Source organism: Pseudomonas sp. YH-1, assembly GCF_051990045.1.
Taxonomy (GTDB): domain Bacteria; phylum Pseudomonadota; class Gammaproteobacteria; order Pseudomonadales; family Pseudomonadaceae; genus Pseudomonas; species Pseudomonas nicosulfuronedens.
Map to the genome: position 1 here is coordinate 2,817,833 of NZ_CP178184.1, position 56,977 is coordinate 2,874,809.

At 63.7% G+C, this 56,977-nt stretch carries 51 protein-coding genes (2 of these 51 cut by a window edge); 36 read left to right on the plus strand and 15 right to left on the minus strand.

Features of this window, described 5'->3' with window-relative positions:
• From ACKI1H_RS13175 to ACKI1H_RS13195, 5 genes are all read right to left on the minus strand, one after another.
• Positions 1–203: the start of a SufE family protein gene (locus ACKI1H_RS13175; protein WP_440468572.1), read on the minus strand. It extends 205 nt beyond the left edge of the window; only the first 203 of its 408 coding nucleotides appear in the window; its start codon is at positions 201–203; its stop codon lies off the left edge, out of view.
• The gene (locus ACKI1H_RS13180; RefSeq protein ID WP_440468573.1) at positions 200–1,405 is read right to left on the minus strand and encodes an aminotransferase class V-fold PLP-dependent enzyme; all 1,206 of its coding nucleotides are present in this window, start codon (positions 1,403–1,405) and stop codon (positions 200–202) included. Before ACKI1H_RS13180 ends, ACKI1H_RS13175 begins: the two co-directional genes overlap by 4 nt.
• A 92-nt stretch (positions 1,406–1,497) precedes the next feature.
• Entirely contained in the window at positions 1,498–2,532 is a 1,035-nt protein-coding gene (dapD, locus tag ACKI1H_RS13185) for a 2,3,4,5-tetrahydropyridine-2,6-dicarboxylate N-succinyltransferase (RefSeq protein WP_138522727.1), read from the minus strand.
• Between the two features lie 42 nt (positions 2,533–2,574).
• The gene (locus ACKI1H_RS13190; protein ID WP_440468574.1) at positions 2,575–3,201 is read right to left on the minus strand and encodes a LysE family translocator; all 627 of its coding nucleotides are present in this window, start codon (positions 3,199–3,201) and stop codon (positions 2,575–2,577) included.
• 11 nt (positions 3,202–3,212) lie between these two features.
• Positions 3,213–3,587: an ArsC family reductase gene (locus ACKI1H_RS13195; protein ID WP_138522723.1), complete on the minus strand. Its 375-nt coding sequence runs from the start codon at positions 3,585–3,587 to the stop codon at positions 3,213–3,215.
• Between the two features lie 145 nt (positions 3,588–3,732).
• On the opposite strand from ACKI1H_RS13195, the gene ACKI1H_RS13200 reads away from it, so the two are divergent.
• On the plus strand, positions 3,733–5,394 hold the full coding sequence (locus tag ACKI1H_RS13200) for a Na+/H+ antiporter (protein WP_440468575.1): 1,662 nt from the start codon (positions 3,733–3,735) through the stop codon (positions 5,392–5,394).
• Positions 5,395–5,501: 107 nt separating this feature from the next.
• Here the strand turns inward: ACKI1H_RS13200 and dapC are convergent, their stop codons facing one another.
• The 3 genes from dapC to map form a co-directional block, all read right to left on the minus strand.
• On the minus strand, positions 5,502–6,698 hold the full coding sequence (gene dapC, locus ACKI1H_RS13205; protein WP_440468576.1) for a succinyldiaminopimelate transaminase: 1,197 nt from the start codon (positions 6,696–6,698) through the stop codon (positions 5,502–5,504).
• Between the two features lie 39 nt (positions 6,699–6,737).
• Positions 6,738–9,437 carry a [protein-PII] uridylyltransferase gene (locus ACKI1H_RS13210; protein ID WP_138522717.1) on the minus strand — a complete coding sequence of 900 codons (2,700 nt, stop codon included), beginning with the start codon at positions 9,435–9,437 and terminating at the stop codon, positions 6,738–6,740.
• 143 nt (positions 9,438–9,580) lie between these two features.
• Positions 9,581–10,378, minus strand: coding sequence for a type I methionyl aminopeptidase (gene map / locus ACKI1H_RS13215; protein WP_280054894.1), 798 nt, complete (start codon positions 10,376–10,378; stop codon positions 9,581–9,583).
• A 302-nt stretch (positions 10,379–10,680) separates the two neighbouring features.
• Here map and rpsB point away from each other — a divergent pair, with 302 nt between their 5' ends.
• The 23 genes from rpsB (at position 10,681) to ispD (ending at position 36,379) form a co-directional block, all read left to right on the plus strand.
• Positions 10,681–11,421: a 30S ribosomal protein S2 gene (gene rpsB / locus ACKI1H_RS13220; RefSeq protein ID WP_017521179.1), complete on the plus strand. Its 741-nt coding sequence runs from the start codon at positions 10,681–10,683 to the stop codon at positions 11,419–11,421.
• 125 nt (positions 11,422–11,546) lie between these two features.
• Positions 11,547–12,416, plus strand: a complete 870-nt coding sequence (gene tsf, locus ACKI1H_RS13225; protein WP_440468577.1) for a translation elongation factor Ts — start codon at positions 11,547–11,549, stop codon at positions 12,414–12,416.
• Positions 12,417–12,622: 206 nt separating this feature from the next.
• Positions 12,623–13,360 (plus strand): UMP kinase, encoded by a 738-nt coding sequence (gene pyrH, locus ACKI1H_RS13230; protein WP_017521181.1) that lies wholly within the window; start codon positions 12,623–12,625, stop codon positions 13,358–13,360.
• A 1-nt stretch (position 13,361) separates the two neighbouring features.
• The gene (frr, locus tag ACKI1H_RS13235; RefSeq protein WP_024766083.1) at positions 13,362–13,919 is read left to right on the plus strand and encodes a ribosome recycling factor; all 558 of its coding nucleotides are present in this window, start codon (positions 13,362–13,364) and stop codon (positions 13,917–13,919) included.
• A 16-nt stretch (positions 13,920–13,935) separates the two neighbouring features.
• Positions 13,936–14,691: a polyprenyl diphosphate synthase gene (gene uppS / locus ACKI1H_RS13240; RefSeq protein WP_440468578.1), complete on the plus strand. Its 756-nt coding sequence runs from the start codon at positions 13,936–13,938 to the stop codon at positions 14,689–14,691.
• Positions 14,685–15,500, plus strand: a complete 816-nt coding sequence (locus tag ACKI1H_RS13245) for a phosphatidate cytidylyltransferase (RefSeq protein ID WP_138522709.1) — start codon at positions 14,685–14,687, stop codon at positions 15,498–15,500. Before uppS ends, ACKI1H_RS13245 begins: the two co-directional genes overlap by 7 nt.
• Positions 15,497–16,687 (plus strand): 1-deoxy-D-xylulose-5-phosphate reductoisomerase, encoded by a 1,191-nt coding sequence (gene ispC, locus ACKI1H_RS13250; protein WP_440468579.1) that lies wholly within the window; start codon positions 15,497–15,499, stop codon positions 16,685–16,687. The genes ACKI1H_RS13245 and ispC overlap by 4 nt, the downstream gene beginning before the upstream one ends.
• Before the next feature lie 16 nt (positions 16,688–16,703).
• Positions 16,704–18,056: a sigma E protease regulator RseP gene (gene rseP, locus ACKI1H_RS13255; protein WP_138522705.1), complete on the plus strand. Its 1,353-nt coding sequence runs from the start codon at positions 16,704–16,706 to the stop codon at positions 18,054–18,056.
• A 73-nt stretch (positions 18,057–18,129) separates the two neighbouring features.
• Positions 18,130–20,523, plus strand: a complete 2,394-nt coding sequence (gene bamA, locus ACKI1H_RS13260) for an outer membrane protein assembly factor BamA (RefSeq protein WP_440468580.1) — start codon at positions 18,130–18,132, stop codon at positions 20,521–20,523.
• Between the two features lie 48 nt (positions 20,524–20,571).
• On the plus strand, positions 20,572–21,075 hold the full coding sequence (locus ACKI1H_RS13265) for an OmpH family outer membrane protein (protein ID WP_138522701.1): 504 nt from the start codon (positions 20,572–20,574) through the stop codon (positions 21,073–21,075).
• A complete protein-coding gene (lpxD, locus tag ACKI1H_RS13270; protein WP_440468581.1) occupies positions 21,075–22,136 on the plus strand; it encodes a UDP-3-O-(3-hydroxymyristoyl)glucosamine N-acyltransferase in 1,062 nt (353 codons plus the stop codon). The genes ACKI1H_RS13265 and lpxD overlap by 1 nt, the downstream gene beginning before the upstream one ends.
• Positions 22,137–22,184: 48 nt before the next feature.
• Positions 22,185–22,625: a 3-hydroxyacyl-ACP dehydratase FabZ gene (gene fabZ / locus ACKI1H_RS13275; RefSeq protein WP_138522697.1), complete on the plus strand. Its 441-nt coding sequence runs from the start codon at positions 22,185–22,187 to the stop codon at positions 22,623–22,625.
• Positions 22,622–23,398: an acyl-ACP--UDP-N-acetylglucosamine O-acyltransferase gene (lpxA, locus tag ACKI1H_RS13280; RefSeq protein ID WP_138522695.1), complete on the plus strand. Its 777-nt coding sequence runs from the start codon at positions 22,622–22,624 to the stop codon at positions 23,396–23,398. Before fabZ ends, lpxA begins: the two co-directional genes overlap by 4 nt.
• Before the next feature lie 2 nt (positions 23,399–23,400).
• Positions 23,401–24,543 (plus strand): lipid-A-disaccharide synthase, encoded by a 1,143-nt coding sequence (gene lpxB / locus ACKI1H_RS13285; RefSeq protein ID WP_440468582.1) that lies wholly within the window; start codon positions 23,401–23,403, stop codon positions 24,541–24,543.
• A complete protein-coding gene (rnhB, locus tag ACKI1H_RS13290; protein ID WP_138522691.1) occupies positions 24,543–25,154 on the plus strand; it encodes a ribonuclease HII in 612 nt (203 codons plus the stop codon). Before lpxB ends, rnhB begins: the two co-directional genes overlap by 1 nt.
• A 154-nt stretch (positions 25,155–25,308) precedes the next feature.
• Entirely contained in the window at positions 25,309–28,839 is a 3,531-nt protein-coding gene (gene dnaE, locus ACKI1H_RS13295) for a DNA polymerase III subunit alpha (protein WP_440468583.1), read from the plus strand.
• 114 nt (positions 28,840–28,953) lie between these two features.
• Positions 28,954–29,904, plus strand: a complete 951-nt coding sequence (accA, locus tag ACKI1H_RS13300) for an acetyl-CoA carboxylase carboxyl transferase subunit alpha (protein ID WP_138522687.1) — start codon at positions 28,954–28,956, stop codon at positions 29,902–29,904.
• A 69-nt stretch (positions 29,905–29,973) separates the two neighbouring features.
• Positions 29,974–31,293 (plus strand): tRNA lysidine(34) synthetase TilS, encoded by a 1,320-nt coding sequence (gene tilS, locus ACKI1H_RS13305; protein ID WP_440468584.1) that lies wholly within the window; start codon positions 29,974–29,976, stop codon positions 31,291–31,293.
• 171 nt (positions 31,294–31,464) lie between these two features.
• Entirely contained in the window at positions 31,465–33,093 is a 1,629-nt protein-coding gene (locus ACKI1H_RS13310) for a CTP synthase (protein ID WP_440468585.1), read from the plus strand.
• 2 nt (positions 33,094–33,095) lie between these two features.
• Positions 33,096–33,941, plus strand: a complete 846-nt coding sequence (gene kdsA, locus ACKI1H_RS13315) for a 3-deoxy-8-phosphooctulonate synthase (RefSeq protein ID WP_440468586.1) — start codon at positions 33,096–33,098, stop codon at positions 33,939–33,941.
• Between the two features lie 107 nt (positions 33,942–34,048).
• Positions 34,049–35,338, plus strand: a complete 1,290-nt coding sequence (gene eno, locus ACKI1H_RS13320; RefSeq protein WP_015476278.1) for a phosphopyruvate hydratase — start codon at positions 34,049–34,051, stop codon at positions 35,336–35,338.
• 61 nt (positions 35,339–35,399) lie between these two features.
• The gene (gene ftsB, locus ACKI1H_RS13325; protein ID WP_017521200.1) at positions 35,400–35,684 is read left to right on the plus strand and encodes a cell division protein FtsB; all 285 of its coding nucleotides are present in this window, start codon (positions 35,400–35,402) and stop codon (positions 35,682–35,684) included.
• Complete coding sequence (gene ispD, locus ACKI1H_RS13330; protein ID WP_138522680.1) at positions 35,681–36,379, plus strand: 2-C-methyl-D-erythritol 4-phosphate cytidylyltransferase; 699 nt, start codon at positions 35,681–35,683, stop codon at positions 36,377–36,379. The genes ftsB and ispD overlap by 4 nt, the downstream gene beginning before the upstream one ends.
• A 119-nt stretch (positions 36,380–36,498) precedes the next feature.
• Here the strand turns inward: ispD and yedF are convergent, their stop codons facing one another.
• From yedF to ACKI1H_RS13345, 3 genes are all read right to left on the minus strand, one after another.
• Entirely contained in the window at positions 36,499–36,747 is a 249-nt protein-coding gene (yedF, locus tag ACKI1H_RS13335; protein WP_138522678.1) for a sulfurtransferase-like selenium metabolism protein YedF, read from the minus strand.
• Positions 36,713–37,939: a selenium metabolism membrane protein YedE/FdhT gene (gene yedE / locus ACKI1H_RS13340; protein ID WP_440468587.1), complete on the minus strand. Its 1,227-nt coding sequence runs from the start codon at positions 37,937–37,939 to the stop codon at positions 36,713–36,715. Before yedE ends, yedF begins: the two co-directional genes overlap by 35 nt.
• A gap of 89 nt (positions 37,940–38,028) precedes the next feature.
• Complete coding sequence (locus tag ACKI1H_RS13345) at positions 38,029–38,913, minus strand: LysR substrate-binding domain-containing protein (protein WP_138522674.1); 885 nt, start codon at positions 38,911–38,913, stop codon at positions 38,029–38,031.
• Between the two features lie 216 nt (positions 38,914–39,129).
• On the opposite strand from ACKI1H_RS13345, the gene ACKI1H_RS13350 reads away from it, so the two are divergent.
• The 8 genes from ACKI1H_RS13350 (at position 39,130) to rpoS (ending at position 46,162) form a co-directional block, all read left to right on the plus strand.
• Positions 39,130–40,242: an S-(hydroxymethyl)glutathione dehydrogenase/class III alcohol dehydrogenase gene (locus tag ACKI1H_RS13350; RefSeq protein ID WP_138522672.1), complete on the plus strand. Its 1,113-nt coding sequence runs from the start codon at positions 39,130–39,132 to the stop codon at positions 40,240–40,242.
• Positions 40,243–40,293: 51 nt separating this feature from the next.
• Positions 40,294–41,145, plus strand: a complete 852-nt coding sequence (gene fghA, locus ACKI1H_RS13355) for an S-formylglutathione hydrolase (RefSeq protein ID WP_440468588.1) — start codon at positions 40,294–40,296, stop codon at positions 41,143–41,145.
• A 59-nt stretch (positions 41,146–41,204) separates the two neighbouring features.
• Entirely contained in the window at positions 41,205–41,678 is a 474-nt protein-coding gene (ispF, locus tag ACKI1H_RS13360; protein ID WP_440468589.1) for a 2-C-methyl-D-erythritol 2,4-cyclodiphosphate synthase, read from the plus strand.
• On the plus strand, positions 41,675–42,733 hold the full coding sequence (gene truD / locus ACKI1H_RS13365; RefSeq protein WP_138522668.1) for a tRNA pseudouridine(13) synthase TruD: 1,059 nt from the start codon (positions 41,675–41,677) through the stop codon (positions 42,731–42,733). The genes ispF and truD overlap by 4 nt, the downstream gene beginning before the upstream one ends.
• Positions 42,721–43,479 carry a 5'/3'-nucleotidase SurE gene (gene surE, locus ACKI1H_RS13370; RefSeq protein WP_440468590.1) on the plus strand — a complete coding sequence of 253 codons (759 nt, stop codon included), beginning with the start codon at positions 42,721–42,723 and terminating at the stop codon, positions 43,477–43,479. The genes truD and surE overlap by 13 nt, the downstream gene beginning before the upstream one ends.
• A gap of 25 nt (positions 43,480–43,504) precedes the next feature.
• Positions 43,505–44,140: a protein-L-isoaspartate(D-aspartate) O-methyltransferase gene (locus ACKI1H_RS13375; RefSeq protein ID WP_088418250.1), complete on the plus strand. Its 636-nt coding sequence runs from the start codon at positions 43,505–43,507 to the stop codon at positions 44,138–44,140.
• A gap of 73 nt (positions 44,141–44,213) precedes the next feature.
• Positions 44,214–45,062: a peptidoglycan DD-metalloendopeptidase family protein gene (locus ACKI1H_RS13380; protein WP_440468591.1), complete on the plus strand. Its 849-nt coding sequence runs from the start codon at positions 44,214–44,216 to the stop codon at positions 45,060–45,062.
• Positions 45,063–45,157: 95 nt separating this feature from the next.
• Complete coding sequence (rpoS, locus tag ACKI1H_RS13385; RefSeq protein WP_138522664.1) at positions 45,158–46,162, plus strand: RNA polymerase sigma factor RpoS; 1,005 nt, start codon at positions 45,158–45,160, stop codon at positions 46,160–46,162.
• Between the two features lie 433 nt (positions 46,163–46,595).
• On the opposite strand, the gene fdxA is transcribed toward rpoS, so the two are convergent.
• Together fdxA and mutS are read right to left on the minus strand one after the other, a co-directional pair.
• On the minus strand, positions 46,596–46,919 hold the full coding sequence (fdxA, locus tag ACKI1H_RS13390; RefSeq protein ID WP_015476292.1) for a ferredoxin FdxA: 324 nt from the start codon (positions 46,917–46,919) through the stop codon (positions 46,596–46,598).
• Between the two features lie 65 nt (positions 46,920–46,984).
• Positions 46,985–49,558 (minus strand): DNA mismatch repair protein MutS, encoded by a 2,574-nt coding sequence (mutS, locus tag ACKI1H_RS13395; protein ID WP_440468592.1) that lies wholly within the window; start codon positions 49,556–49,558, stop codon positions 46,985–46,987.
• 82 nt (positions 49,559–49,640) lie between these two features.
• Between mutS and ACKI1H_RS13400 the strand changes: the two genes are divergently transcribed.
• The 3 genes from ACKI1H_RS13400 to recX all read left to right on the plus strand — a co-directional run bounded on the left by ACKI1H_RS13400 (position 49,641) and on the right by recX (position 51,764).
• Positions 49,641–50,153, plus strand: a complete 513-nt coding sequence (locus ACKI1H_RS13400; RefSeq protein WP_440468593.1) for a CinA family protein — start codon at positions 49,641–49,643, stop codon at positions 50,151–50,153.
• A gap of 85 nt (positions 50,154–50,238) precedes the next feature.
• A complete protein-coding gene (recA, locus tag ACKI1H_RS13405) occupies positions 50,239–51,294 on the plus strand; it encodes a recombinase RecA (protein ID WP_138522660.1) in 1,056 nt (351 codons plus the stop codon).
• A gap of 5 nt (positions 51,295–51,299) precedes the next feature.
• Entirely contained in the window at positions 51,300–51,764 is a 465-nt protein-coding gene (recX, locus tag ACKI1H_RS13410; protein ID WP_138522658.1) for a recombination regulator RecX, read from the plus strand.
• Positions 51,765–51,828: 64 nt separating this feature from the next.
• Here recX and ACKI1H_RS13415 read toward each other — a convergent pair whose 3' ends face one another.
• Together ACKI1H_RS13415 and ACKI1H_RS13420 are read right to left on the minus strand one after the other, a co-directional pair.
• On the minus strand, positions 51,829–52,902 hold the full coding sequence (locus ACKI1H_RS13415) for an LOG family protein (protein WP_440468594.1): 1,074 nt from the start codon (positions 52,900–52,902) through the stop codon (positions 51,829–51,831).
• 167 nt (positions 52,903–53,069) lie between these two features.
• On the minus strand, positions 53,070–54,491 hold the full coding sequence (locus ACKI1H_RS13420) for an MBL fold metallo-hydrolase RNA specificity domain-containing protein (protein ID WP_045210036.1): 1,422 nt from the start codon (positions 54,489–54,491) through the stop codon (positions 53,070–53,072).
• Between the two features lie 125 nt (positions 54,492–54,616).
• On the opposite strand from ACKI1H_RS13420, the gene ACKI1H_RS13425 reads away from it, so the two are divergent.
• A protein-coding gene (locus tag ACKI1H_RS13425) for a xylulose 5-phosphate 3-epimerase (RefSeq protein WP_440468595.1) crosses the window boundary here: on the plus strand, positions 54,617–56,977 show its 5' portion. It continues 45 nt past the right edge of the window; only the first 2,361 of its 2,406 coding nucleotides appear in the window; it begins with the start codon at positions 54,617–54,619; its stop codon lies beyond the right edge, outside the window.

The window sequence follows — 56,977 nt, forward strand, 5'->3', positions numbered from 1 at the left end:
AAGTGCCAGCGCTGATCACGCTGATCCGCCACCAGCCAGACGTTGCTTTCGCAGCCCTGCACGCGTTGTTCGTCGCCAAGCTCGACTTCGCTCAGCGGCTCCAGGCGCTCGCCCCATTGCATCAGCAGGCGGGCGCGTTGCTCCCAGCCCTGTAGGGCGGTGAAAGCTTCCAGCGCCTCGGTGGCAGCGACGGGAAGGCTCATCGCAGCAGTTCCAGGGCGCTGTCCAGTGCGCTGAAGAAGCGCTCGATATCCACGCCGTCGTTGTACAGGCCGAGGGAGACTCGCAGGGCGCCCGAGACATCAAGGGTCTTCATCAGCGGCATGGCGCAGTGATGCCCCGCACGCACGGCGATGCCCTGCTCGGTGAGCAGGTGACCCAGGTCGGAGACGTGCACACCTTCGACCACGAAGCTGGCCAATGCCACGTCTGGCTCGCCTAGCACTCGAACGCCGTCGCGGGCGCGCAGGCCGGCCAGCAGGCGGGCGTGGAGGAAGTCTTCGTGAGCACTGATTTCGGCGTTGTCCTGGGTGGCCAGCCACTCCAGCGTGGCGCCCAGCGCGATCACCGGGCCGATGGGCGGGGTGCCGGCCTCGAAGCCCATGGGGGCGCTGTGGAACTGCGCGTCGAAGTAATCCGCCACGCGCACCATCTCGCCACCGAACTGCCAGTGTGACAGGCGTTCCAGCGCTTCCGGGCGCCCCCAGAGCAGGCCGAGGCCTTCCGGGCCGTAGAGCTTGTGGCTGGAGCAGACGTAGAAGTCGCAGCCCAGCGCCGACAGGTTGTGCCGGCCGTGGACCACGCCCTGAGCTCCATCGACCACGCTCAGTGCACCGTGTTGCCGGGCCATCGCCAGCAGCTCCGGCAGCGGCTGCCAGGTGCCGAGCACGTTGGACAGCTGACTCACGGCGAGCAGGCGGGTGCGCGGGCCGATCAGGTCGACGGCACGGTTCAGGTCGATGCGACCGTCGGCGTCGAGCGGCAGCACCACCAGCTTCAGCCCACGGCGCTGCGCCAGTTGCTGCCAGGGGAACAGGTTGGCGTGGTGTTCCAGCGCGCTGATGACGATCTCATCGCCTGCCTGGAACTGCCCTTCCAGCCCGTAGGCCAGCAGGTTCAGCGCTTCAGTGGCACCACGGGTGAAGATGATCTGCGCCGGGCTGCCGCCATTGAGCCAGTTGGCGGCCAGGGTGCGGGTCGCCTCGAAGGCACGGGTGGCGCGCTCGCCGGGCAGGTGCTGGGCGCGGTGCACGTTGGCGGCGCCGCTGGCGTAGTAGCCGGCGAGGGCGTCGATCATGGCGCGCGGTTTCTGCGCGGTGGCAGCGCTGTCGAGGTAGGTCTGGCCTTCGGCCTCGAAGGCGGCGAGGGCCGGGAAGTCGGAGCGCCAGGGCGAGGGAATGGACATGGGCGTACGGCCGGTTGCGGAAAAAGTAAAACGGGGGCCGCAGCCCCCGCTTCTCCAAGCTTAGTGCGTCCCGCGCGAGCGGGGCGCACAGCTTAGTTGTGCGCGTGCAGCGCCTCGTTCAGCTCGATGGCAGTCTTGTTGGTCTTGCACTCGACTGCGCCGGTCTGGGAATTGCGGCGGAACAGCAAGTCAGCCTGGCCAGCCAGGTCGCGACCCTTGACCACTTTCACCAGGTTGTTCTGGTCGTCCAGCACGGCGATCTTGGTGCCGGCGGTGACGTACAGGCCGGCCTCGACGATGTTGCGGTCGCCCAGCGGGATGCCGATGCCGGCGTTGGCGCCGATCAGGCAGCCTTCGCCAACGCTGATGACGATGTTGCCGCCGCCGGACAGGGTGCCCATGGTGGAGCAACCGCCGCCCAGGTCGGAACCCTTGCCGACGAATACGCCCGCGGAGACGCGGCCTTCGATCATGCCCGGACCTTCAGTGCCGCCGTTGAAGTTGACGAAGCCTTCATGCATCACGGTGGTGCCTTCACCGATGTAGGCGCCCAGGCGCACGCGGGCGGTGTCGGCGATGCGCACGCCGGCCGGGACCACGTAGTCGGTCATCTTCGGGAATTTGTCGACGGAGAAGACTTCCAGCAGTTTGCCCTTCAGGCGCGCTTCCAGTTGCAGCTCGGCCAGCTCGGCCAGGTCGACGGCGCCCTGGTTGGTCCAGGCCACGTTCGGCAGCAGCGGGAAGATGCCGGTCAGGTTCAGGCCGTGCGGCTTGACCAGACGGTGGGACAGCAGGTGCAGCTTCAGGTACGCCTCCGGGGTGGAACTGGGGGCGGCGTCTTCGGCCAGCAGGGTGGCGACCAGCGGCTTCTGGCTTTCGGCAAGGCGGTTGAGCAGGGCGGCCTGGGCGGCGTCGACGGTCTCTACGGCGTCGGCCAGCTGGTAGGCCTGGTGGGCGGTGAAGGCGATCGCCTGGTTGCCGCCTTCGTAGGCCAGCAGCGGGGCGATGGCAGCGACCAGCTCGGCGCTGGGGTTGAGCAGCGGCTGCGCGTAGAAGACTTCCAGCCAGTTGCCCTGGCGGTTCTGGGTGCCGACACCGAAAGCGATGCTGAACAGGGATTTCGACATGTGGGGGATTCCTTGAAAGAGATTCTCGAATAACGATTTCGGTCAGGCCGGACGGCGGCTGAGCAGCAGGCCCAGCCCGGCGCTGCCCAGCAGCGCGGCACAACCACGGTTGAACAGGCGCCGGGCGCGTGCACCGGCGAGCAGCTTGCCGAGGCGGACCCCGGCGAGCCCGTAAAGGGCGATGGCCAGCCACTCCAGGAGCAGGAAGGCCGCGCCGAGTTGGGCGAACTGGGTGCCCACGGCCTGGCGCGGATCGACGAACTGCGGCAGGAACGCGGTGAAGATGAGGATGGCCTTGGGGTTGCCGGCAGCCACCCAGAACTCCTGGCGGGCGAGGCGCCACAGGCTGGTGGCGGCAATCGGGGAGCCATCCACCGACAGGTTCGCTGTCGGGGCGCGCCACAGTTGTACGGCCAGCCACAGCAGGTAGCCTGCGCCCACCAGCTTGATTGCCAGGAACAGCCAGGCCGAGGCCTGCAACACCAGCGCCAGGCCCGAAGCGGCCAGGGCCAGCATGCCGGCGAAAGCGAGCAGCCGTCCGCCACCGGCAAGGGTGGCGCGCAGCAGGCCGAAACGCGCGGCGTTGTTCAGCGACAGCAGGTTGTTCGGTCCCGGCGCCAGGTTCAAGGCGAAGCAGGCGGGGAGGAACAGGGCCCAGGCAATGCTCATCGTGGTGGAGCTCAGGCCAGAGCGGCGGCGTAGGCGTCGGGCTTGAAGCCGACCAGGGTGCGATCACCCAGGTCCAGCACCGGACGCTTGATCATCGACGGCTGGGCAACCATCAGTTCGATGGCCTTGGCCTGGTCGAGATCGGCCTTCTGCGCGTCGTCGAGCTTGCGGAAAGTGGTGCCGGCGCGGTTCAGGACAGTTTCCCAGCCATGCTCGTTGCACCACTGGCGCAGGTGTTCGCGGTCGATACCGCTACTCTTGTAGTCGTGGAAGGCGTAGTCGACACCGTGTTCGTCCAGCCAGACGCGGGCCTTCTTCATGGTGTCGCAAGCCTTGATGCCAAACAGCGTCCGCTGACTCACGGGGCGCTCTCCTTTTCGATACATTTTTCAGGCGCGGGATTATGCCACTTCCGCAGCACTTGCGGGACGCCGCCGGGAGGCCGGCGTATTGCAACAGTTTTTTGCCCGATGCGGGGCTGATCCGGACCGCGGTGGGTGCTTCAATGGAAGGCTGTGCTGGAGTTCGACGATGCAAACCGTTTACACCGTTCTGATCCTGCTGCTGGTCGTGGGGGGAACCCGGCTCGCCGCTCAGTTGATCCCGCTGCCGTTGCCCCTGATCCAGATCGCTGCCGGCGCCGCGCTGGCCTGGCCGAGCCTGGGGCTGCACGTGGGACTGGACCCCGAGCTGTTCATGTTCCTGTTCATCCCGCCGCTGCTGTTCGCCGACGGCTGGCGCATGCCCAAGGGCGAATTCTGGAAGATGCGCTGGCCAATCCTCACCCTGGCCTTCGCACTCGTGCTGTTCACCGTGCTCGGCGGCGGTGTCTTCATTCATCTGCTGATTCCCGAGATTCCCTGGGCGGCGGCCTTCGCCCTGGCGGCGGTGCTGTCGCCCACCGATGCGCTGGCGGTCTCGGCCATCGCCCAGGACCGCCTGCCCAGGCGCCTGATGCACGTGCTGCAGGGCGAAGCCCTGATGAACGACGCTTCCGGCCTGGTGGCCTTCAAGTTCGCCATCGCGGCGGCCATGACGGGGACCTTCTCGCTGATGGATGCCAGCCTGAGTTTCCTGCTGGTGGCGGTCGGCGGTCTGGCCTGCGGGGTGTTCATCAGTTGGCTGTTGGGGCGGATTCGCGGTTGGATGATCCGTCGCGGCTGGGATGATCCGGCTACCCACGTGGTGCTGATGCTACTGTTGCCCTTCGCCTGCTACATGATCGCCGAGGAGCTTGGCGTCTCCGGCATCCTTGCGGCGGTGGCAGCGGGCATGATGCAGAGTTGGGCCGACCTGCTGCCGCGTCAGACCAATACCCGCCTGCTCAACCGCAGCGTCTGGTCGATGCTGGAGTTTGCCTTCAACGGCGTGGTGTTCCTGCTGCTGGGGCTGCAACTGCCGGACATCCTCAAGTCCGTCGCGCATCACGCCGACGATGTAATGTGGCGCTCCTCGCTGCTGCTGTTCTACGTGCTGGCGGTGTTCGCCGTGCTGCTCCTGCTGCGCTTTGGCTGGGTCTGGTGTTACTGGAAGGTCTCCGTGCGCTTCGAACAGTGGTGGGGGATCGAGCTCGGTGGCCGATCGGGCGAGCCGGTATTGCGGCTGTCGGCGATCTCGGCGCTGGGTGGGGTGCGCGGGGCGGTGACGCTGGCGGGCGTACTCTCGGTGCCGTTGCTGCTGCTCGATGGTTCGGCCTTCCCGCAGCGCGATCTGATCATCTTCATCGCCACGGGGGTGATCCTGGTGTCGCTGATCGCTGCCACCATCGGATTACCCATTTTGCTTCGGGGGCTTCCGGCGGCCAGCAATGACCAGCGCGAGCGCGAGGTGCAGTCGGTCTGGCGCAAGACCGCGGCGGCGGCCATTCATATGCTCGAGGGCGAAGAAATGCCCGCCCGTGATGGCGCCGATGCCGACGAAGCGGCCCGGATGGCGGAGCTGAAGGCGCGGCTGATGGCCGAGTATCGCCACGAACTGGACCCGGCGCCGGATAGCCAGGAAGCCCGCGAACGCGCCCGTGGCCTGGAGTTGGCGGATCAGGCTCTACGCATCAAGGCGCTGCGGGCGCAGCGGCTGGAGCTGTATCGCATGCGCCGGGAGCACGAGATCGACGACGAGACCATGCGTGAGGTGCTGGGTGAGCTGGACAGCCAGGAAGCCTGGGTGACCAGCAAGGCGGGGCGCTGGGTGTAGGGCGCTTTGGGCTTTTTTGTAGGAGCTAGCTTGCTCGCGAACCGAACTATCCGGTAGCTCCGGCGTGAAGCGGGTTCGCGAGCAAGCTCGCTCCTACACAAGGCCTTTTATAGACTCAGCACGAACTTCTTGATCCGCTCGGCCGCTTCCACGCACTCGGCCAGCGGAGCCACCAGCGCCATGCGCACGCGGTTGGCGCCGGGGTTCTCGCCGTTCACTTCGCGGGACAGGTAGGAACCCGGCACCACGGTCACGTGCTGCTTGTCGAACAGGCCGCGGCAGAACTCGGTGTCAGCCACCGGGGTCTTTGCCCACAGGTAGAAGCTGCCGTCCGGTCGCTGCACGTCGAGTACGCCGCCGAGGATGTCCAGTACGGCGTCGAACTTCTCGCGGTACAGGTCGCGGTTGGCGCGGACGTGGTCCTCGTCCTTCCAGGCTGCGACACTGGCCAGCTGGGTCTGAACCGGCATGGCACAGCCGTGATAGGTGCGGTACAGGAGGAATTTCTTCAGTACTTCAGCGTCACCGGCGACGAAGCCCGAACGCAGACCCGGCAGGTTGGAACGCTTGGACAGGCTGTGGAATACCACGCAGCGCTTGAAGTCCGAGCGGCCCAGTTCGGCGCAGGCGGTCAGCAGGCCGGCCGGCGGGTTCTGCTCGTCGAAGTACAGTTCGCTGTAGCACTCGTCGGCAGCGATCACGAAGTCGTGTTCATCGGCCAGGGCGATCAGCTTCTTCAATTCGGCGAGGGGAACGAGTGCGCCGGTGGGGTTGCCCGGCGAGCAGAGGAAGAGGATCTGGCAGCGCGCCCAGACGTGCGCCGGGACGGCGTCGAAATCCGGGTTGAAGCCGTTGTCTTCCAGGCAGGGCAGGTAGTGCGGCTCGGCGCCGGCCAGTAGGGCCGCGCCTTCGTAGATCTGGTAGAACGGGTTCGGACTGATCACCAGGCCCTTGGCGTTGCGGTCCACCACAGTCTGGGTGAAGGCGAACAGTGCTTCACGAGTGCCGTTCACCGGCAGCACGTGGCGTGCGGCATCCAGCCAGCCGGCCGGCACCTTGAAGCGGCGCTCGCACCAGGCGGCGATGGCTTCTCGCAGGGCGGGGATGCCCAGGGTGGTCGGGTAGACGGCCAGTTGATCGAGGCTGTCGGCCAGGGCCTTGGCGACGAACTCCGGCGAGCGGTGCTTGGGTTCGCCGATGGACAGCGCGATGGGCTTGAGCTCAGCCGGCGGCTGGGCGCCGGCCAGCAGGGCGCGGAGCTTCTCGAAGGGGTAGGGCTGGAGCGAGTCGAGGGCAGGGTTCATGGCAAGGCTCTTTCTTTCTGACTTTTTACAAGATCGGGATTAGATACTGATGCGGACCGGCATCGTCTGCTGGCCGCCGTCGGAGAGGATGTCCACCAGGGCCGTCTGGATGCGCTTGCACAGCTCCGGGTCGGAGAGCGGCTGGTTGTGCGCATCGGTGACGAAGAACACGTCCTCCACGCGCTCGCCCAGGGTGGCGATCTTGGCGTTCTGCACCGACAGGTCGAAGTCCAGGAACAGCCCGCCGATGCGAGCCAGCAGGCCGGGTCGATCGGGGGCGATGACTTCCAGCACACTGACCTGGCGCGCCGCGTCGGTGGAAATGGTCACCTGCGGGTTGAAGGCGAAGTGCTTGAGCTGGCGCGGGACGCGGCGCTGGATGATGGTCGGGTACTCGTCCGGGTCCTTCAGGGCATTGACCAGGCCTTCGCGAATTTCCTCGACTCGGCTGGGATTGTTGCCGATCGAGCCGCCATCGGCGTCGAGCACTATGTAAGTGTCGAGGGTGAACAGGCTGGTGGAAGTGATGATCCGCGCGTCCTGAATGTTCAGGTTGAGCTGGTCCATCGCCGCCACGGTCACGGCGAAGAAGTCGTGCTGGTCGCCGGCATAGATAAAGATCTGCGTGCCGCCTTCGAACTCGCGCTGGGCGGTTTCCTTGATCAGCACCAGCGGGGTGCCGTCGTCCGGGTGCTGGAGGATGGCCTCGGTGTGCCAGGCCACGTCAGCGGCGCTGTGGCGCAGGAAGTAGTCGTCGCCCAGTTGGCTCCAGAGCTGCTCGGCGTCGTCCTGGTCGATGCCGCCGCGCACCAGGATGTCGATGGCCGCGCTCTGTGTCTGGCGGATCTGCTCCTCGCGGTCCACCGGGTTCTCCAGGCCGCGGCGCAGCGCGCGCTTGGTCTCGGTGTAGAGCTGGCGCAGCAGGCTGGCGCGCCAGGAGTTCCATAGCGTCGGGTTGGTGGCGTTGATGTCGGCGACGGTCAGGACGTAGAGGTAGTCCAGGTAGGTCTGGTTACCCATCAGCTGGGCGAAATCGTAGATCACCTGCGGGTCGGACAGGTCCTTGCGCTGGGCTGTGGTCGACATGATCAGGTGGTTCTGCACCAGCCAGGAGACCAGGTTGGTGTCCCACGGCGGCAATTGGTGGCGCTGGCAGAAGTGCTCGGCGTCCACCGCGCCCAGTTCCGAGTGGTCGCCGCCGCGGCCCTTGGCAATGTCGTGGTAGAGGCCGGCGATGTAGATCAGCTCCGGCTTGGGCAGGCGCTCCATGATCTTGCTGGCCAGCGGGTACTTTTCCGCCATATCCGGGCGCCGAAGTTTGCGCAGGTGCTTGATCAGGTTGAGGGTATGCGCGTCGACCGTATAGATGTGGAACAGGTCGTGCTGCATCTGCCCGACGATCAGCCCGAACTCCGGCAGGTAGCGGCCGAGGATGCCGTAGCGGTTCATCCGTCGCAGGTTGCGGTGAATGCCTTCCTGGCACTTGAACAGCTCGATGAACAGGCTGGTGTTGCGGATGTCGTGGCGGAAGTCGTCGTCGATCAGGTGCCGGCTGTCGCGCAGCAGGCGGATGGTATCGGCGCGTACGCCCTTGATCTCCGGGTGCTGGGCCAGCAGCACGAAGATTTCCAGCAGGGCGAACGGGGTGCGCTTGAAGACGTTGGCGTGGGTGACTTCCAGGTAGCCATCGCGCAGCTGGAAACGGCTGTTGAGCGACTGGATCTGGCCGTTTTCGCCGGCCCGCAGGATCACTTCTTCGAAGTGCTGGGTGATCAGGTCGTTCAGCTCGGAAACGGCCATCACCACGCGGTAGTACTTCTGCATGAAGCGCTCGACCGCCAGCTTGGCGTCGTTGCCTTCATAGCCGAGCATCCCGGCGATACGCCGCTGGTGGTCGAACAGCAGGCGGTCTTCGGCGCGGCCGGCGAGCATGTGCAGGGCGTAGCGGACCTTCCAGAGGAACTCCTGGCTGGAGGCCAGCACCGCGCACTCGCTCTCCACCAGGAAGCCTTCGCGGACCAGGGCGTGCAGGTTGAGGCTGCCGAAGTGGCGGCGGGCGACCCAGAGCAACGTCTGGATGTCGCGCAGGCCGCCGGGCGAACCCTTGACGTTGGGTTCGAGGTTGTATTCGGTGTCGTTGTATTTGGTGTGGCGGTGGATCTGTTCCTTGCGCTTGGCCAGGTAGAACTGCCCGCTGGGCCACATCTGCTTCGCGCTGGTGGCTTCGAGCATGCGCTGGCGCAGGCTGTCCGGACCGGAGATGGTCCGGCATTCCATCAGGTTGGTAACCACGGTGAGGTCGGCGCGCGCTTCCTCGGCGCATTCCGCCACTGAGCGCACGCTCTGGCCGACCTCCAGGCCGATGTCCCAGAGCAGGGTGAGGAAGCCTTCGATGGGCTCGCGGAAGCTTTCCTGGTCCTCGCTGTCGAGCAGGATCAGCAGGTCGATATCCGAGTGCGGATGCAGCTCACCGCGCCCATAGCCGCCCACCGCAACCAGTGCGATGTCGGCGTCGTCGCCCCAGTCGAAGCGATTCCAGGCCTGCTGCAGGATCTGGTCGACGAACCAGGCGCGGTCCTCGATCAGCCGGCGGATGTCGCGGCCGCCATTGAAGCGGGCGTCGAGCACCTCGTTGGCCTGACGAATGGCCTTCTTGAAGGCGGCGATGGGGCTGGATTTGAGGGCTAGTTCCGCCTGGAACTGCCCACGGTCGAACAACTCGGGATCCACCTGCGGCATGGCGGCCTTCCTGATCAATGGCTTAGGGGAGGGCAGGGGCAAGAGGGCAACCGGGCCTGCGCACATGGCGCTAGGCCCGACGGCTGTGCCGGGCCAGGATTTCTATGTTCTACCCAGCCGTCGGCGAGATTGCAAACCGCTCCTCAGGCCGAGGTGCGCGGGAAGCTTTCGTCGTTGCGCAGGGTCAGGATCTCGTAGCCGCCGGCGGTGACCAGCACGGTGTGCTCCCACTGCGCGGACAGCTTGCGGTCCTTGGTGATGGCCGTCCAACCGTCGCCCAGCAGGCGGGTTTCCGGGCGGCCCTGGTTGATCATCGGCTCGATGGTGAAGATCATGCCTTCCTTGAGCTCCAGGCCGGTGCCGGCGCGGCCGTAGTGCAGCACCTGAGGCTCCTCGTGGAACACCTGGCCGATGCCGTGGCCGCAGTACTCGCGCACCACGGAGAAACCGTTCTTCTCGGCGTACTTCTGGATCACTTCGCCGATGTCGCCCAGGCGCGCGCCCGGCTTGACCACGTCGATGCCCTTGTACATGCATTCCTGGGTGATCTGGCACAGGCGGTCAGCCCATTCCGGGGTCTTGCCGACCGAGAACATCTTGCTGGTGTCGCCGTGGTAGCCGTCCTTGATGACGGTGACATCGATGTTGACGATGTCGCCTTCCTTGAGCGGCTTTTCGTTGGGGATGCCGTGGCACACCACGTGGTTGATCGAGGTGCAGATGGACTTGGGGAAACCCTTGTAGTTCAGCGGCGCGGGAATGGCCTTCTGCACGTTGACGATGTAGTCGTGGCAGATACGGTCCAGTTCGTCGGTGGTGACGCCGGGCTTGACGTGTTCGCCGATCATTTCCAGCACTTCGGCGGCCAGACGGCCGGCGACGCGCATTTTCTCGATGTCTTCGGGCGTCTTGATGGTGACGGTCATGCGACTTCTCTTCAGGCGCTGCGTGCGCGCGGGTAAATGAGAGGAATGCGCAAGTCTATCAGATTTGGCGCCCCTCTATTAAGGGTGGACGGCCGACGGGCCACTCGGACGAGGCGGCGAGGGTGGTGCCGGGCGTCCTTTCGGGTTTTGTTCTGGCCGAGGTTGTGGTATAAAGCGCCCCGCTCTGAAGGCTACGGCCATTTTGGAGCATTAACCCACACATGCATCGACACGATGGCCTGGGTGCCTTTCGACACAGTCGGAGGGTTGGCCGTTGGGATGCATGGAGGCCTAACCCGACTTATCGAGGAACTATCATGTCCCAAGTCAATATGCGCGATATGCTGAAGGCCGGTGTGCACTTCGGCCACCAGACCCGTTACTGGAACCCGAAAATGGGCAAGTTCATTTTCGGCGCGCGTAACAAGATCCACATCATCAACCTCGAAAAAACCCTGCCGATGTTCAACGAGGCCCTGACCTTCGTTGAGCGCCTGGCCCAGGGCAAGAACAAGATCCTGTTCGTCGGCACCAAGCGTTCCGCCGGCAAGATCGTTCGCGAAGAAGCTGCCCGTTGCGGCATGCCGTACGTCGACCACCGTTGGCTGGGCGGCATGCTCACCAACTACAAGACCATCCGTCAGTCGATCAAGCGCCTGCGCGAGCTGGAAGTTCAGTCTCAGGACGGCACCTTCGCCAAGCTGACCAAGAAAGAAGCTCTGATGCGCTCCCGCGATCTGGAAAAACTGGATCGCAGCCTGGGCGGCATCAAGGACATGGGCGGCCTGCCGGACGCTCTGTTCGTGATCGACGTTGACCACGAGCGCATTGCTATCACCGAAGCCAACAAGCTGGGTATCCCGGTTATCGGCATCGTCGATACCAACAGCAGCCCGGAAGGCGTTGACTATGTTATCCCGGGTAACGACGACGCCATCCGCGCCGTACAGCTGTACCTGGGTTCCATGGCTGAAGCCGTACTGCGTGGCAAGAGCGCCGGTGGCGTGACTGCTGACGAGTTCGTAGAAGAAGCGCCGGCCGAATCCGCCGAAGGCTGATTCCAGGACGTCCAGACGTCCTGCGGTGCGCGGAAAGGGGGCTAGGCCCCCTTTTTGCCACCCTGTAAATTCCGCCCGGGCAGCCGGGCGATCTGGTTTTGAGAGCAACTCAAGAGGATTTCGAAATGGCAGAAATTACTGCAGCACTGGTCAAGGAACTGCGTGAGCGTACCGGCCAGGGCATGATGGAGTGCAAAAAGGCACTGGTAGCCGCCGAAGGCGATATCGAGAAAGCCATCGACGACATGCGCGCTTCCGGCGCCATCAAGGCTGCCAAGAAGGCCGGCAACATCGCCGCCGAAGGCGCCATCGCCGCCAAGGTAGCTGACGACGGCAAATCCGCGACCATCATCGAAGTCAACTCGCAGACCGACTTCCTGGCCCTGCAGGACGACTTCAAGAACTTCGTCGCTGCCAGCCTGGACAAGGCTGTTGCCCAGAAGCTGACCGACGCCGCTCCGCTGATCGCGGAACAAGAGCCGGCCCGTGAAGCCCTGGTTGCCAAGTGTGGCGAGAACGTCAACATCCGTCGCCTGGCTCGCACCGAAGGTGATGTGGTTGGCGCCTACCTGCACGGCCACCGCATCGGCGTTCTGGTTACCCTGATGGGTGGCAATGCTGAACTGGCTCGCGACATCGCCATGCACGTTGCTGCCAGCAACCCGCAGTTCCTCGATCCGTCGCAGGTTTCCGAAGAAGCCGTGGCCAAAGAGAAGGAAATCTTCCTCGCTCTGAACGCCGACAAGATCGCTGGCAAGCCGGAAAACATCGTCGAGAATATGGTCAAAGGCCGTATCTCGAAGTTCCTGGCCGAAGCCAGCCTGGTCGAGCAAGCGTTCGTCAAGGATCCGGAAGTCAAGGTCGGTGACCTGGCCAAGAAAGCCGGCGCTGAAATCGTTTCCTTCGTTCGTTTCGAAGTAGGCGAAGGCATCGAGAAAGTCGAAGCTGACTTTGCTGCCGAGGTTGCTGCTCAAGTAGCCGCTTCCAAGCAGTAATAGACAGTCTCACGACTGTCGCCCCGCAAGAGGCTGCCCGCTAACGCGCGCGGCCTCTTTGCCAAACTGGGGAAACCAAAAGGGGCGGTTTCCACGGCGCAGGCCCGCAAGGCGGGTTTAAAGGCACCGTAAGGCTGGCTGGTCCAAGCTTTCCACCAAGCACCCACAAGGTGCACAGCATTCAATCGCCGCAGGAGAAAAAGGTCATGGCTCAGCAGCTGAGCGCTCGTCAACCTCGCTATAAACGCATTCTTCTAAAACTGAGCGGCGAAGCCCTGATGGGCTCCGAGGAGTTCGGCATCGATCCCAAGGTGCTGGACCGCATGGCGCTGGAGATCGGCCAGCTCGTCGGTATCGGCGTGCAGGTCGGTCTGGTGATCGGTGGTGGCAACCTGTTCCGTGGCGCGGCGCTGTCCGCGGCCGGCATGGATCGCGTCACCGGTGACCACATGGGCATGCTCGCCACCGTGATGAACGGCCTGGCCATGCGTGACGCCCTGGAGCGCTCCAACATCACCGCCATCGTCATGTCCGCCATTTCCATGGTCGGCGTGACCGATCACTACGACCGCCGCAAGGCCATGCGTCACCTGAAGAGTGGCGAAGTGGTGATCTTCTCCGCCGGTACCGGCAACCCGTTCTTCACCACCGATTCCGCCGCCTGCCTGCGCGCCATCGAAATAGATGCTGACGTAGTACTCAAGGCGACCAAGGTGGACGGCGTGTACACTGCCGACCCGTTCAAGGACCCGAATGCCGAGAAGTTCGAACGTCTGACGTATGACGAAGTGCTCGATCGCAAGCTGGGCGTGATGGACCTTACCGCCATCTGTCTGTGCCGGGACCAGAAAATGCCGTTGCGCGTGTTCAACATGAACAAGCCCGGCGCGCTGCTGAATATTGTTGTAGGTGGTGCTGAAGGCACCCTGATCGAGGAGGATTGAGATGATCAACGAGATCAAGAAGGAAGCGCAGGATCGTATGGGCAAAACCCTGGAAGCCCTGGGCCATGCCTTCGCCAAGATTCGTACTGGCCGTGCGCACCCGAGCATCCTGGATAGCGTGATGGTGTCCTACTACGGTTCCGACACTCCGCTGCGCCAAGTGGCCAACGTCACCGTGGAAGACTCCCGTACCCTGGCTCTTAGCGTCTTCGACAAGACCATGATCCAGGCGGTTGAGAAGGCCATCATGACCTCCGACCTGGGCCTGAATCCCGCGACCGCCGGTACCACCATTCGTGTACCGATGCCGGCCCTGACTGAGGAAACCCGCAAGGGCTTCACCAAGCAGGCTCGCGCCGAGGCCGAGCAGGCCCGTGTTTCCGTACGCAACATTCGCCGCGATGCTCTTGCTCAGCTGAAAGACCTGCAGAAAGAGAAGGAAATCAGCGAGGACGAAGAGCGCCGCGCCGGTGACGATGTGCAGAAGATCACCGACAAGTTCGTCGCCGAGATCGAAAAGGCCCTCGAGGCCAAGGAAGCGGACCTGATGGCCGTTTGACGGCCGGGCTCTTGTCATGGAAAAGACCAAGCAGGTGACGCCCGTGCCCCGGCACGTGGCGATCATCATGGATGGCAACAATCGCTGGGCGAAGAAGCGCCTTATGCCCGGAGTGGCTGGGCACAAGGCTGGCGTGGATGCCGTCCGTGCGGTGATCAAGACCTGCGCCGAGGCAGGCGTCGAAGTGCTGACGCTGTTCGCCTTCTCCAGTGAGAACTGGCAGCGCCCGGCCGAAGAGGTTGGCGCGCTGATGGAGCTGTTCCTCATGGCCCTGCGCCGCGAGGTACGCAAGCTCAGTGCCAACGGCATTCGGCTGCGCATCATCGGTGACCGCAGTCGATTCGCTCCTGAGTTGCAGGCGGCGATGCGCGAGGCCGAGGCGCTGACGGCCAAGGGCAGCAGTATGCTGCTGCAGGTGGCGGCGAACTATGGTGGCCAGTGGGATATCACCCAGGCCGCCCAGCGTCTCGCCCGTGAAGTGCAGGCCGGCCATCTGGCGGCAGAGGAAATTACCCCGGAGCTGATCCAGGGTTGCCTCTCCACCGGAGACCAGCCGCTGCCCGACCTGTGCATTCGCACCGGTGGCGAGCACCGCATCAGCAATTTCCTTCTGTGGCAGCTGGCCTATGCCGAGCTGTATTTCTCCGATCTCTACTGGCCCGACTTCAAGCACGAAGCCATGCAGGCTGCGTTGCAGGACTATGCCTCTCGTCAGCGCCGCTTCGGCAAGACCAGCGAGCAGGTCGAGGCCGAGGCACCCCCGTCATGTTGAAACAACGAATCATCACGGCGCTGGTCCTGTTGCCGATCGCGCTGGGTGGTTTCTTCCTGCTCGATGGTGCGGCGTTCTCGCTGTTCATTGGTCTGGTGGTGAGCCTGGGTGCCTGGGAATGGGCGCGACTGGCCGGTTACAACGAGCAGTCTGCTCGCGTCGGTTACGCCGCTGTCGTCGCCGTGCTGATGCTGGTCCTGGCCTGGCTGCCGCAACTGGCCGGTGCTGTGCTGGTGCTGGCACTGCTCTGGTGGGGGCTGGCGATCGTCATGGTGCTGACCTATCCGGACAGCGCGTCGAGCTGGGGCGGCCGTTGGCGTCGACTGCTGATCGGCCTGCTGATCCTGCTGCCGGCCTGGCAGGGGCTGGTGCTGCTCAAGCAATGGCCGCTGTCCAATTGGTTGATCGTTGCCGTGATGGTGCTGGTCTGGGCTGCCGACATCGGCGCCTATTTCTCCGGAAAGGCCTTTGGCAAGCGCAAGCTTGCCCCGCGCGTAAGCCCGGGCAAAAGCTGGGAAGGCTTCTTCGGCGGCCTGGCGCTTTGCCTGGCGATCACCGTCGCTGTCTCCATCTATCGCGACTGGACTGTGCGTGAACTGCTGCTGGCGCTCCCGTGCGCGGCCATCGTGGTGGCCTTGTCGGTCATCGGTGACCTGACCGAAAGCATGTTCAAGCGCCAGTCGGGCCTCAAGGACAGCAGTAATCTGCTGCCGGGTCATGGTGGCGTGCTGGATCGCATCGACAGCCTGACCGCGGCCATCCCGGTATTCACCGCGTTGCTCTGGGCCGTGGGCTGGGGTACGCCGTGAGTCATCCGCAGTGGATCACTGTGCTGGGGGCAACCGGATCGATTGGCCTCAGCACTCTCGACGTCATCGGGCGTCATCCGGATCGTTATCGCGTCTTTGCGCTCAGTGGCTTTTCCCGTCTGGCTGAGCTTGAAGTGCTCTGCCTGCGCCATCAGCCGCGCTTCGTCGTCGTGCCTGAAGCTGAGCAGGCGCAAGCCCTGCGGGATCGCCTGAGCTCCGCAGGCCTCGAGGCTCGAGTGCTGGTCGGCGAGGCGGGTCTTTGCGAGATTTCTGCCCATCCCGAAGTGGATGCTGTGATGGCGGCCATCGTCGGCGCCGCTGGTCTGAAGCCTACTCTGGCGGCCGTCGAGGCTGGCAAGCGGGTCTTGCTGGCGAATAAAGAGGCGCTGGTGATGTCTGGCGCGCTGTTCATGAATGCCGTGCGCGCCAGTGGTGCCGTGCTTTTGCCCATCGACAGCGAGCACAATGCGATCTTCCAGTGCATGCCGACGGACTACGCTCGCGGCCTGGGCGAGGTGGGCGTTCGTCGAATCCTGCTGACTGCCTCGGGTGGCCCGTTCCGCGAAACGCCGCTGGAGCAGTTGGCCCAGGTTTCGCCTGAGCAGGCCTGTGCGCATCCCAATTGGTCGATGGGGCGGAAGATTTCTGTCGACTCGGCCAGCATGATGAACAAGGGACTGGAACTGATCGAGGCTTGCTGGCTCTTCGACGCTGCGCCGTCGAAGGTCGAGGTGGTGATCCACCCGCAGAGCGTGATCCATTCCCTGGTGGACTACGTGGACGGGTCGGTGCTGGCTCAGTTGGGCAATCCGGACATGCGTACCCCTATCGCCCATGCCCTGGCCTGGCCGCAGCGGATTGATTCCGGCGTTTCTCCGCTGGATCTGTTCTCCGTCGCCCGTCTGGACTTCAGTGCGCCCGATGAGCAGCGTTTCCCCTGTCTGCGCCTGGCGCGCCAGGCCGCCGAGGCGGGTGGCAGCGTGCCGGCGATGCTTAATGCAGCAAATGAGGTGGCCGTCGCGGCGTTCCTTGAGCGGCGCATCCGCTTCACGGATATCCCGGTTATCATCGACGAAGTGCTGAACCGCGAGGCGCACGCGCCGGTCGAATCGCTCGATGCGGTGTTGGCGGCCGACCAGTGCGCACGCGGCGCCGCGCAGGCGTGGTTGCAGGAGCGCGGGCTTTGAGCCCGAGGAGGTAGCGATGAGCGCCCTTTATATGGTGGTGGGACTGATTGTCGCCCTCGGCGTACTGGTCACCTTCCACGAGTTCGGACACTTCTGGGTCGCCCGTCGCTGCGGGGTCAAGGTCCTGCGCTTCTCCGTGGGCTTCGGCACACCGCTGGTGCGCTGGCATGATCGCCACGGCACCGAGTTCGTCGTTGCCGCCATTCCGCTGGGTGGCTACGTGAAAATGCTGGATGAGCGGGAAGGCGATGTTCCTGCCGAGTTGCTCGATCGCGCCTTCAATCGCAAGACGGTATTCCAGCGCATTGCCATCGTTGCTGCGGGCCCGATTGCCAACTTCCTGTTGGCCATCCTGTTCTTCTGGGTTCTGGCCATGCTGGGCAGCCAGCAGATCAGGCCGATCATCGGCTCCGTGGTGGCGAACAGTCCCGCGGCCATTGCTGGCCTGGCGTCCGGTCAGGAAGTGGTTGCAGTGGATGGCGAGGCTGTCGATGGCTGGAGCGGCGTCAACCTGCAGCTGGTGCGCCGCCTCGGTGAAACCGGCGAACTGAGTGTTTCGGTGCTGGAGCAGGGCTCGAGCGTTCCCGCGGTACACCAGGTGCGCATCAGTTCCTGGCTGAAGAACGAAGATAATCCCGATCCCATCGGTGGCCTGGGAATTCAGCCCTGGCGACCTGCTGTCGCACCGGTAATCGCTGAGCTGGACGAAAAGGGGCCCGCCAAGGCTGCCGGTCTGCAGATTGGTGATCGACTCGTCAGTCTGGATGGTCAGTCGGTCACGGATTGGCAGGACGTGGTCTCGCGTGTCCGCGCCATGCCTGAAGGCAAGGTGATTCTGGGTGTTGAGCGCGCCGGCCAGCGCGAGGAGCTGGCCCTGACCCTGGCAGCCAAGGGGGAGGGCAAGGCCCGCACTGGCTACCTGGGTGCAGGTGTCGCCGGCGGTCAGTGGCCTGCGGAAATGCTCCGCGAAGTGAGCTATGGACCGGTGGCGGCGGTGGGGCAGGCGCTTTCCCGAACCTGGTCCATGAGCCTGCTAACTCTGGATTCTCTAAAGAAAATGGTGCTCGGGCAGCTCTCGGTAAAAAACTTGAGCGGGCCGATAACCATTGCTAAAGTGGCGGGCGCTTCAGCCCAGTCCGGCGTAGGGGATTTTCTGCATTTCCTCGCCTATCTGAGCATCAGCTTGGGGGTTCTCAACCTGTTGCCGATTCCTGTCCTCGATGGCGGGCATCTGCTGTTCTACATGGTCGAGTGGGTGCGAGGTCGCCCACTGTCGGAGCGGGTCCAGGCTTGGGGGATGCAGATTGGCATCAGCCTGGTAGTCGGGGTCATGTTGTTGGCCCTGGTCAACGATCTGAGTCGACTGTAACCGCCCGTTGGTTTTCGGATCTGCCGCCCTTTGCGGCAGATTCTCTATTTGTCAGTTGGAATAAAAGGACTCCATGAAACGCTTTCTGCTTCCCGCGGCCCTTTCCGCGCTGATGATCGCCCAGGTTCACGCCGAGTCCTTCACTGTTTCCGATATCCGGGTCAACGGCCTGCAGCGCGTGTCTGCCGGCAGTGTGTTCGCGGCCCTGCCGCTGAACGTCGGCGAGCAGATCGACGATCGCCGCCTGGTCGAGGCGACCCGCTCGCTGTTCAAGACCGGCTTCTTCCAGGACATCCAGCTCAGCCGTGATGGCAATGTGCTGATCGTCAACGTGGTCGAGCGCCCGTCCATCTCCAGCATCGAGATCGAGGGCAACAAGGCCATCACCACCGAAGACCTGATGAAGGGTCTGAAGCAGTCCGGCCTCTCCGAAGGCGAAATCTTCCAGCGTGCGACCCTCGAGGGCGTGCGCAATGAGCTGCAGCGCCAGTACGTGGCCCAGGGGCGCTACTCCGCCGAGATCGAGACCGAAGTGGTGCCGCAGCCGCGCAACCGTGTCGCGCTGAAGATCAACATCAACGAAGGCACCGTGGCGGCCATCGCCCATGTCAACGTGGTGGGCAACACCGTCTTCTCCGAAGAAGACCTGACCGACCTGTTCGAGCTGAAGACCACCAACTGGCTGTCCTTCTTCAAGAACGACGACAAGTATTCCCGCGAGAAGCTCTCCGGCGACCTGGAACGTCTGCGTTCCTACTACCTGGACCGTGGCTACATCCACATGGATATCGCCTCCACCCAGGTTTCCATCACCCCGGACAAGAAGCACGTCTACATCACCGTCAACGTCAACGAAGGCGAGAAGTACACCGTCAGCGACGTGAAGCTCTCCGGCGACCTGAAGGTGCCGGAAGACGAAGTGAAGAAGCTCCTGCTGGTGAAGAAGGGCCAGGTATTCTCCCGCAAGGTGATGACCACTACCTCGGACCTCATCACCCGTCGCCTGGGTAACGAGGGCTACACCTTCGCCAACGTCAACGGCGTTCCCGAGCCGAACGACGAGAACAAGACCGTGTCGATCACCTACGTGGTCGATCCGGGCAAGCGCGCCTACGTCAACCGCATCAACTTCCGTGGCAACACCAAGACCGAGGACGAAGTACTCCGTCGCGAGATGCGCCAGATGGAAGGCGGCTGGGCCTCGACCTACCTGATCGACCAGTCCAAGCAGCGCCTCGAGCGCCTGGGCTACTTCAAGGAAGTCAACGTCGAGACCCCGGCTGTTCCGGGTACCGACGACCAGGTCGACGTCAACTACAGCGTGGAAGAGCAGCCGTCCGGCTCGATCACCGCGAGCGTGGGCTTCGCCCAGAGCGCCGGTCTGATCCTCGGCGGCTCGATCAGCCAGAACAACTTCCTGGGTACCGGTAACAAGGTCAGCATCGGCCTGACCAAGTCCGACTACCAGACCCGTTACAACTTCGGCTTCGTCGACCCCTACTGGACCGTTGACGGCGTGAGCCTGGGTTACAACGCCTTCTACCGCAAGACCGACTACGACGAGCTCGATGTCGACGTTTCCAGCTACTCGGTGAACAGCCTGGGTGCCGGCGTCAGCATCGGCTACCCGATCAGCGAGACCTCGCGTCTGACCTACGGCCTGACCGTGCAGCGCGATGACATCGACACTGGCGCCTATACCGTCGATGAGATCTTCGACTTCATCGAGAAGGAAGGCGACAGCTTCACCAACTTCAAGGCGTCCATCGGCTGGTCCGAGTCGACCCTGAACAAGGGCGTGCTGGCGAACCGCGGTCACTCGCAGAGCCTGGTGCTGGAAACCACCATTCCGGGTAGCGACCTGTCGTTCTACAAGCTCGACTACCGCGGCCAGATATTCGCGCCGCTGACTGAAACCTACACCATGCGCTTCCACACCGAGCTGGGTTACGGCGGCGCATACGGTGATACCGATCGCCTGCCGTTCTACGAGAACTACTACGCCGGTGGCTTCAACTCGGTGCGTGGCTTCAAGGACAGCTCCCTTGGTCCGCGTAGCACCCCGAGTATTGCGCGCAATGCGGATGGGTCGCAGATGGCTAGTGGCGGTCCGGATAGTAAAGGCCGCTACACCGACCCGGATCAGGATCCGGAAGCCTTCGGTGGTAACATCCTGATCACCGGCGGCGCCGAGCTGCTGTTCCCGCTGCCGTTCGTCAAGGATCAGCGCCAACTGCGTACCGTGCTGTTCTATGACATCGGTAACGTGTTTGATACCGATTGCCCGACGTCTTCCACGCAGGGTTGCGATGGCGTCAAGTTCCAGGACATGGCGATGTCCGCGGGTGTCGGCCTGACCTGGATTACCGCGCTGGGCCCGCTGAGCTTCAGTCTGGCGACGCCGATCAAGAAACCGGATAACGCCGAGACCCAGATCTTCCAGTTCTCCCTGGGACAGACCTTCTAATTGGCCGTATCGTTGTAAAGACAACCATGCTTTGTGCAGGAGTGCATTGTGCGTAAGTTGACCCAGTTCGTCCTGATCACCGCCGCCCTGGCAGCGAGCCCCGCGTTCGCCGACATGAAGATCGCGGTGCTCAACTATCAGATGGCACTCCTCGAGTCGGATGCGGCCAAGCAATATGCCGTGGATGCCGAGAAGAAGTTCGGCCCCCAGCTGACCAAGCTCAAGGCCCTGGAAACCGACGCCAAGTCCCTGCAGGACAAGCTGGTCAACGGCGGCAGCAAGATGTCCAACGCCGAGCGTGAAAAGGCTGAAGGCGACTTCAAGCAGAAGGCCCGCGACTTCCAGTTCCAGTCCAAGGAACTGAACGAAGCCAAGGCCGTTGCCGACCGCGACATGCTCAAGAAGCTCAAGCCGAAGCTGGATCAGGCCGTCGAGGAAACCATCAAGAAAGGTGGTTATGACCTCGTGGTCGAGCGTGGTGCCGTGGTCGACGTCAAGCCGCAGTACGACATCACCCGTCAAGTCATCGAGCGCATGAACCAACTGCGCTGATGATGACCGAGCTGTCCTTTACTCTCGCCGAACTGGCTGCGCAACTCGACGCCGAGTTGCGCGGCGATCCCGCTCAGGTAATCAGCGGGCTGGCTACCCTGCAGGATGCAGGTGCCGGTCAGCTGAGTTTTCTGGCCAATCCGCAGTACCGCAAGTTCCTTGCCGACAGCCAGGCCAGCGCCATCCTGCTGACTGCCGCTGACGCCGAAGGCTTTACCGGCAATGCGCTGATCGTTCCCAATCCCTACCTGGCCTATGCCGGCCTGTCCCACCAGTTCGACCGCAAGCCCAAGGCGCCGGTCGGCATTCATCCCACCGCGGTGGTCGATGAAGGTGCTCAGGTCGACGCAAGTGCCAGTGTCGGCCCCTATGCCGTGATCGAGGCGGGTGCGCAGATCGGTGCGAACGTCACCATCGGTGCCCACTGCTTCGTTGGCGCGCGTAGCGTGGTTGGCGAGGGTGGCTGGCTTGCACCGCGCGTTACGCTCTACCACGACGTCCGCATCGGCAAACGTGTGGTGATCCAGTCCGGTGCCGTGCTGGGTGGTGAGGGCTTCGGCTTCGCCAACCACAAGGGTGTCTGGCAGAAGATCGCGCAAATTGGCGGCGTAACCCTGGGTGATGACGTCGAGATCGGCGCCAACACCACCATCGATCGTGGCGCGTTGTCCGACACTATCGTCGGTAACGGCGTGAAGCTGGACAACCAGATCATGATCGCCCACAACGTGCAGATCGGTGACCACACGGCCATGGCCGGCTGTTGCGGGATTTCCGGCAGCGCCAAGATCGGCAAGCACTGCATGCTCGCCGGCGGCGTCGGCCTGGTCGGCCACATCGAGATTTGTGACAACGTCTTCGTCACCGGGATGACCATGGTGACCCGTTCGATCACCGAACCGGGCTCCTACTCGTCCGGTACCGCCATGCAGCCCGCGGCTGAATGGAAGAAGAGTGCCGCGCGCATTCGTCAGCTGGATGACATGGCCCGTCGTCTGCAGCAGCTGGAAAAGCGCCTGGCCGCCGTGACCCCAAGCGGAGACGCTCCATCAGATGCGTGATCCACGCATTTTTTGGCGTTTCCCTTTTCTGAACAGGCTCCCCTGAACATGATGGACATCAACGAGATTCGCGAATACCTGCCTCATCGCTACCCCTTCCTGCTGGTGGATCGGGTGGTGGAGCTGGACATCGAAGGCAAGCGCATTCGCGCCTACAAGAATGTCAGCATCAACGAGCCGTTCTTCAATGGCCACTTCCCGCAGCACCCGATCATGCCGGGTGTGCTGATCATCGAAGCCATGGCCCAGGCGGCCGGAATCCTCGGCTTCAAGATGCTCGACGTGAAGCCGGCCGATGGCACTCTCTATTACTTCGTCGGCTCCGACAAGCTGCGCTTCCGCCAGCCGGTGCTGCCGGGTGACCAGCTGCAGCTCAACGCCCAGTTCATCAGTGTCAAGCGCGGCATCTGGAAGTTCGACTGCAATGCCACCGTGGACGGCAAGCCGGTATGCTCGGCTGAAATCATCTGTGCGGAACGCAAACTATGAGTTTGATCGATCCTCGCGCCATCATCGACCCGCGCGCAAAGCTGGCTGACGACGTAGAAGTGGGCCCCTGGTCCATGGTCGGGCCGGATGTGGAGATCGGCGAAGGTACGGTGATCGGTCCGCACGTGGTGGTCAAAGGCCCCACGAAGATCGGCAAGCACAATCGGATTTTCCAGTTCTCCAGCGTGGGGGAAGATACCCCTGACCTGAAGTACAAGGGCGAACCGACTCGCCTGGTGATTGGCGATCACAACGTGATCCGCGAGGGTGTGACCATTCATCGCGGCACCATCCAGGATCGCTCGGAAACCACCATCGGCGACCACAACCTGCTCATGGCCTACGTGCACATCGGCCACGACAGTGTGATCGGCAACCATTGCATCCTCGTGAACAATACTGCGCTGGCAGGTCATGTTCACGTGGATGACTGGGCGATCCTCTCCGGCTACACGCTGGTGCATCAGTTCTGCCGTATCGGCGCTCACGCCTTCTCCGGCATGGGCACCACCATCGGCAAGGACGTCCCGGCCTATGTGACGGTCTTCGGCAACCCCGCCGAGGCCCGCAGCATGAACTTCGAGGGCCTGCGCCGTCGTGGCTTCAGCGCCGAATCGATCCAGGCGCTGCGCCGGGCCTACAAGGTGGTCTACCGCCAGGGCCTGACGGTGGACGAGGCGCTGGCCGAACTGGCCGAAGTTTCCGCGCAGTTCCCGGAAGTCGCGGTGTTCCGCGACTCCATCCAGAGCTCCACCCGCGGCATCACCCGCTGACCATGCAATCGACCGCACGCAAGCTGCGCGTCGCCCTGGTCGCGGGCGAGGCGTCCGGCGATATCCTCGGCTCCGGACTCATGCAGGCGCTCAAGCAGCGCCACTCCGACATCGAGTTCATCGGTGTCGGCGGTCCGCGCATGGAAGCCGAAGGGCTGAAGTCGCATTTCCCCATGGAACGCTTGTCGGTCATGGGGTTGTTCGAGGTCCTGGGGCGTCTGCGCGAACTGCTGCGCCGGCGCAAGGACCTGGTACAGATGCTGATCGCGGCCAGGCCGGATGTGTTCATCGGCATCGATGCGCCGGACTTCACCCTCAATATCGAATTGAAGCTGCGTCGCGCGGGCATCCGCACGGTGCACTACGTCAGCCCGTCGGTCTGGGCCTGGCGGCAGAAGCGTGTGCTGAAGATCAAGGAAGCCTGCGATCTGATGCTCGCGCTCTTCCCCTTCGAGGCGCGCTTCTACGAAGAGCATGCGGTGCCGGTGCGTTTCGTCGGCCATCCGCTGGCCAACACCATTGCGCTGGAGGCCGACCGCGCCGGTGCACGCGAACGTCTCGGTCTTCCGCAGGACGCCTGCGTTGTCGCGCTTCTGCCCGGTAGCCGGGGAGGCGAGGTTGGCAAGCTGGGTGCGTTGTTCCTCGATACCGCTCAGCGCCTGCTGCAGAGCCGTCCCGATTTGCGCTTCGTGCTGCCTTGCGCGAGCCCTGATCGTCGTTTGCAGATCGAAGAAATGCTCTCCGGTCGCGATCTGCCGGTGCAATTGCTCGATGGTGCCTCCCATGAGGCGCTGGCCGCGTGCGATGCCGTGCTGATCGCGTCGGGCACCGCCACGCTGGAAGCGCTGCTTTACAAACGGCCGATGGTCGTTGCCTACAAGGTCGCGCCCATGACCTATCGCATTCTCAAGCGCTTGGTAAAGAGTCCGTACATCTCGTTGCCAAACCTGCTGGCTGGCCGTCTACTGGTTCCGGAGCTGATCCAGGACGCGGCAACGCCAGAGACGCTGGCCACGACCTTGCTGCCCCTGCTCGACGACGGCAGCGTACAGACCGAACCCTTCGACGCCATCCATCGCGCCTTGCGCCAGGATGCGTCCGCGCAGGCCGCCGAAGCGGTGCTCGCCCTGGTGGAGAAACGTTGATGCAGATGGGCCTGGACTTCACCCTGGTGGAAGAGCTGGTAGCCGGTGTCGATGAAGTGGGTCGTGGTCCTCTGTGCGGTCCAGTGGTCACCGCCGCAGTGATCCTCGACCCGACGCGCCCGATCAAGGGTCTCAACGACTCGAAGAAGCTCAGCGAAGCGCGGCGCGAGGCGCTGTTCGACGAGATCCGCGAGAAGGCCCTGGCCTGGTGCATAGCCCGTGCCGATGTGCATGAGATCGACCAGCTGAACATCCTCCACGCCACGATGCTCGCCATGCAGCGCGCGGTGGAGGGCCTGAGCGTCACGCCGAAGCTCGCGCTGATCGATGGCAATCGCTGCCCGAAACTGAAGGTGCCCTCCGCGCCGGTCGTCCAGGGTGACGCCAAGGTCCCGGCCATTGCAGCCGCGTCGATTCTGGCCAAGGTCAGCCGCGACCGCGAGATGCAGGAAATGGAAGCCCTTTACCCCGGCTACGGCATTGGCGGGCACAAGGGCTACCCGACCCCGGTGCACCTCGAAGCCCTCCGGCGCCTGGGTCCGACACCCATCCACCGCCGGTCCTTTGGGCCGGTGCGTGCGCTGCTGGAAAATCCCGCCGGCATCCTGTAACACCCTGTTATTTCTCTGGAATTCCTCGCGGCCAGCGCTTCTGCGGTGACTTGAAACACCCGGCGCGACGGCTGGCCCATTGATCCCTGTAGCTTTGCGGACAGCCCCGGTACAATCCGGGGCTTGCCGTTTTTCGCGTTTGCCAAGGACCACCATGACCGCCACCTTCGTTCACCTGCGTCTGCACACCGAATTCTCCCTGGTCGACGGCCTGGTACGGGTCAAGCCGCTGATCAAGGCGGTCGGCGGGGCGGGTATGCCGGCAGTGGCGGTGACCGACCTGAGCAACATGTGCTCGCTGGTGAAGTTCTACAAGACGGCCATGGGCGGCGGCATCAAACCGATCTGCGGTGCCGACATCTGGCTGGCCAATCGCGACGAGGACGGCCCGCTGACCCGTCTGACCCTGCTGGCGATGAATGCCAAGGGCTACCGCAACCTCACCGAGCTGATTTCCCGTGGCTGGCAGGAAGGCCAGCGCAACGGCGAGATCATCATCGAGCGACAGTGGGTCAAGGAGGCCGCCGAAGGCCTGATCGCGCTGTCCGGCTCCAAGGAAGGCGAGATCGGCATGGCGCTGCTGGAGGGCGACGACGCCCACGCAGACTCCCTGCTGGCCGAGTGGCTGGAGGTTTTCCCGGATCGCTTCTACCTCGATATCCAGCGTACCAACCGGGTCAACGACGAAGAGCATGTGCATGCCGCCGTGGCCCTGTCTGCGCGCAGTGGCGCCCCGTTGGTTGCCACCAACGACGTGCGCTTCATCAAGGAAGCGGACTTCGAGGCCCACGAGACCCGGGTTTGTATCGGCGAAGGCCGCGCCCTGGATGACCCGCGCCGCTCGCGCAGCTATTCCGATCAGCAATACCTGAAGAGCCCGGAGGAGATGGCCGAGCTGTTCAGCGATATTCCCGAGGCTCTGGAAAACTCCGTCGAGATCGCCAAGCGCTGCAACATCGACGTGCAGCTGGGCAAGTACTTCCTGCCCAACTTCCCGATCCCCTTCGACGACATGGACATAAACGACTACCTGCGCCATGTCTCCTACGAAGGCCTGGAAGAGCGCCTGGCAGTGCTGTGGCCGAAAGAGACCACGCCCAACTACGAAGAGAAGCGGCAGATCTACGTCGATCGACTGGAGTTCGAGCTGGGCACCATCATCCAGATGGGCTTCCCCGGCTACTTCCTGATCGTGATGGACTTCATCAAGTGGGCCAAGAACAACGGCGTACCGGTGGGCCCCGGCCGGGGATCGGGTGCCGGCTCGCTGGTCGCCTACGTGCTGAAGATCACCGACCTCGATCCGCTGGCCTATGACCTGCTGTTCGAGCGTTTCCTGAACCCCGAACGTATTTCCATGCCCGACTTCGACGTCGACTTCTGCATGGAAGGCCGCGACCGAGTGATCGACTACGTGGCCGGCGCGTACGGCCGCAATGCGGTGAGTCAGATCATCACCTTCGGCTCCATGGCCGCGAAGGCGGTGGTGCGCGACGTGGCGCGGGTACAGGGCAAGTCCTACGGCCTGGCCGACAAGCTGTCGAAGATGATCCCCTTCGAAGTGGGCATGACCCTGGAGAAGGCCTTCGAGCAGGAGGAAATGCTTCGCGACTTCCTCAAGACCGACGAGGAAGCCCAGGAAATCTGGGACATGGCGCTCAAGCTGGAGGGTGTGACCCGTGGTACCGGCAAGCACGCCGGGGGGGTGGTGATCGCGCCGACCAAGCTGACCGACTTCGCCCCCATCGCCTGCGACGAAGAGGGCGCCGGCCTGGTGACCCAGTTCGACAAGGACGACGTGGAGGCCGCCGGCCTGGTGAAGTTCGACTTCCTCGGCCTGCGTACCCTGACCATCATCAAGTGGGCGATGGAGATCATCCATCGCAAGCAGCAGAAGGCCGGTGACCCCAATCTGGTCGACATCGACCGCATCCCGCTGGACGACAAGAAGACCTACGACCTGCTGCAGAAAGCGGAAACCACCGCGGTGTTCCAGCTTGAATCGCGCGGCATGAAGGAGCTGATCAAGAAGCTCAAGCCCGACTGCCTGGAAGACCTCATCGCACTGGTGGCGCTGTTCCGTCCCGGCCCGCTGCAGTCGGGCATGGTGGACGACTTCATCAACCGTAAGCACGGTCGTGAGGAAATCTCCTACCCGCACCCGGACTACCAGTACGCCGGCCTCGAACCTGTGCTCAAGCCCACCTACGGCATCATCCTGTACCAGGAACAGGTGATGCAGATTGCCCAGGTGATGGCGGGCTACAGCCTCGGCGGCGCGGACATGCTGCGTCGCGCCATGGGCAAGAAGAAGCCCGAGGAAATGGCCAAGCAGCGCGGCGGCTTCATCGAGGGCTGCAGCAACAACGGCATCGATGCCAACCTCTCGGGCAACATCTTCGACCTGGTGGAAAAGTTCGCCGGCTATGGCTTCAACAAGTCGCACTCGGCCGCCTACGGCCTGGTGTCGTACCAGACCGCCTGGCTGAAGACCCACTGGAAAGCCCCGTTCATGGCCGCGGTGCTCACCGCGGATATGCAGAACACCGACAAGGTGGTGACGCTCATCGAGGAGTGCCGCCACATGAAGCTGCGCATCCTCGCGCCGGACGTGAACAACTCCGAGTTCCGCTTCACCGTCGATGAGGACGATCAGATCGTCTACGGCCTGGGCGCGATCAAGGGCGTCGGCGAAGGTCCGGTGGAGGCCATCACCGAGTGCCGCAACGAAGGCGGGCCGTTCAAGACCCTGTTCGACTTCTGCGACCGTATCGACCTCAAACGTGTCAACAAACGTACCCTGGAGGCGTTGATCCGCGCTGGTGCGCTGGACCGACTCGGCCCGCACTTCTTTGAGGAGCAAAAGGCCTACCACGCCCACGTCGATATCAACCGCGCCGTGCTGCTGGCGTCCATGGAAGAAGCCGTGAAGGCCGCCGAGCAGACCTCGCGCAGCCACGACAGCGGTCACATGGACCTGTTCGGCGGCGTCTTCGCCGAGCCCGAGGCGGACGTCTACGCCAACCACCGCAAGGTCAAGGAGCTCAACCTCAAGGAGCGCCTGAAGGGCGAGAAAGATACCCTCGGCCTGTACCTGACCGGTCACCCCATCGACGAATACGAAGGCGAGGTGCGACGTTTTGCCCGCCAGCGCATTGTCGAGCTGAAACCTGCGCGCGATACCCAGACCGTCGCCGGCCTCATCGTCAACCTGCGGGTCATGAAGAACAAGCGCGGCGACAAGATGGGCTTCGTGACCCTGGACGACCGCTCGGGCCGGATCGAGGCCTCGCTGTTTGCCGAAGCCTTCGCTGCCAACCAGGCGCTGTTGCAGACCGACGCGCTGGTGGTGATCGAGGGCGAGGTCAGCCAGGACGATTTCTCCGGCGGCCTGCGCCTGCGTGCCAAGCGCGTGATGGGGCTGGAAGAGGCTCGCACCTCGCTGGCGGAAAGCCTGCGGGTGCGCGTCCATGCCGATGCGCTCAAGGGTGACCGCCTGCGCTGGCTGGCCGATCTGTGCACCCGCCACCGTGGCAGTTGCCCGGTCACCGTGGACTACAGTGGCGAGCAAGCGCGCGCCCTGTTGCAGTTCGGTGAGCAATGGCGAATCGACCCGGCAGACAACCTGATTCAAGCGTTGCGTGACCAGTTCGGCCGCGACAACGTCTTCCTGAACTACCGCTAGTGAAGCCGGTGGCCCAAGGCCGCCCGCCCGCCAGTCTCGACCCTTGGCGCCCGATACCGTAAGGTAGGGCGCCTACGGACCAGGCCCAGCCGCCAACAGAACGACGGATAGCCCATGAACCCGAATTTTCTCGATTTCGAACAGCCCATTGCCGACCTGCACGCCAAGATCGAAGAGCTGCGCCTGGTCGGTAACGACAACGCGCTGAACATCACCGACGAAATCTCCCGTCTGCAGGAGAAGAGCAAGGCGCTGACCGAGAACATCTTCGGCAACCTGTCCAGCTGGCAGATCGCCCAGCTCGCGCGCCATCCGCGTCGCCCCTATACCCTGGATTACATCGAGCACATCTTCACCGAGTTCGAAGAGCTGCACGGCGACCGCCACTTCTCCGACGACGCCGCGATTGTCGGCGGTGTTGCCCGTCTGGAAGACCAGCCGGTGATGATCATCGGCCACCAGAAGGGCCGTGAAGTCCGTGAGAAGGTACGCCGCAATTTCGGCATGCCGCGTCCGGAAGGCTACCGCAAGGCCTGCCGCCTGATGGAAATGGCCGAACGTTTCAAGATGCCGATCCTGACCTTCATCGACACCCCCGGCGCCTACCCGGGCATTGATGCCGAAGAGCGCGGCCAGAGCGAAGCGATCGCCTGGAACCTGCGCGTCATGGCGCGCCTGAAGACCCCGATCATCGCCACCGTCATCGGCGAAGGCGGCTCCGGCGGCGCACTGGCCATCGGCGTCTGCGACCAGCTGAATATGCTGCAGTACTCCACTTACGCGGTGATCTCGCCCGAAGGTTGCGCCTCGATCCTCTGGCGTACCGCCGAGAAGGCACCGGAAGCGGCCGAAGCCATGGGTATCACCGCCAACCGCCTGAAGGACCTGGGTATCGTCGACAACGTCATCCCCGAGCCGCTGGGCAGCGCCCACCGAGATCCGGCCGCCATGGCCGAGACCATTCGCAACTCCCTGCTCGGCCAGCTCGATACGCTGAACCAGTTGAGCACCGAAGAACTCCTCGCGCGCCGCTACGAGCGCCTGATGAGCTACGGCGTCGCCTGATCGACGCCTTCGGCGCAGTGCGGGTGACGAGGTATCCTTGCCTCGTCCCCGACCCTGCCGATCTGCGCCATGCCTGCTGATTTCGAATCCCGACTGCTGAATTTCCTCGCGCTCTGGCGCAACGCGCCGGCGTGGCGTGTCGCATTATCCGGCGGGCTGGATTCCACTGTTCTCCTGCACCTTCTGGCGCAGATCGCCTCTCGCGAGGCCTTGCCGCCAATCTCCGCCATTCATGTGCACCATGGCCTGCAGGCTGTTGGTGATGCCTGGCCGGAACACTGCCAGCACTTCTGCGATTCCCTTGGCGTGCCGATGCGGGTGGTCCGCGTGCAGGTCGATGACGGTGCGAGCCTGGAGCGCGCCGCGCGCGAGGCGCGGTATACGGCTTTCGCCGAGGCGCTGGGGGAGGGCGAATGCCTGCTGACCGGCCAGCACCGTGACGATCAGGCGGAGACCGTTCTGTTCCGGCTGTTCCGCGGTGCCGGGGTGCGGGGGCTGTCCGGGATGGCCGCCTGTCGTCCGCTGGGCTCTGGTGTGTTACTGCGCCCGCTTCTGGGGATTCATCGTGCGGAGCTGGAACGGTACGCCCGCCGCCATGGGCTGAGCTGGGTGGAGGACCCTTCCAATGCCTGCGACGATTTCGACCGCAACTACCTGCGCAACCGGGTGCTGCCGGGCATCGTCCGGCGCTGGCCCTCGGCCGTCGAAACCATCACTCGCAGCGCCGAGCACCTGGCGGAAGCCGACAGGCTGCTCGGCGAGTTGGCACAGGGCGACTTGATTTCCGCCGGCGCCCGCAACGAATACATCGGTATGCAATTGCCTTCGCTGGCCATCGCCGCGTTGGCGGAGCTGAGCGAGCCTCGCCAGCGCAATGCGTTGCGCCACTGGCTCGCCCCTCTGGCGCGATTGCCTGATAGCGCCCATTGGGCCGGCTGGCGCAACCTGCGCGATGCCCGCGAAGACGCCGAACCGATCTGGCGCCTAGCCGACGGCGAGTTGCGCCGCGCTCACGGACGCCTCTGGTGGTTGGCCAATCCCTGGCTGGATTTCGTACCGATCAATCAGATCTGGAAGGCTCCCTCGCAGGAGCTTTCGCTTCCGGGTAACGGTTCGTTGCGTTTCGACGGCGAGCCGCCACATGGGCCGTTGGAGGTTCGTTATCGCCAGGGTGGCGAGGTGATGTCACTGATTGATCGTGGCCGGCGCGACCTCAAGCGGCTGCTCAACGAAGCGGCGATTCCGGCTTTCATGCGAAGCCGCCTGCCGCTGCTCTGGCGAGCCGACGAACTGCTCGGCGTGGCCCTGCTGCCGGGCCTGCGGGTGGAGGCAGGGCAGGGCTGGACCCTACGCTGGACACCTCCGACGAATGACTCGGGTTTGAGCTGATAGCGGCTTTCCGGTAGACTACGCTCCCGTCTTGTACAGCTCCTGTTGATTCGCCTGCGAATCAGTGGGAGTTCGCTATTTTCACGACGAAGTCGTGAGCCGGGTCTTGTACCCGACACCTTCGCTTCCCCGGCGGCCGAGCCGCCTAAACGCTGACATTCAGGGCTTTTCATGACGCGCTACATCTTCGTCACGGGTGGTGTTGTTTCTTCATTGGGGAAAGGCATCGCCTCGGCTTCCTTGGCTGCCATTCTGGAAGCGCGTGGCCTGAAGATCACGATGCTCAAGCTGGACCCCTACATCAACGTCGACCCGGGCACCATGAGCCCGTTCCAGCACGGTGAGGTGTTCGTCACCCACGACGGCGCTGAGACCGACCTCGATCTGGGCCACTACGAGCGTTTCGTTCGTACCACGATGACCCAGAACAACAACTTCACCACTGGCCGCGTCTACATGGACGTGCTCCGCAAGGAGCGCCGTGGTGATTATCTGGGCGCCACCGTGCAGGTGATCCCGCACATCACCGACGAGATCAAGCGTCGCATCATCAAGGGCGCCGGCGATGCCGACGTGGCCCTGGTTGAAGTCGGCGGTACCGTCGGTGATATCGAGTCGCAACCCTTCCTCGAGGCCATCCGCCAGCTGCGCGTGGAAATCGGCTCGCGCCGCGCCATGCTGATGCACCTGACGCTGGTTCCGTACATCGCCACCGCTGGCGAGACCAAGACCAAGCCGACCCAGCACTCGGTCAAGGAACTGCGCTCCATCGGCCTGCAGCCGGACATCCTGATCTGCCGCTCCGACCATCCGGTGGACGTGTCCTCCCGTCGCAAGATTGCCCTCTTCACCAACGTGGAAGAGCGCGCGGTCATTTCGCTGGAAGACGTCGACACCATCTACCGCATTCCGTCCGTACTGCACGCCCAGGGCGTCGACGACCTGGTCGTCGAGCGCTTCGGCCTGGAGTGCGGCCCGGCCGACCTGTCCGAATGGGACCGCGTGGTCGACGCCAAGCTCAACCCCGAGCGTGAAGTCACCATCGCCATGGTCGGCAAGTACATGGAACTGCTCGACGCCTACAAGTCGCTGATCGAAGCCATGACCCACGCCGGCATTCAGAGCCGCACCAAGGTCAACCTGCGCTATATCGACTCCGAGGACATCGAGCAGCAGGGCACCAGCCTGCTCGAAGGCGCCGACGCCATCCTGGTTCCGGGCGGCTTCGGCCTGCGCGGCGTGGAAGGCAAGATCACCGCCGTGCAGTACGCCCGTGAGAACAAGGTTCCGTACCTGGGCATCTGCCTGGGTATGCAGGTGGCTGTCATCGAATACGCCCGCAACGTGCTGGGGTGGAGCGATGCCAACTCCACTGAGTTCGACAAGTCCAGCGGCCACCCGGTCGTCGGCCTGATCACTGAATGGCAGGACGCTACCGGCGCCACCGAAGTGCGCACCGAAGCTTCCGACCTGGGCGGCACCATGCGCCTGGGCGCCCAGGAGTGCCTGCTGTCCGCCGGCACCCTGGTGCACGACTGCTACGGCAAGGAAGTGATCGTCGAGCGTCACCGTCACCGCTACGAAGTGAACAACAACCTGCGTCCGCAACTGGAAGCCGCCGGCCTGAAGATTTCCGGCCGCTCCGGCGACGGCGCGCTGGTGGAAGTCGTGGAAGCTCCGGACCATCCTTGGTTCGTCGCCTGCCAGTTCCACCCGGAGTTCACTTCCACCCCGCGTGATGGCCACCCGCTGTTCAGCGGCTTCGTCAACGCCGCCCTGAAGCAAGCCGGGAAAGCCTGAACATGACCCAGAAGATCATCCGCGTCGGTGATATCCAGATCGGCAACGACCTGCCGTTCGTGCTGTTCGGCGGCATGAACGTGCTGGAGTCGCGCGACCTGGCGATGCAGGTCTGCGAAGAGTATGTGAAGGTCACCGAAAAGCTCGGTATCCCTTACGTATTCAAGGCCAGCTTCGACAAGGCCAACCGTTCCTCGATCACCTCGTTCCGTGGTCCGGGCATGGAAGAGGGGCTGAAGATCTTCGAAGAGATCAAGAAGACCTTCAACGTGCCGGTCATCACCGACGTGCACGAGCCTTACCAGGCCGCTCCGGTGGCCGAGGTCTGCGACATCATCCAGCTGCCGGCCTTCCTCTCTCGGCAGACCGACCTGGTCGTGGCCATGGCCCAGACCAAGGCGGTGATCAACATCAAGAAGGCCCAGTTCCTCGCGCCGCAGGAGATGAAACACATCCTGCGCAAGTGCGAGGAGGCGGGTAACGACCAGCTGATCCTCTGCGAGCGTGGCTCCTCCTTCGGGTACAACAACCTGGTGGTGGACATGCTCGGCTTCGGCATCATGAAACAGTTCGAGTACCCGGTGTTCTTCGACGTGACCCACGCCCTGCAGATGCCGGGTGGTCGCGCCGATTCCGCCGGCGGCCGTCGCGCCCAGGTCACCGACCTGGCCAAGGCCGGCATGAGCCAGGGCCTCGCTGGTCTGTTCCTGGAGGCCCATCCGGACCCCGAGAACGCCAAATGCGACGGTCCGTGTGCCTTGCGCCTGAACAAGCTCGAGCCTTTCCTGTCCCAGCTCAAGCAGCTGGACGACCTGGTCAAGAGTTTCCCCACTATCGAGACTGCCTGAGAATCCGCTCGATGTGCCCCGCAGCGCCAAGTGCTGCGGGGCATCGAGCAGGTTCTGATGTCTCACCAGCCGCCCCGTTTATCTCTATCTTCGGAGTGTTATCAAGAATGGCAAAGATCGTCGACATCAAGGGCCGTGAGGTCCTGGACTCCCGCGGCAACCCGACCGTTGAAGCGGACGTGATCCTGGACAACGGCATCGTCGGCAGCGCTTGCGCCCCGTCCGGTGCATCCACCGGTTCCCGCGAGGCTCTCGAACTGCGCGATGGCGACAAGAGCCGTTACCTGGGCAAGGGCGTGCTGAAAGCCGTGGCCAACATCAATGGCCCGATCCGCGACCTGCTGCTGGGCAAGGACGCGGCTGACCAGAAAGGTCTGGATCACGCGATGATCGACCTCGACGGCACCGAGAACAAAGGCAAGCTGGGCGCCAACGCGATCCTGGCCGTCTCCCTGGCTGCCGCCAAGGCTGCCGCCCAGGCCAAGGGCGTACCGCTGTACGCGCACATCGCCGACCTGAACGGCACCCCTGGCCAGTACTCCATGCCGGTTCCGATGATGAACATCATCAACGGCGGCGAGCACGCCGATAACAACGTCGACATCCAGGAGTTCATGGTTCAGCCGGTTGGCGCCAAGAACTTCGCCGACGCGCTGCGCATGGGCGCCGAGATCTTCCACCACCTCAAAGCCGTGCTGAAGGCCCGTGGCCTGAACACCGCCGTCGGTGACGAAGGTGGCTTTGCGCCGAACCTGGCTTCCAACGAAGACGCCCTGGCCGCCATCGCCGAAGCGGTTGCCAACGCCGGCTACAAGCTGGGCGACGACGTCACCCTGGCCCTGGACTGCGCTTCCTCCGAGTTCTTCAAGGACGGCCAGTACGACCTGGAAGGCGAAGGCAAGGTGTTCAGCGCCGAAGGTTTCGCCGACTACCTCGCCGGCCTGACCCAGCGCTACCCGATCATCTCCATCGAAGACGGCATGGACGAGTCCGATTGGGCTGGCTGGAAAGTCCTGACCGACAAGATCGGCGAGAAGGTCCAGTTGGTGGGTGACGACCTGTTCGTGACCAACACCAAGATCCTCAAGCGCGGCATCGACGAGAAGATCGGCAACTCGATCCTGATCAAGTTCAACCAGATCGGCTCGCTGACCGAGACCCTGGAAGCCATCCAGATGGCCAAGGCCGCCGGCTTCACCGCCGTGATCTCGCACCGTTCGGGCGAAACCGAGGACAGCACCATCGCTGACCTGGCCGTCGGCACTGCCGCTGGTCAGATCAAGACCGGCTCCCTCTGCCGCTCCGACCGCGTTTCCAAGTACAACCAGCTGCTGCGCATCGAAGAGCAGCTGGGCGCCAAGGCGCCGTACCGTGGTCGCGCGGAATTCCGCGGCTGATCCTAGTCTGGTACGGTGAAGGGGTGGCACGAGCCACCCCTTTGCGTATGGAGCTGAAGGTTTGAGGTTACGTAGCCCTTACTGGCTGTTCGTTGTGCTGATCCTGGCGCTGGCCGGCCTGCAGTATCGTCTGTGGGTGGGTGATGGCAGCCTGGCGCAGGTGCGCGACCTGCAGAAGCAGATCGCCGACCAGCAGGGCGAGAACGAGCGCCTGCTCGAGCGTAACCGCATCCTCGAGGCGGAAGTCGCCGAGCTCAAGAAAGGCACCGAGACCGTCGAGGAGCGTGCGCGCCACGAACTCGGCATGGTCAAGGACAAGGAAACCCTCTACCAGCTCGCGCAATGACCACTCCCGCCTTCTGGGCCGTGATCCCGGCCGCCGGCATCGGTTCGCGGATGCGCGCCGACCGCCCCAAGCAATACCTCGACCTTGCCGGTCGCAGCATTCTCGAACGCACCCTCGACTGCTTCCTCGGCCATCCCCGGCTGAAGGGCCTCGTGGTGTGTCTGGCCGCCGACGATCCCTGGTGGCCGACCCTGCCGAGTGCTTCCAACGAGCTGATCCAGCGTGCCGACGGTGGCCGCGAGCGCGCCGATTCCGTGCTCAATGGCCTGCTGCGCCTGACCGAACTGGGCGCTGGCAGCGACGACTGGGTGCTGGTGCACGACGCTGCCCGGCCGAATCTGGCTCGCGCGGACCTGGATCGTTTGTTGGGCGAGTTGGAGTTCGACGGCGTCGGTGGCCTGCTTGGTGTGCCCGCGCGGGACACCCTGAAGCGCGTTGGTACTGACGGCCGCGTAGTGGAAACCATCGACCGCAGCGTGGTCTGGCAAGCCTACACCCCGCAGATGTTCCGCCTAGGTGCGTTGCATCGCGCGCTCGCCGATGCGCTGGTGGCCGAGGCGGCCATTACTGACGAGGCTTCTGCCATGGAGTGGGCGGGCTACGCACCGCGCATGGTGGAAGGGCGGATAGACAACATCAAGGTCACCACCCCGGAAGACCTGCAGCGCCTGCAGCGCAACTTCGCCAAGCACTGACTCTCTCCCGCAAATAACTGCCTCGGTACCGTAGGGCGAATAACCTGGAACAGGTTATCCGCCGGCTCTTCCAGACGCGGCGCATAACGCTGGCGCGTTGTGCCCCCAGCGAAGCCGCTTCAGCCTTGTAGCGGCACTTCGATCAGGAAACGGAACAGCGCCCCGTGCTGCTCCACCGCCAGGCAATGGTAGCCATGGCGCTGGGTGTCTTCCGGAATGCCATGCACCGACTGCGAACAGTCGGTGATCACCTCCAGCAGGTCGCCCGGCTTGAGCGTCTCCAGGGTTTCCAGGGTGGCGATGGCGTTGTACGGGCAGTGTTCGCCGCGCAGGTCAAGCGACAGCGTCGGCGTCTTGGTTTCGGACATCGTTGGCTTTCCGTTTACGAGTGAAGCGTTGAGCGTTGAGCTGCAACAGCAGCATGCACAGCGCGAGACCGGCGAAAGTGATCAGCAGGCCGCCGCCGGGGCCGAATTCCTGCAGCAGGTTGAGCTTGGGATAGGGTAGGGCGAGGCTGGTGCCGAGCTGGTCCCAAAACACGGCGACCAGGGTGCCACCGATCACGTTGCCGACACCTACTACCCAGAAGTGCACCTGGCCCTCCATCGAGCGGTACATCCAGCCCGTCTCGCAGCCGCCGGCCAGCACGATGCCGATGCCGAACAGTACGCCGCCGATCACGGCATTCGGGCCCATCCAGAAGATCTTTGGCGGCAGGCCGTTGTGGATAGCCGCGAAGGTGCCCACGCAGGCTGCTGCCATGCCCAGCAGGATACCCAGTGCGGCCTGGGTACGGCCGGTGGTCCAGAGGTCGCGGGCGGCACTGGTGAAGCAGATCTGTGCGCGTTCGATCAGGCCGCCGAACAGCAAGCCGAACAGGCAGGCCATGCCGAGCACCAGCGAGACCTCGAAGCGCCAGGCGGCGAACAGTGCAGCGATGGCCAGTACGCTCATGCCCAGGCGCCATTGCAGCCTGGCGCGGCGGGCCAGGGCCTCGGCGCTGGGCAGGGCGGCAGGCTTGCCGCCTACTTTTAACGGAATACGCAGGAAGGGCAGCAGGCTGATCTTCACGCCGAACCAGGCACCGATCACGGTGGAAAACATGAAGGCCCAGGCATGCACCGAGAACATCGGGATGCCGGTGAAGAAGGCGGCCAGGTTGCAGCCCATGGCCAGGCGCGCGCCGAAACCGGCGATGACCCCGCCGATCAGGCCTTGCAGCAGACGCCGTTTGCTGGTCGGCCAGCGCAGGCTCACGTTGCCGGCCCAGAGCGCGCAGACCAGCGCCCCGAGGAACATGCCGATGATCATCACACCATCGATACGGTCGAGCGGCGTGCCTTGCAGGCCGATGATCTTGAAGTAGCTCCACTCCTGCGGTTGCAGGCCGAACCAGGTCAGCACGTGGCCGCCCCAGCGGGTGAACTCGCCGGTGACGGCCCAGAAGGTGCCGGTCATGGCGAAGTAATAGGCGGAGATGACGCCGAGTGCGACCAGAGTCGGCAAGGGTGACCAGAAACGCAGCAGGTAGCGTTCGCGGAAGCTGGAAAGGGCAGACATGCTGTCGTCCTTGAAACTATTGGTGGGAAACCGCCCATTTTAGCCAATCGAAGCCGCCGCCACTTGCTGCAAGACAAGGGGGAATAGTCCTAGGCAGGCTGCAGGTGCTGTAAACCCTCCTTCAGATGATCCACCAATTGCCGCACCTTGGGCGACAGGTGCCGCTGCTGTGGATAAAGCGCCCAGACCCCCGTGTTAGGTGGTTGGTGGGCCTCAAGCAGGGAGATCAGGCGACCGCTGCGCAGGTGTTCCAGCACGTAGTAATCCGGTAACTGGCACAGGCCGAATCCGCGCAGCGCTGCGTCGAGAACCGCCTGGCCGCTATTGCAGCGCCAGTTTCCCTGCACTCGGTGTTGGGTTTCGCGGCCGTCCTCGAGGAAGCTCCACTGGTCGCTGCTGCCCACCAGGCAGTTGTGCTGTGTCAGTTCCGCCACGCTTTGCGGTGTGCCGTGACGAGTCAGGTAGTCCGGAGTAGCACAGAGGTACATCACACGTGGCGCCAGGCGCGTGGCCACCAGCCGCGAGTCGCTCAGGCGGCCGAGGCGGATCGCCAGGTCGAAGCCTTCGTGGAACAGATCGAGCTGTCGGTTCGACAGCTCGATCTCCACCCGCAGCTGGCGGAACTGCGCCATGAACTCGTTCACCAAAGGCACCACGAAACGCTCGCCATAGGCCACCGCGCAGGTCATGCGTAGCAGGCCCTTGGGCTCAGCGGATAGATCGCTGACCGCTCGCAATGCCTCTTCGCGCGCATCCTGGAGGCGTCGGCAATGCTGCAGGAAAGTCTGGCCGGCTTCGCTCAGCGTTACCTTGCGGGTATTGCGGTAAAGGAGGCGGGTCTGCAGCCGCTCCTCCAGTCTCGCGACCTGGCGGCTGACGTGGGACGATGACACGCCCAGGCGCTCGGCGGCAGCGGTGAATTGGCCGGTTTCGGCGACGGCGACGAATTCGTCCAGTCCTTCCCAGCGGTGCATCTGGATTATCCCTGTATGGCAATAATGTTTTGATTATTGCCTGATTATTCCCTGAAACGAGGTTTTCTACACTTCCAAGGCTTTGGGGCGTGCTTTTGGCGCGTTACCCCGAACGTTCCCCGACGTGGCCCAGGCCCGTCCCGGTTTCTCGGCCGTCGCGCCGAACCCGTCCGCCCCTGGCGGACGTTGTCGTTTCCTTCGTTCAGGAGTTTCCCGATGATCAAGTCCCGTGCCGCCGTCGCCTTCGCCCCCAACAAGCCGTTGGAAATCGTCGAAGTGGATGTGGCGCCGCCGCAGAAGGGCGAAGTGCTGGTGCGCATCGTCGCTACCGGCGTCTGTCACACCGACGCCTACACCTTGTCCGGCCAGGATTCCGAGGGCGTGTTCCCGTGCATCCTGGGCCACGAAGGCGGCGGCATCGTCGAAGCGGTCGGTGAGGGCGTGACCTCGCTGAAAGTGGGTGACCACGTGATTCCGCTGTACACCGCCGAATGCCGCGAGTGCAAATTCTGCAAATCCGGCAAGACCAACCTCTGCCAGGCTGTACGCGCCACCCAGGGCAAGGGTCTGATGCCTGACGGCACCAGCCGTTTCTCCTACAAGGGCGAGCCGATCTTCCACTACATGGGCTGCTCGACCTTCTCCGAGTACACCGTGCTGCCGGAAATCTCCCTGGCCAAGATCCCCGAGGAAGCACCGCTGGAGAAGGTCTGCCTGCTCGGCTGCGGCGTTACTACCGGCATCGGCGCCGTGCTGAACACCGCGAAGGTGGAAGAGGGCGCTACCGTCGCCATTTTCGGCCTCGGCGGTATTGGCCTGGCGGCGATCATCGGCGCGAAGATGGCCAAGGCGTCGCGCATCATCGCGGTGGACATCAATCCGGCCAAATTCGACATCGCCAAGGAACTGGGCGCTACCGACTTCGTCAATCCGAAGGACCACCAGAAGCCGATCCAGGAAGTCATTGTCGAAATGACCGACGGTGGCGTTGACTATTCCTTCGAGTGTGTGGGCAACGTCCAGCTGATGCGTGCGGCGCTGGAGTGCTGCCACAAAGGCTGGGGTGAGTCGACCATCATCGGCGTCGCCGGCGCCGGCCAGGAAATCAGCACCCGTCCGTTCCAGCTGGTCACCGGCCGTGTCTGGCGCGGTTCCGCCTTCGGCGGTGTGAAAGGCCGCACCGAGCTGCCGAGCTACGTGGAAAAGGCGCAGAAGGGCGAAATCCCGCTGGATACCTTCATCACCCACACCATGGGCCTGGAGAAGATCAACGAGGCCTTCGACCTGATGCATGAAGGCAAGAGCATCCGCTCCGTCATCCATTACTGATAGGCATGCCGGGGCGTGCGTGCGCCCCGGCCTTGCAGGAAGGAGATTTCCATGACGGATTCCATCGAACTGATCAGCAGCCAGAAGAGTTTCGGCGGTTGGCACCAGCGCTATCGCCATCGCTCCGAAACCCTCGGCTGCGACATGGCCTTCGCGGTCTACCTGCCGCCCCAGGCCGAGCCCGAAGCGGGCCTGCCGGTGCTGTACTGGCTGTCCGGCCTGACCTGCACCGACGAGAACTTCATGCAGAAGGCCGGCGCCCAGCGCATGGCTGCCGAGCTGGGGATTGTCATCGTCGCGCCGGACACCAGTCCACGTGGGCCGGAAGTGCCCGGCGATCCGGATGGCGCGTGGGACTTCGGCCTCGGCGCCGGTTTCTACGTCAACGCCACCCAGGAGCCCTGGGCGCGCCACTACCGCATGCACGATTACGTGGTGCAGGAGCTACCGGCGCTGATTGAGGCAAACTTCCCGGTTTCCCAGAAACGCGGCATCAGCGGCCACTCCATGGGTGGCCATGGTGCGTTGATCTGCGCCCTGCGCAATCCGGGTCGTTACCTGTCGCTGTCGGCCTTCGCGCCGATCACCCATCCCAGCGATTGCCCGTGGGGACAGAAGGCGCTGGGACGCTTCCTGGGTGAGGATGTTGCCGCCTGGCGCGAGTGGGATGCCGTAGAGCTGTTGGCGAATGCCAGTGAACGACTGCCGATCCTGGTGGACCAGGGGGATCGCGACGACTTCCTCTCCGTGCAGCTCAAGCCCGAAGCCCTGCGCGAAGCCGCCGCTGCAGTCGGTCATCCGCTGGAACTGCGCCTGCAGCCCGGCTACGACCACAGCTATTACTTCATTGCGAGCTTCATCGAAGATCACCTTCGCCACCACGCTGCGGCGCTCTGCGGCTGACACCCTCTGCGCGGTGATCCGGTAGAATCGACGCCCTGACATCTACAGGGCGTTTTTTCATGCGTATCGGACATGGCTACGACGTACACCGCTTCGGCGAGGGCGACTTCATCACCCTCGGCGGCGTGCGTATTCCCCACAAGTTCGGGCTCGTTGCCCATTCCGACGGCGACGTGCTGCTGCACGCGCTCTCCGATGCTCTGCTGGGCGCCTGCGCGCTGGGCGATATCGGCAAGCACTTCCCCGACACCGACCCGCAGTTCAAGGGCGCCGACAGCCGCGCGCTGTTGCGCCACGTGCTGAGTCTGGTGGAGGCCAAGGGCTGGAAAGTGGAGAACGTCGACACCACCATCATCGCTCAGGCGCCAAAGATGGCACCGCACATCCAGGGCATGCGCGAAACCATCGCCGCCGACCTGAAGGTCGAACTGGACCAGGTCAACGTCAAGGCCACCACCACCGAGAAGCTCGGCTTTACCGGCCGTGAAGAGGGCATTGCGGTCCACGCCGTTGCCCTGCTGGTTCGCGCATGACGGAGCTGGAACTGCTGGGCCCGCGCGCCCATGGCGACGCCTGCGGAAGTGCCGTGCTCAAGGCGGTGGCGGAAGACTTCCAGGTCGACGAAGTGCTGGACATCCCGCTCTCCGGTGACGGCGAACACCTCTGGCTGTGGGTCGAGAAGCGCGGCCTGAACACCGAGGAGGCCGCCCGTCGCCTGGCCCGTGCTGCCGGCGTGCCGGTGAAGATGATCAGCTACGCCGGCCTCAAGGATCGGCAGGCGCTGACCCGCCAGTGGTTCAGCCTGCACCTGCCTGGCAAGTCCGATCCGGACTTGGCCGCTGCCGAGGACGACAGCCTGCGCATCCTCGAGCGCAATCGCCATCGCCGCAAATTGCAGCGCGGCGCGCATTCGGCCAACGGCTTTACCTTGCGCCTGACCGAATTGCAGGCGGACCGAGAGCAGCTCGAAAGGCGTCTGAAAGCCATCGTCGCCCAGGGCGTGCCGAACTACTTCGGTACCCAGCGTTTCGGCCATGACGGCGGCAACATCTTTGACGCCCGTGGCTTCGCCGAGCGCGGCAAGCTGCCGGAGCATCGCAACATGCGCTCGCGGATGCTCTCGGCGGCCCGCAGCTATATCTTCAACCAGGTGCTGGCCCGCCGCGTGGCGGAGGGCACGTGGAACCAGGCGCTGGTCGGCGACCTGCTGGCGTTCACCGACAGCCGCAGCTTCTTCCCCGCCGGCGAAGCGGAGTGCTCCGACCCGCGCCTCGTAGCACTCGACCTGCACCCCACCGGCCCAATGTGGGGTGAGGGCGGTTCGCCGGCGACGAGCCGTCCCGGAGAGATTGAAAGCAGCGTGCAGCAGGCGGAGATGGCGCTTTGCCAGTGGCTCGCCAGTGCGGACATGGCGCACGAACGGCGTATTCTGCGGCTCCCCATCCCGGGGCTTACATGGCATTATCCCGCCCCTGACATTCTGCAACTGGAATTCGTCCTGCCGGCTGGCTGCTTCGCCACCGTGGTAGTGCGCGAGCTGATCGACCTCGTGCCGGCAGGGCAGACGGAAAGCCCATGCGCATATTGATTGCCAACGACGACGGGGTCACTGCACCCGGTATCGCCGCGCTTCACGACGCGCTGTCCGATTATGCGGACTGCATCGTGATCGCCCCGGAAGCCGATCGTAGCGGAGCGAGTAGTTCGCTGACGCTGGATCGGCCGCTGCATCCTCATCGCCTGGGCAATGGTTTCATCAGCCTCAACGGCACCCCGACCGACTGCGTGCACCTGGGTCTCAACGGCCTGCTCGAAGAGGTGCCGGAGATGGTCGTCTCAGGCATCAACCTCGGCGCCAACCTGGGCGACGACGTGCTCTATTCGGGCACCGTGGCGGCGGCCCTGGAAGGCCGCTTCCTGTCCCGCCCGGCCTTCGCCTTCTCGCTCTGCTCGCGCCTGACGGACAACCTGCCGGCCGCGATGCACTTCGCCCGTCTGCTGGTGGAGTCCCATGAGAGGCTCGATCTGCCGCCGCGTACCGTGCTCAACGTGAACATTCCCAACCTGCCGCTGGAGCGCATCAAGGGCATCCAGTTGACCCGCCTGGGCCATCGCGCTCGTGCGAAGCCACCGGTTAAGGTGGTCAACCCTCGCGGCAAGGAAGGCTACTGGATCGCCGCTGCCGGCGATGCCGAGGACGGCGGCGAGGGCACCGATTTCCACGCGGTCATGCAGGGTTACGTGTCGATCACGCCGTTGCAGATGGACCGGACCTTCCGGGAGGCGTTCAATGTCCTTGGCGACTGGCTCGGAGGGCTCGACCATGGCCAATGAATTGTCGCGCCGCGGCGGGATTGGTATGACCTCCCAGCGCACCCGCGAGCGCCTGATCCAGCGTCTGTACGAAGAAGGCCTGTCCAACGCCCACGTGCTGGAAGTGATCCGTCGTACGCCGCGCCACCTGTTCGTCGACGAGGCGCTGTCGCACCGCGCCTACGAAGACACCGCGCTGCCCATTGGGCACAACCAGACCATCTCGCAGCCTTTCATGGTGGCGCGGATGACCGAGTTGCTACTGGCCGCGGGCCCGCTGGACAAGGTACTGGAGATCGGCACTGGCTCCGGCTACCAGACTGCCGTGCTGTCGCAACTGGTGGAGCGGGTGTTCTCCGTCGAGCGCATCCAGGCCCTGCAGGATCGCGCCAAGGAGCGACTTGCGGAGCTAAACCTGAGAAATGTTGTCTTTCGTTGGGGTGATGGCTGGGAGGGCTGGCCCGCTCTGGCGCCTTACAACGGCATCATCGTCACCGCGGCAGCGGCCGAGGTCCCGCAGGCGTTGCTGGATCAACTGGCACCCGGGGGGCGGCTGGTGATTCCGGTCGGCGGTGGCGAGGTGCAGCAACTGATGCTGATCGTCCGCACCGAGGACGGCTTCCAGCGCCAGGTGCTGGATTCCGTACGCTTTGTCCCGCTGCTCAACGGTCCGCTAGGCTGAGAGCAAGCCGTTCAAGGCTGCGGTAACCGCCGGCCAGTGAGGCTGGACGTCAATTCATGGATAAGGGGGATGGGTGAGCTTGACAGCGACCCTGTGTCAACGGAACTGGATCAAGGGCCTGGGCCACGCTGTGGTGGCCATTGCCGTCTGCTCTCTGCTGGCGGCCTGTTCTTCGACTTCGCGCAGCACCACGACCGTGGTGGACCGCAACGCGCAGCAGAAGCCGACTGTCACCAGCGGCCAGTACGTGGTGCGTCCCGGTGACACGCTGTATTCCATCGCCTTCCGCTATGGCTGGGACTGGAAAGCCCTGGCCGCGCGCAACAACATCTCCGCGCCGTACACCATTCGCCCGGGGCAGGCCATCCGCTTCGATGGTGGCTCGTCGATAGCGCCGTCTGTCGCAAAAAACACAACGCCTGTCGCGCCGGTAGTTGTCAACAAACCGACATCAACCCCGGCAACCGCCAGCAAACCGATCACTCCTGCCGTCACCACTCCCGCGCAGACGCCCGCCAGCGGCGGAACTCCGGCGGTCGCAGGGGGCGCTCCGGGGGGCTGGATATGGCCGACCAATGGCACTCTTATTGGGCGTTTTGCATCAAACGGCAGTTTGAATAAAGGGATTGATATAGGCGGGCAATTGGGCCAGCCTGTCCTGGCTGCGTCTAATGGCACGGTGGTGTACGCCGGTAGTGGTTTGCGGGGCTACGGCGAACTCGTGATCATCAAGCACAGCGATACCTACGTAAGCGCCTACGGTCACAACCGCAGGTTGCTGGTGCGGGAAGGGCAACAGGTCAAAGTCGGGCAGAACATTGCCGAGATGGGCTCCACAGGGACCGACCGGGTGAAGCTGCACTTCGAGATTCGCCGCCAGGGTAAACCTGTAGATCCGCTGCAATACCTGCCAAGTCGTTGACGCTTGCTGTTCCCCTGCGTGGGTGAGCGGGCCTAGGTGTCCTAAGGATAAGGACGCACCTGGGCTTGTTGTCGAACTCAGCAAGGGATAACGACATGGCACTTAAAAAAGAAGGGCCGGAGTTTGACGTCGATGATGAAGTGCTCCTGCTGGAGCCTGGCATCATCCTCGAAGAGTCATTTGCCGAAGAGCAGGTATCGCTTCGAGTCACTCCTAAAGCCACCTCACTCTCCTCTCTCAAGCAACACAAACACATCGACTACACGCGGGCGCTCGACGCGACCCAGTTGTATCTGAATGAAATCGGTTTCTCGCCGCTCCTGACGCCGGAAGAAGAAGTCCACTTTGCGCGCCTCGCGCAGAAGGGCGACCCGGCTGGTCGGCGGCGAATGATCGAAAGCAACCTGCGTCTGGTGGTGAAGATCGCGCGACGTTACGTCAATCGCGGTCTTTCCCTGCTCGACCTGATCGAAGAGGGCAACCTCGGGCTGATCCGCGCGGTGGAGAAATTCGACCCGGAGCGTGGCTTCCGCTTCTCCACCTATGCGACCTGGTGGATTCGTCAGACCATCGAACGGGCCATCATGAATCAGACCCGCACCATCCGTTTGCCAATCCACGTGGTGAAGGAGCTCAACGTCTACCTGCGGGCCGCTCGCGAGCTGACCCACAAGCTGGACCACGAACCGTCGCCCGAGGAGATCGCCAACCTGCTCGAGAAGCCGGTGGAAGAGGTCAAGCGGATGCTCGGTCTGAACGAGCGGGTCACTTCGGTGGACGTTTCCCTCGGCCCGGATTCGGACAAGACACTGCTCGATACCCTGACTGACGACCGTCCCACCGATCCCTGCGAACTGCTGCAGGATGACGACCTCAGCGAGAGCATCGACCTCTGGCTGTCGGAGCTGACCGACAAGCAGCGTGAAGTGGTGATTCGCCGCTTCGGCCTGCGCGGTCATGAAAGCAGCACCCTGGAGGAAGTCGGCCAGGAAATCGGCCTGACCCGCGAGCGGGTTCGGCAGATCCAGGTCGAGGCCCTCAAGCGTCTGCGCGAGATCCTCGAGAAGAACGGCCTGTCGAGCGACGCACTGTTCCAATAGTGTTCAGGTCGACAACGAAGAAGCCCGGATGATTCCGGGCTTTTTTATGCGTCGCGATGTAAGCATTCGCTTACACAGTGTGTGAGCGTTCAGCTTGAAGTGTCGCCAGCTCTGACGTCGAATTTTTGTATCTTATTGTTTTGTAAGTATTTTATTTCAATGAGGGGCGACATAAGTGGTAGCTGCGCGGAAGTGTCCCAGTTGCCGCGTTCCGCCAGACGGGTACTATCACTCCTGCGTACACGGAAAGGCGCAGGCCGGTAAGGATGTCGGTCAGGAACCCCCGCAGGATGCGGTTCATCAGGATGATGAAGAAGGGAAGAAAGAGTGGGCGGGTTATCCCGCCCCTTTTTTTGCCCGCGAAAAAGTGAAGCCCCAGATGCAGAAAGGCCCGCACTAGGCGGGCCTTTTCTATTTCTGGAGGTGCTGAAGATCAGCGCTCCAGGTACTGCATCTTGTTCGGCTTGCCGTCCCACTCTTCGGCGTCCGGCAGGGAGTCCTTCTTCTCGGTGATGTTCGGCCATACATCGGCCAGATCCTTGTTCAGCTCGATGAACTCCTGCATGCCATCCGGGACCTCGTCCTCGGAGAAGATCGCCTGTGCCGGGCACTCCGGTTCGCACAGGGCGCAGTCGATGCACTCATCCGGGTGGATGACCAGGAAGTTCGGGCCTTCGTAGAAGCAGTCCACCGGGCATACTTCCACGCAGTCGGTGTATTTGCACTTGATGCAGTTGTCGGTGACGACGAAGGTCATTTCTAATTTTCTCCTCAGGCGGGCGGCTAAGCGCGCGCGATTCTAGCAGCTTGTCCAGCGGTCCGTCAGACCCGCATCTTCCATGCATATAACAATTCGAGAGCTTGACGCGGAGTCAGGTCGTCGGGGCTGACACGCATCAGCTCTTCGACGATCGGGTGCGGCAGGCTGGCGAACAGGTCGCTTTGCAGTGGCGCCGGGCTTTTCGGGTCGGTCGAGCGCGGTGCTTCGTGGGGCAGACTGGTGGTTTCCAGGCGCGACAGATGCTCGCGGGCGCGCTGAATGACCGCACCTGGTACCCCCGCCAATTGTGCGACCGCCAAGCCATAGCTCTGGCTGGCCGGGCCGGGGAGCACGTGGTGCAGGAACACGATGCGCTCGTTGTGTTCGGTGGCATTCAGGTGGACGTTGGATACCGCCGGCTCGCTTTCGGGCAGCACGGTCAGCTCGAAATAGTGAGTCGCGAACAGGGTAAAGGCACGCAGTTTGGCCAGGTGTTCGGCTGCGGACCAGGCCAGAGACAGACCGTCGAAGGTGCTGGTGCCGCGTCCCACTTCGTCCATCAGCACCAGGCTGCGGTCGCTGGCGTTGTGCAGGATATTCGCGGTTTCGCTCATCTCCACCATGAAGGTGGAGCGGCCGCCGGCGAGGTCGTCGGAGGAGCCGATCCGGGTGAAGATGCGATCCACCAGCGACAGTTCACAGCGCGCGGCCGGGACGAAACTGCCGATGTGCGCAAGTAGCACGATCAGTGCCGTTTGCCGCATATAGGTCGATTTACCGCCCATGTTAGGGCCGGTAATCACCAGCATGCGGGTGTCTTCGTCGAGGTTCAGGTCGTTGGCGACGAATGGCGTATCCAGTACCTGCTCGACTACCGGATGGCGGCCTTGCTCGATAAGAATGCCCGACTCTTCGACGAAGCGCGGGCGGTTCAGGTCGAGGTTCAGCGCGCGCTCAGCGAGGTTGGACAGCACGTCCAGCTCGGCCAGGGCGGCTGCGGTGTCCTGCAGCGGCGCCAATTGGCCGATCAGCAGCTCCAGCAGCTCTTCGTACAGCTGCTTCTCACGAGCCAGGGCCCGGCTCTGGGCCGACAACGCCTTGTCTTCGAAGGCCTTCAGTTCCGGCGTGATGAAGCGTTCGGCGCCCTTCAGGGTCTGGCGGCGGATGTAATCGGCTGGAGCCTGTTCAGCCTGCACGCGCGGCAACTCGATGTAGTAGCCATGGATGCGGTTGTAGCCGACCTTCAGGTTCGGCAGGCCGGTGCGGGCCTTTTCGCGAGTCTCCAGGTCCATCAGGTACTGGCCGGCGTTCTCGCTGAGCATCTGCAGTTCGTCCAGCTCGGCGTCGTAGCCACGGGCAATGACGCCGCCATCGCGAATCACTGCGGGCGGATTCTCGATCACGGCGCGTGCCAGCAGGTCAGCCAGTTCCGGGTAGGTGCGGATGCTGGTGGCCAGTTCGCCCAGGTGCGGGGCCTCCAGCTCGGTCATGCCATTCTGCAGTTCCGGCAGGGCGGCAAGAGCATCGCGCAGGCGGGCGAGGTCGCGCGGGCGGGCATTGCGCAGGCCGATTCGGGCAAGGATTCGTTCGACGTCACCGATTTCCTTCAGCTGCGGCTGAAGAATTTCGAAGCGATAGCGCTCCAGCAGGCAGGCGATGGAGTCCTGGCGGGCTTCGAGTACAGCGCGGTCACGCAGCGGGCGGTTCAGCCAGCGGGTCAGCAGGCGGCTACCCATGGCGGTCTGGCAACGGTCGACTACCGACTGCAGCGTGTTGTCGCGGCCACCGGCGAGGTTGGTGTCCAGCTCCAGGTTGCGACGGCTTGCACCATCGAGGATCACGGTGTCGTCGATACGCTCGTGACGCAGGCTGCGCAGGTGCGGCAAGGCAGTGCGCTGGGTTTCCTTGGCATAGGTCAGCAGGCAGCCCGCGGCGCCAATGGCCAGGGTCAGTTCCTGGCAGCCGAAGCCCTTGAGGTCCTGCACGCCGAACTGCTGGCACAGTCCCTTTTTTGCCGAGTCGCGATCGAAGTCCCAGGGCGCACGGCGGTGCGCGCCACGGCGTTTCTCCGCTGGCAGGCCCTGGGGCCAGTCGTCGGGGATCAGCAGCTCGGCGGGATTCAGGCGCTCCAGCTCGGCCAGCAGGGTTTCCCAGCCTTTTATTTCCTGGACGTTGAAGCGACCACTGGTGATATCCAGCACGGCCAGACCGAAAAGGCGTTCGTCGCCCAGTACGGCGGCGATCAGGTTGTCGCGACGCTCGTCGAGCAGCGCTTCGTCGCTGACGGTGCCGGGAGTAAGGATGCGCACGACCTGGCGTTCCACCGGGCCCTTGCTGGTAGCCGGGTCGCCGATCTGTTCGCAGATCACCACCGATTCGCCGAGCTTCACCAGCTTGGCCAGGTAGCCTTCGGCGGAGTGGAAGGGAATGCCGGCCATGGGGATGGAGTTGCCGGCGGACTGGCCCCGAGCGGTCAGTGTGATGTCCAGCAGCTTGGCGGCCTTCTTGGCGTCCTCGTAGAACAGCTCGTAGAAGTCGCCCATGCGGTAGAACATCAGTTGGTCCGGGTGCTGGTTCTTCAGTCGCCAGTATTGCTGCATCATCGGTGTGTGGGCGGAGAGATCGCTCTGACTCATGGCTTCTGGCTGTCCGGCTTCAACATGCAAAAGCGCCTAGTGTACGGTATCCGCCTGGCCTTCTTTAACCCCGGAGCGCACTGTGCCCGTCACCGATTCCTTTATTACCGAACTCTCGGCCCGAGTTGGCGCGCGTCTCGCCACCAACCAACTGCGCGTTACCACAGCTGAATCCTGCACCGGTGGTGGCATTGCTGAAGCGATCACGCGTATCCCCGGCAGCTCCGCCTGGTTCGAGGCGGGCTACGTCACTTATTCCAACAACCAGAAGAGCCGTCAGCTGGATGTGCCAGCCGAGTTGTTCACGCAAGTCGGTGCGGTGAGTCGGGAAGTGGTCGAGGCCATGGTCACCGGTGCCTTGCCGCGTAGTGGGGCGGATATTGCCGTGGCGGTGAGCGGAATCGCCGGGCCGGATGGCGGTTCTGCCGAGAAGCCAGTAGGCACTGTCTGGCTGGCCTGGAGGAAGGGCGATCAGGTGTTCAGCGAACGCCGTCTGTATGCCGGTGATCGGGAAGCTGTACGCCGGCAGACCGTGGCGACCGCTCTGGAAGGGCTGTTGCGACTGGCGGACGGGGAAAATCCGATTCAGGGGTAGGCGAGCGGCTTGCCCTGTGGAATAATACTGTCTACTTATACAGTTGTTCGTGGCCGCCCGGCCGCCTGACTTCGCGAGGACTTCAATGGACGACAACAAGAAGCGCGCCCTGGCCGCGGCCCTGGGACAGATCGAACGCCAATTCGGCAAAGGCGCGGTCATGCGCATGGGCGACCATGAGCGCCAGGCAATCCCCGCCATCTCCACCGGCTCGCTGGGTCTGGACATCGCACTGGGCATCGGCGGCCTGCCGCGTGGCCGTATTGTCGAGATCTATGGCCCTGAGTCCTCGGGCAAGACCACGCTGACCCTGTCGGTCATCGCCCAGGCGCAGAAAATCGGCGCCACCTGCGCCTTCGTCGACGCCGAACACGCCCTGGACCCGGACTACGCCGGCAAGCTGGGCGTCAACGTGGACGACCTGCTGGTTTCCCAGCCGGACACCGGCGAACAGGCCCTGGAAATCACCGACATGCTGGTGCGCTCCAATGCCGTTGACGTGATCATCGTCGACTCCGTGGCAGCCCTGGTGCCCAAGGCCGAAATCGAAGGCGAGATGGGCGATCAGCACGTCGGCCTGCAGGCCCGTCTGATGTCCCAGGCGCTGCGCAAGATCACCGGCAACATCAAGAACGCCAACTGCCTGGTCATCTTCATCAACCAGATCCGTATGAAGATCGGCGTGATGTTCGGCAACCCGGAAACCACCACCGGTGGTAACGCGCTGAAGTTCTATTCCTCTGTCCGTCTTGACATCCGCCGCACCGGCGCGGTGAAGGAAGGCGACGAGGTGGTCGGTAGCGAAACCCGCGTCAAGGTCGTGAAGAACAAGGTCGCTCCGCCGTTCCGCCAGGCCGAATTCCAGATCATGTACGGCCGCGGCATCTACCGCACCGGCGAGATCATCGACCTGGGCGTACAGCTGGGCCTGATCGAGAAGTCCGGCGCCTGGTACAGCTACCAGGGCAGCAAGATCGGCCAGGGCAAGGCGAACGCCGCCAAGTTCCTGGAAGACAACACCGAGATCTGCAACACCCTCGACAAGGCTATCCGCGAGCAACTGCTGACCAACCAGACGCCGCCGACCAAGGCCGAGCTCGCCGCGGCGGAAGCCGAAGCGGAAGCTGAAGCCGACTACTGATAGCGATGACCGCCGAGCTTGATAACCCCGTCGCGGTACGACGGGTCGCCATGGACCTGCTGGCAAGACGCGAGCATGGCCGGGCGGAGCTCTCGCGCAAGCTGCGGCAACGCGGCGCCACGCAGGACCTGATCGACCCCGCCCTCGACCGTCTGGCCGAGGAGGGGCTGCTCAACGAAAGCCGCTACCTGGAAAGCTACATCGCCAGCCGTGCGCGAGCTGGTTATGGTCCGGTACGGATTCGCGAGGAGCTGTCGCAGCGGGGGTTGCCCCGTGGCGAAATCGATGGTGCGCTGAGTGAGTCGGATGTCGACTGGAACGAAAACCTGCGTGAGGTCTGGCGCCGCAAGTTTGCCCGGCTGCCGCAGGATGCCCGCGAGCGAGCCCAGCAGGGCAGGTTCTTGAGCTATCGGGGCTATTCGATGGAAGCCATCAGTCGGCTTCTGAGCGGTCGACGATCAGATGATTGAATAAAAGAAGGCACCCAACCGGGTGCCTTCTTTGTTTCCGTGCTCTGGAAAAAAGCTCTGGAAATCAGCGCTCCCAGTTCTCCGGCTGGTTGATGAAATTCAGCAGTTCCCGCAGGCGCCCCTGATCACGGCCGTTGAAGGCAAAAGCCAGGCGGGTCAGGTGGGCGAATTCCGGTTCGTCCAGTTCCGATTCGCTGTAGGGCTGCTGGTGGAAACCGCCGGTGACGCACAGGCCGCCGAATTCGCGCTCCAGCAACTGCAGCGCGCGCACGCTCAGCGGGTGGTTCAGGCGAATCACGAAGCGATCCTTGAGCCAGCGGCTGGAGTGGAAGTTGCTGTAGAACTGGGCGATCTCCTCGGCGGCTTCCTCGGCGGTATGCACCAGCGTCATCAGGTTCATGTCGCTGGGCAGGATGTAGCCGTTGTCTTCCAGTTGTTCCTTGATGAATTCGAGGGCGTGATCCCAATAGTGCCCGCCCGGCTGGTCGAGCAGGACCACCGGGACCAGCGGGCTCTTGCCTGTCTGTATTAGGGTCAGCACTTCCAACGCTTCGTCCAGCGTCCCGAAGCCGCCGGGGCAGAGCACCAGGGCATCGGCTTCCTTGACGAAGAACAGCTTGCGCAGGAAGAAGAAGTGGAAGGACAGCAGGTTGCTGGTGCCGTCCACGGTGCGGTTGGCGTGTTGCTCGAACGGCAGGGTGATATTGAAGCCGAGGCTGTTTTCCAGCCCTGCGCCTTCGTGGGCCGCGGCCATGATGCCGCCGCCGGCGCCGGTGATGACCATCAGGTCGTAGCGGGCCAGGGTTTCTCCCAGCTCGCGGGCCAGCGCGTAGACCGGGTGGTTGGCCGGCGTGCGGGCTGAGCCGAACACCGTGACTTTGCGGCGACGCTTGAACTGCTCCAGGGTGCTGAAGGCGTGCTCCATCTCGCGCAGGGTCTGCAGCATGATCTTGGCGTCCCAGCGATTGCGGTCGGCCTGGGCCATGCGCGCGACGGTGGTGAGCATCTCGCGGTACAGAGGGAGGTTCTGGCTGTTGCCGGGAGCAGCCAGTTCGGCCAGCTCCTCGATTTTCTGCGCAAGGTCGGTGCCGCTGGTCTGGAAGTGTCTGGAGAGGTAGTCGTCGGGCTCATAGGGCATGTTGATACTCCTTGTTCATCAACCCCTGATCGCCTGTCCATGGGCGGCGCCGGCCATGCACGGTGGCTCTGGCTGTGACGCAATGGTGCTTCGCCGCACGCACAGGGTTCAGCAGGAGGCCTGCCGAGTCTGGCACGCGGGGTGTGACAGTCGGTGAGGCCCCGATTTCAGATGGCGATCCGGTCTCCGGGCTCCGGAATGTTGGCCGTCCAGTTCAGGCGATCCTGGAGTGCACCCTTGAGTACATCCATCTTTTCCCGCTCGCCATGTATCAGGTATAGCTCGGGTTTGTTCTCGAAGTGGCCAACCCACTGAATTAATTGTGATTGTCCCGCGTGAGCGGAGAACCCGCCGAGGGTATGGATCTGAGCTTTCACGCTGATCCGCTGGCGCAGGATTCGCACCGTCTCCGCACCGTCGACGATGGCGCGGCCCAACGTTCCCTTGGCCTGGAAGCCGGGGAATACGATGTGGCACTCCTCGCGCCAAAGGTTGTGCTTGAGGTGGTGGACGATCCGCCCGCCAGTGCACATGCCGCTGCCGGCGATGATGATGGCGCCGCTCTTGATGCGGTTCAGCGCCATCGATTCATCCGCGCTCTGGGTGGTGCGCAGGATCGGCAGCCACTCGCCGACCTTGGCCGTGCCGGTGCCACGCATGTACTCGCGGTCGACATCGGCGATCTCGCCGATATGCTGCAGGTAGATATTGTTGGCTCGCGCCGCCATCGGGCTGTCGAGGTAGACGACCTGCTGCGGCAGGCGACCCTCCTGGTAGAAGCGCCCGAGGTAGTAGATCAGGTCCTGGGTGCGGCCCACGGCGAACGACGGGATCAGGACATTGCCACCCTCGTTCTGCGCGCGCTGGAGGATGCCGGCGAGCTCCAGCAGGGTTTCGTTGGCGTCGCGGTGGTCGCGGTCGCCGTAGGTGGACTCCAGCAACACCACGTCGGCGCGGGTCAGCGGTGTCGGCGTGCGCATCAGCGGTGAGCAGGTGCTGCCCAGGTCGCCGGAGAACACCAAGCGGCGGGTCGAGCCGAACTCATGGATTTCCAGTTCGACGATGGCCGAGCCGAGGATGTGCCCGGCGTTGTGGAAGGTCACGCGGATGCCGCGCGCCACGTCCACGGTGCTGCCATAGCTGACGCGGCGGCGCTGGTTCAGTGCCCGGGAAGCATCTTCGACGGTATACAGCGGCTTCACCGGAGGCTTGCCCAGGCGCGAGCGCCATTTGTTCTCCCACTCGGCGTCCTTCTCCTGGAGGTGCGCCGAGTCCATCAGCATCAGCTCCAGCAGATCGCAGCAGGATTCGGTGGCGTAGATCGGGCCCTTGTAGCCTTCCTTCGCCAGGCGCGGCAACAACCCGCTGTGGTCGAGGTGGGCGTGGGAGAGGACGACGGCGTCGAGTTCCTTCGGGTCGAAGGGGAAGGGTGTGCGGTTGGTCGCCTCGTTGTCGCGGGTGCCCTTGTTGCCGCTGCGCCCCTGGCGCATCCCGCATTCGAGCAGTACGCGGACGCCGTCGCGGGTTTCCAGCAGGTAGCAGGAACCGGTGACTTCCTGGATCGCGCCGATGAAGGTGAGAAGCGCCATGTCGTCTCCTTGTCGGAATTCTCTTTCAGCCTTGCTCGATTGGTCGGGGCGCTCGTTGATACATGTCAGCGCCCGTCCGATCTGTGGCGACCTAGACTTTCCGTCATAGCCAAGGGAGAGCCGATATGTCACAGATCCTGCCAAGCCCCGAGGAGCTTGCCGCCCATGCGGCAGCCGAGCCGGAATATGCCCGCTGGCTGCGAGGCCGTGGTCCGCTTCAGCATAGCGTGCAGACCCAGGCGGCGGTCTTTCGTGTCGCTCATCAATTGGTCCAGTACGGCCTGCAGCCTGATCTGGCCAGTGTCTATCGGCTATTCAGCGCGTTGGACCGCCTGACCTGTGCCGGCCTCTGGCTGGTGGCGCACATGACCTACGCCAGGCGCGTCCGCCTCGACGGTGCCCCCTTGCAGGCCGAGGATTTCAAGGCGCAGCCCGAAGGTCATACCGGCGGTGCGCTGAACATGGTGCCGGCCTATGCCGGTTACCTCGCCCTGAATGCCCTGAGTGGCAAGACCCGCGGCTGGCTGATGGGGCAGGGGCACTGTGTGGCGGCGATCGACGCACTCAATGTGCTCACCGGTAACCTGCATCCGGAGCAGGCCGCGGCCTACGGGAACGGCGAGGCCGGGCTGGACCGACTGGTGCAGGATTTCTACAGCTATGCGCAGAAGCCGGACGGCAAGGTCGCCGCTCCGTTGGGCAGTCACGTCAATCCGCATACCGCCGGAGGCATTGCCGAAGGCGGCTATCTTGGTTTTGCCGAGCTGATGTATGCGCATATGCCGCTGCCGGGCGAGACGCTGGTGGCCTTCCTCTCCGACGGTGCCGCCGAGGAGCAGCGCGGCAGCGACTGGATCCCCCGCTGGTGGCGTGCCGAGGACTGCGGCACGGCGCTGCCGGTGATGATCGCCAACGGCCGGCGCATCGAGCAGCGTACCGATCTGGGCACTCACGAAGGGCTGGAAGGTTTCAAGCTGCACTTGCAGCGTTGCGGCTTCGATCCCATCAGCTTCGATGGACGCGATCCGGCGGCTTTCGTCTGCGCCCTCTGGGAGATGGAAGAGCGCCTGCAACACCGCCTCGACGAGAAGGAGCGCGGCATCCTGCGTTATCCGCTGCCGATTCCCTATGGCATTGCCGAGACGACCAAGGGCTACGGCTTCTACGGTGCCGGCAGTAATGCCGCGCACAACCTGCCGTTGCCGGGCAACCCCAGCGTGGACGCCGAGGCGCTCGATCTTTTCAATCAGCATGCGGCGCCGTTGTGGGTGGAGCCGGAGGAGCTCGCCGAAGCCTGCGGCCTGTTCTTGGCGTCGCACAGCGGCCGGGTGCTGGAGCGGGACAATCCACTGGCTGTGCGTCGGCCTATCGAGCCTTCGATTCCGCCGCTGCATTACCGCAACGACGAATGCTCGCCCATGGCCGCGCTGGATCGTTTCTATGTCGATCTGTGCGCCGCCAACCCGGACCTGCGTGCTCGCGTCGGCAACCCGGACGAGCTGGCGAGCAATCGCCTGGGCGGCGTGCTCAAGGCGCTGCGGCACCGGGTGAGCGAGCCGGAAAGCGATCTGGAGGCCGTCGATGGTCGGATCATCACTGCGCTCAACGAGGAAGCGGTGGTTTCCGCCTGTCTGGCCAACCAGGGCGGATTGAACCTGGTGGCCAGCTACGAAGCTTTCTGCGTGAAAATGCTCGGCGCGGTGCGCCAGACACTGATATTCGCCCGCCAGCAGAAGGAGGCCGGGCGCCCGGCGGGCTGGCTCGGCTGGCCGCTGGTGGCGACTTCGCATACCTGGGAGAACGGCAAGAACCAGCAGTCGCACCAGGACACCACCTTCTGCGAAGCGCTGCTGGGCGAGATGAGCGACATGGTGCGGGTGGTCTTCCCGGCTGACCACAACAGCCACCTGGCTTTGCTGCCGGACATCTACCGCAGTCGCGGGCAACTGGCCTGCGTCGTGGCGCCCAAGCGTGACCGTCCGGCAGTGTTCAACCAGGCCCAGGCGGAACAGCTGGCCCGCGATGGCGCGATCCTGATGGATGAACACCCCGGCAACGAACCGCTGCTGCTGATTGCCAATGGCAGCTACCAACTGGCCGAGATGCGTCGCGCCGCGTTGCGGCTGGAGGAGGCCGGATACCCCTATCGGCTGGTCTATCTGCAGGAACCGGGGCGCTTCCGCGCGCCGCGTGACAACTGGGAGTTGCAGGCGCTGACGGATGAATCCATCGCCATGCGGCTGTTCCCCGATCACTACGAGCGCCGTGTGCTGCTCACTCACATGCGCCCGGAAGTGGCGCGGGGGCACCTCTGGCCGATCCTGCCGGATGCCTTGAAAACGGCGGTGCTTGGCTATCGCAACCAGGGCGGTACGCTGGACGAGGCGGGCATGCTATTCGCCAACCGTTGCAGCTGGGCCCACGTGCTGGCGGCCTGTGCGCGTTTGCTGGATGTTCCGCGCAGCGCCTTGCTGGCGCCGGACGAA

What these genes read in the sequence shown, in the direction of transcription:
- ACKI1H_RS13420 (WP_045210036.1), bottom strand. Translation starts at nt 54,491, where the DNA reads ATGGCGCTTCTCACCTTCATCGGCGCGATCCAGGAAGTCACCGGTTCC.
- yedF (WP_138522678.1), bottom strand. Translation starts at nt 36,747, where the DNA reads ATGTCCGAAACCAAGACGCCGACGCTGTCGCTTGACCTGCGCGGCGAA.
- rpsB (WP_017521179.1), top strand. Translation starts at nt 10,681, where the DNA reads ATGTCCCAAGTCAATATGCGCGATATGCTGAAGGCCGGTGTGCACTTC.
- surE (WP_440468590.1), top strand. Translation starts at nt 42,721, where the DNA reads ATGCGCATATTGATTGCCAACGACGACGGGGTCACTGCACCCGGTATC.
- kdsA (WP_440468586.1), top strand. Translation starts at nt 33,096, where the DNA reads ATGACCCAGAAGATCATCCGCGTCGGTGATATCCAGATCGGCAACGAC.
- ispD (WP_138522680.1), top strand. Translation starts at nt 35,681, where the DNA reads ATGACCACTCCCGCCTTCTGGGCCGTGATCCCGGCCGCCGGCATCGGT.
- dapC (WP_440468576.1), bottom strand. Translation starts at nt 6,698, where the DNA reads ATGAACCCTGCCCTCGACTCGCTCCAGCCCTACCCCTTCGAGAAGCTC.
- ACKI1H_RS13345 (WP_138522674.1), bottom strand. Translation starts at nt 38,913, where the DNA reads ATGCACCGCTGGGAAGGACTGGACGAATTCGTCGCCGTCGCCGAAACC.
- tilS (WP_440468584.1), top strand. Translation starts at nt 29,974, where the DNA reads ATGCCTGCTGATTTCGAATCCCGACTGCTGAATTTCCTCGCGCTCTGG.
- ACKI1H_RS13200 (WP_440468575.1), top strand. Translation starts at nt 3,733, where the DNA reads ATGCAAACCGTTTACACCGTTCTGATCCTGCTGCTGGTCGTGGGGGGA.
- eno (WP_015476278.1), top strand. Translation starts at nt 34,049, where the DNA reads ATGGCAAAGATCGTCGACATCAAGGGCCGTGAGGTCCTGGACTCCCGC.
- tsf (WP_440468577.1), top strand. Translation starts at nt 11,547, where the DNA reads ATGGCAGAAATTACTGCAGCACTGGTCAAGGAACTGCGTGAGCGTACC.
- accA (WP_138522687.1), top strand. Translation starts at nt 28,954, where the DNA reads ATGAACCCGAATTTTCTCGATTTCGAACAGCCCATTGCCGACCTGCAC.
- ACKI1H_RS13180 (WP_440468573.1), bottom strand. Translation starts at nt 1,405, where the DNA reads ATGTCCATTCCCTCGCCCTGGCGCTCCGACTTCCCGGCCCTCGCCGCC.
- truD (WP_138522668.1), top strand. Translation starts at nt 41,675, where the DNA reads ATGACGGAGCTGGAACTGCTGGGCCCGCGCGCCCATGGCGACGCCTGC.
- rseP (WP_138522705.1), top strand. Translation starts at nt 16,704, where the DNA reads ATGAGCGCCCTTTATATGGTGGTGGGACTGATTGTCGCCCTCGGCGTA.
- ispF (WP_440468589.1), top strand. Translation starts at nt 41,205, where the DNA reads ATGCGTATCGGACATGGCTACGACGTACACCGCTTCGGCGAGGGCGAC.
- yedE (WP_440468587.1), bottom strand. Translation starts at nt 37,939, where the DNA reads ATGTCTGCCCTTTCCAGCTTCCGCGAACGCTACCTGCTGCGTTTCTGG.
- ACKI1H_RS13350 (WP_138522672.1), top strand. Translation starts at nt 39,130, where the DNA reads ATGATCAAGTCCCGTGCCGCCGTCGCCTTCGCCCCCAACAAGCCGTTG.
- ACKI1H_RS13310 (WP_440468585.1), top strand. Translation starts at nt 31,465, where the DNA reads ATGACGCGCTACATCTTCGTCACGGGTGGTGTTGTTTCTTCATTGGGG.
- mutS (WP_440468592.1), bottom strand. Translation starts at nt 49,558, where the DNA reads ATGAGTCAGAGCGATCTCTCCGCCCACACACCGATGATGCAGCAATAC.
- ACKI1H_RS13415 (WP_440468594.1), bottom strand. Translation starts at nt 52,902, where the DNA reads ATGCCCTATGAGCCCGACGACTACCTCTCCAGACACTTCCAGACCAGC.
- ACKI1H_RS13195 (WP_138522723.1), bottom strand. Translation starts at nt 3,587, where the DNA reads ATGTATCGAAAAGGAGAGCGCCCCGTGAGTCAGCGGACGCTGTTTGGC.
- recA (WP_138522660.1), top strand. Translation starts at nt 50,239, where the DNA reads ATGGACGACAACAAGAAGCGCGCCCTGGCCGCGGCCCTGGGACAGATC.
- dapD (WP_138522727.1), bottom strand. Translation starts at nt 2,532, where the DNA reads ATGTCGAAATCCCTGTTCAGCATCGCTTTCGGTGTCGGCACCCAGAAC.
- lpxB (WP_440468582.1), top strand. Translation starts at nt 23,401, where the DNA reads ATGCAATCGACCGCACGCAAGCTGCGCGTCGCCCTGGTCGCGGGCGAG.
- lpxD (WP_440468581.1), top strand. Translation starts at nt 21,075, where the DNA reads ATGATGACCGAGCTGTCCTTTACTCTCGCCGAACTGGCTGCGCAACTC.
- frr (WP_024766083.1), top strand. Translation starts at nt 13,362, where the DNA reads ATGATCAACGAGATCAAGAAGGAAGCGCAGGATCGTATGGGCAAAACC.
- uppS (WP_440468578.1), top strand. Translation starts at nt 13,936, where the DNA reads ATGGAAAAGACCAAGCAGGTGACGCCCGTGCCCCGGCACGTGGCGATC.
- fghA (WP_440468588.1), top strand. Translation starts at nt 40,294, where the DNA reads ATGACGGATTCCATCGAACTGATCAGCAGCCAGAAGAGTTTCGGCGGT.
- dnaE (WP_440468583.1), top strand. Translation starts at nt 25,309, where the DNA reads ATGACCGCCACCTTCGTTCACCTGCGTCTGCACACCGAATTCTCCCTG.
- rnhB (WP_138522691.1), top strand. Translation starts at nt 24,543, where the DNA reads ATGCAGATGGGCCTGGACTTCACCCTGGTGGAAGAGCTGGTAGCCGGT.
- ACKI1H_RS13210 (WP_138522717.1), bottom strand. Translation starts at nt 9,437, where the DNA reads ATGCCGCAGGTGGATCCCGAGTTGTTCGACCGTGGGCAGTTCCAGGCG.
- bamA (WP_440468580.1), top strand. Translation starts at nt 18,130, where the DNA reads ATGAAACGCTTTCTGCTTCCCGCGGCCCTTTCCGCGCTGATGATCGCC.
- recX (WP_138522658.1), top strand. Translation starts at nt 51,300, where the DNA reads ATGACCGCCGAGCTTGATAACCCCGTCGCGGTACGACGGGTCGCCATG.
- fdxA (WP_015476292.1), bottom strand. Translation starts at nt 46,919, where the DNA reads ATGACCTTCGTCGTCACCGACAACTGCATCAAGTGCAAATACACCGAC.
- ACKI1H_RS13190 (WP_440468574.1), bottom strand. Translation starts at nt 3,201, where the DNA reads ATGAGCATTGCCTGGGCCCTGTTCCTCCCCGCCTGCTTCGCCTTGAAC.
- lpxA (WP_138522695.1), top strand. Translation starts at nt 22,622, where the DNA reads ATGAGTTTGATCGATCCTCGCGCCATCATCGACCCGCGCGCAAAGCTG.
- pyrH (WP_017521181.1), top strand. Translation starts at nt 12,623, where the DNA reads ATGGCTCAGCAGCTGAGCGCTCGTCAACCTCGCTATAAACGCATTCTT.
- ACKI1H_RS13375 (WP_088418250.1), top strand. Translation starts at nt 43,505, where the DNA reads ATGACCTCCCAGCGCACCCGCGAGCGCCTGATCCAGCGTCTGTACGAA.
- rpoS (WP_138522664.1), top strand. Translation starts at nt 45,158, where the DNA reads ATGGCACTTAAAAAAGAAGGGCCGGAGTTTGACGTCGATGATGAAGTG.
- fabZ (WP_138522697.1), top strand. Translation starts at nt 22,185, where the DNA reads ATGATGGACATCAACGAGATTCGCGAATACCTGCCTCATCGCTACCCC.
- ACKI1H_RS13245 (WP_138522709.1), top strand. Translation starts at nt 14,685, where the DNA reads ATGTTGAAACAACGAATCATCACGGCGCTGGTCCTGTTGCCGATCGCG.